We start from the raw sequence: 54,066 nt of genomic DNA on the forward strand, positions 1-54,066 counted from the left end.
TGAAGACCAGCACCGCGTCGGCGTCCGGATCGGGCGCGACGTCCACCGCCTCGACCGGGGTGATCGGCTCGTCCAGGTGCCGCATGGGCAGCCGCGCGGCCAGCTCCGCGTTGTCGCCGACGGCGTGCGCGGGCTCGGTGACGGCCAGCGCGTGCGCGACCTCGCCCGCCTTCCAGGCCGGGCTCAGCAGGACGACCGCGGCGCGCAGCCGCCACACCGCGAGCACCGCGATCACGAACTCGGGGCGATTGCCGGACATGAGCGCGACCCGGTCGCCCGCGCGGACGCCGCCGGCGGCCAGCTCGGCCGCCAGCCCGGCCGCGAGCGCGCTCAGCTCGGGCCGGGTGTAGGCGCGATCCTCGAAGAGGAGCGTCCCGTCAGCCGCCATCTTGGAAGTTCCCGTCGCATAGGTGAGAATGAGATTCTCTTTGCACTAGAATATACGTACCAGGAGGAGGATGTTGATGGCGAGTCCCAGTTCTTCGGGTCCGGCGGACGGCACCGTGACCGTCATCCTGAACGGCAAGAAGACGGCGGTGCCGCGGCGCGCGGGCGAGACGCTGCTGGAGACCGCCAGGCGCGCGGGCCTCAGCCCGCCGTTCTCCTGCGAACAGGGCAACTGCGCCACCTGCATCGCCGTGGTGACCGAGGGGCACGCCACCATGCGGCAGAACGAGGCGCTGGCCGAGGACGAGGTCGAGGAGGGGTACATCCTCACCTGCCAGGCCGTGCCGGACACCGCCGACATCACGGTCGACTACGAGTAGCGGCGACCGCGGCCGGCGCGCGCGGCCCGCCGACCGCTCGCGCCGGCCGCCGGCGCCCCGCGCCGACAGCCCTTTCCCCCGCCCCGGGGCCGCACGGCAGTTCCCGCCATTCCGGCGCCGATCCGCATTCGGGCAGGCCGGCACCGGACGACGCGAACGCTCAGCGCAGTTCGCGGGCGAGCACCGCGATCATCTCCCTGGTGCGGCGCTTGGAGGCCACCAGCGTGTCCCGATCGTCGCCGATCGGCAGCAGCCGGATGGAGAGGTCGGTCGCGCCCGCCTCGGCGTAGCGGCGCAACCCGGCGGCGATGGTCTCCTCGTCGCCCGCGATGCAGAGGTCGCCGATGTCGCGGGCGTCGCCCTGCTCCAGCAGCCGCTGGTAGTTCGGCGAGACCTCGGCCTCACCGAGGATCCGGTTGGCCCGCGCCTTCGCCTCGTCCACCTGGTCGGCGGCGCAGAGGCAGACCGGAAGCCCGGCCACGATGCGCGGCGCGGGCCTGCCCGCGTCGGCGGCCGCCTTGCTGATCTTGGGCAGCACGTGGTGCTCGATGGCGCGCTCGTCGGCCATCCAGAGCACGGTGCCGTCGGTGCGCTCGCCCGCGATCCGCAGCATGACCGGGCCGAGCGCGGCGATCAGCACCGGGACCGGCGCCACCGGGCCGAGGTCGAGCGGGTTGTGCACGGTGAAGGTGTCGTTCTCCACGTCCACCGAGCCGGTGCCGCGCAGCGCGGCGTTCAGCACGTCGAGGTAGTCGCGGGAGTAGGCGGCGGGCTTCTCGTAGGGCAGCCCGAGCATGTCCCGCACGATCCAGTGGTGCGACGGCCCGACGCCGAGCGCGAGCCGCCCGCCCGCCGCGGCGTGCGCGGAGAGCGCCTGCCTGGCCAGCGCGATCGGGTGCTGCGCCTGCAGCGGCACCACCGCGGTGCCCAGCTCGATCCGCGACGTCTTCAGCCCCATCGCCGCGATGGTGATGAGCGCGTCGAAATCGGTGGGGATCTGCGGAATCCAGGCGGTGTCCATGCCCGCCGATTCGGCCCATTCGATGTCGCGCAGCATGCGCTCCAGCTTGCGGCCGGAATCGCCCTTCTCCGGACCGATCATCACGCCGATGCGCACGGTGCCTCCCACCAGGTCCGAGACCAATTTTGCACGTGGTTGTTCATTGACGGATATGCTACTTCCAGAAAATGAGAATGCCAATACCGTCGCCGCGAGGAGAACCATGCCCGACCAGGACCGTCCGCTGCTCGATCGCACCGTGGTGATCTCCGGCGCCAGCCGGGGCATCGGCCTCGCCATCGCGGTGGCCGCCGCCGAGCAGGGCGCGAACGTGGTGCTGCTGGCCAAGACCGCGGAGCCGCACCCCCGGCTGCCCGGCACCGTGCACACCGCGGCCGCCGAGGTGGAGGCGGCGGGCGGCAGGGCAGCGGCGGTCGTCGGCGACGTGCGCCGGGAGGAGGACGTGGCGCGGCTGGTGCAGACGGCCGTCGAGCGGTTCGGCGGCATCGACGTCGTGGTGAACAACGCCTCCGCCATCGCGACCGAGCCGACGCACGAGCTGAGCCCGAAGCGCTTCGACCTGATGCAGGACATCAACCTGCGCGGCACCTTCCTGCTCACCGCCGCCGCCCTGCCGCACCTGCGCGACTCGGCCAACCCGCACGTGCTCACCATCGCGCCGCCGGTGAACCTGAACCCGCGCTGGCTCGGCGCGCACCCGGTCTACACGCTCTCCAAGTACGGCATGACGCTGCTCTCGCAGGGCTGGGCGGCCGAGTACGCCGACGCCGGGATCGCCTTCAACTGCCTGTGGCCACAGACCTTCATCGCCACCTCGGCGGTGGCCGCGCTGCCGGACGCGGAGAACCAGCTGGCCGCGGCGCGCAGCCCGCGGATCATGGCGGACGCGGCGGTCGCCATCGTGACGCAGCAGGCGAAGTCGGTCACCGGCAACTGCTTCCTCGACGCCGACGCCGTCTCGGTCTACGCCGGGATCGATGATCTCGCCCGCTACGGCGGCGGGGACAACCCGACGCCGGATCTCTTCCTGGACTGAGGTTTCCATGACGCACTCCCCCGCCCCGCTGCGTGTCGTGCAGTGGGCGACCGGAACCATCGGCGGCTACGCGCTGCGCTCGGTGCACGCGCACCCCGGGCTGGAACTCGTCGGCGTGCGCGTGCACTCGCCCGCGAAGGTCGGCCGTGACGCCGGCGAGCTCGCCGGGATCGCGCCGATCGGCATCGCGGCGGTCGGCACCCTGGACGAGGTGCTGGCGCTGCGCCCGGACTGCGTGCTCTACATGCCGCTCGCCTTCGACGCCGACGAGGTCTGCGCGCTGCTCGCGGCGGGCAGCGACGTGGTGACGACCTGCGGGCTCTTCCACCATCCGGCGAGCACCGAGCCCGCGCTGCGCGAGCGGGTCACCGCGGCCTGCGCGGCGGGCGGGAGCACGCTGCACAGCACCGGGAGCAGTCCGGGGTTCATCACCGAGGCGGTGCCGCTGGTGCTCGCCTCGATCCAGCGTGAGCTCACCGGGATCGTCATCGACGAGTACGCCGACCTCTCCCGCCGGGACTCGCCCGAGCTGCTCTTCGACGTGATGGGGTTCGGGCGGGAGCAGACGACGGTGAGCGAATTCCTCGCCCCGCACATGCTGAGCAGCTTCGGGCCCTCGCTGCGGCTGGTCGCCGAGGCGTTCGGGCTGGTGCTCGACGACGTGGTGGCGCACGCCGAGCTGGCGACGGCGCGCACCGAGGTGCGGATCGCGGCGGGCACCATTTCGGCGGGAACCGTCGCCGCGCAGCGCATCACCGTGAACGGCATCCGCGCGGGCGCGCCGCTGCTCACCTTCCGCGCCACCTGGTACTGCACCCCCGATCTGGCGGTCGAGTGGCCGATCGGCGACACCGGCTGGCACATCTCGGTGCGCGGCGACGCCCCGCTGGAGGTCGACCTCCGGTTCGCGGTGCCGCTGGAGCGGATGGCTGCGGTCTCGCCCGCGTTCACCGCCAACCGGGCGGTGAACGTCGTCGCGGCGGTGTGCGCGGCCGAGCCGGGGATCCGCAGCAGCGTCGAGCTGCCGCAGATCATCCCCCGGCTGGGCTGAAACCGGCACCGGCGCGGTGCAGCTCGACCGCGGCCTGCGTCTCCGCCATGACCAGGTCGGCGTTGATCTGCGCCCCCGCCATGGCCCCGGCCGCGGCGGCGGCGCCGACCTGCGCGGAGAGGTCGGTGACATTGCCCGCGACCCAGATGCCGGGCACCTCGGTGCGGCCGAAGGCGTCGGCGGGCACCGTCTCGCCCATGCCCGACGGGTGCTCCTCGGTCACCAGCCCGAGTCCGGCGAGCAACTCACCGCGGGCCACCATGCGCGGCCCGACCACGATCACCTCGCGCGGCAGCACGGTGCCGTCGCCCAACCGCACCCCGGTGATCCGGTCATCGGCGATCACCACCTCCTCCACCGAGCCGGGCACCAGCGCGATCCCGCGCGCGGCGAGCTGCTCGACCTGCTCGGCCCCTGGCGGCGCGGTGTGCGCGAACACCGTGACGTCGGCGCTCAACTGCCGGAAGAGCAGCGCCTGGTGCACCGCGTTCGGCCCGGTGGCGATGATCCCGATCGCCCGGTCGCGCACCTCCCAGCCGTGACAGTAGGGGCAGTGCAGCACGTCCCGCCCCCAACGCTCGCGCACCCCGGGAATCTCCGGCAACTCGTCCACCAGCCCGGTCGCGACGAGCAGCCGCAGCGCCGACACCGCGCGCCCGTCGGCGAGCGTCACCGTGAAGCCGGCCCCGGCGCGGGCCACCGCGCGCACCGCACCGCGCAGGATCTGCCCCCCGTACCCGCGCACCTCCGCCTGCCCGCGCGCCACCAGCTCGGCGGGCGGGGTCCCGTCCCTGGCGAGCAGGCCGTGCACCCCGTCCGCCGGGGCATTGCGCGGCGCGCCCGCGTCGATCACCAGCACCGAGCGCCGTGAGCGCGCCAGCATGAGCGCCCCGTTCAGCCCGGCGGCGCCGCCACCGATCACCACTACGTCGTAGCCGTCCCGCAACTCTTCGGTCACCCTGACCACCTCCTCGGCTCCGAGAGTGCCCGCCGACCTCGGAAAGCGGCAAGTTTGTTTGCCGAAGTGGCAACTCGCCGGGCAGAATGGGGCGATGGACGACGACCTGGACCGCGCGCTGGAGGCGGTCGGCCCCCGGCTGCGGGCCCTGCGCAAGCAGCGCGAGACCACGCTGGCGTCGCTCGCCGAGACCACCGGCATCTCGGTGAGCACGCTCTCCCGGCTGGAGTCTGGCAGCCGCAAGCCGACCCTGGAGCTGCTGTTCCCGCTGGCCAGGGCGCACGGCGTCACGCTGGACGAGCTGGTCGACGCGCCGCCGACCGGCGACCCGCGGGTGCACCTGCGCCCGGTGCCGGGCCGCGGCATGACCTTCCTCCCGCTCACCAAGCGCCCCGGCGGGATCCAGGCCTACAAGCTGGTGATCCCGGCGGGCGACAGCCGCCGCGAACCGACCCAGCAGACGCACGAGGGCTACGAGTGGATCTACGTGCTGAACGGCCGGCTGCGGCTGGTGCTCGGCGAGCACGACCTGGTGCTCACCCCGGGCGAGGCGGCCGAGTTCGACTGCCGGGTGCCGCACTGGTTCGGCTCCGCGGACGCCGACTCGGTCGAGTTCCTCAGCCTCTTCGGCAAGCAGGGCGAGCGCGCACACCTGCGCGCCCGCCCGCGCGCCGAGCCGGGCTGAGGCTCAGCTCAGGTGCCTGCGCAGAAAGTGCAGCTGGTGCTCGACGGTCGCGGCATGGAACTCGCCGCCCGGCCAGACGTCGAAGTGGTCGCACGGGTAGTGCCTGACCTCGGCGCGGGCGGCGAAGGCGGCCTTGGCGGCGGCGTGCGGCGGGGCGGCGCGGTCGAAGTCGGCGATCTGCACCAGCACCGGCACGGTGATGTCGGCGGCGGGGCGGGCCGGGCGGTAGTTCGGGAGCGTCAGCAGCACGGCGGGGTCGATGCCGTTCTGCCAGGTGGGGCCGCTGAGCGCGCGGTAGGAGCGCTCGTAGCCGTCGAGCGAGAGCGCCGCGCCGCTGCCGGGCGCGCCGACCAGCGGGATGAGCCCCGGTTCGCCGCGCAGCCGGGCGATTCCGGCGCGCACGCCGCCCGCCGCGCCGCGCAGCGAGGCGAGGGGGCCGCCGTGCCGCAGGGCGTGCCGCACCGCTGCGCGGCCGTCGACCAGCGGGGTCATCGAGACCACCGCCGCCACCCGCGGCTCGACGCCGCCGATCCGCGGCACCGCCGCGTCCGCGCGCCGCGCGCCGTCCGGCACGAGCCCCTGCGCACCACCCGCGCCCGCCGCTCTCCTCGCGCCCGGCGCACCGCTCGTGCCCTGCGCGCCACCCACGCCCGGCGCTCTCCTCGCGCCCGGCGCACCGCTCGTGCCCTGCGCGGCACCCGCACCGTTCGCACCCGCGGCGCCGAATTCGGCTGCCAGGGCGAGCACATGGCCCCCCGACATCGAAACGCCCCACAGCACGATCCGCTCCGGATCGACACCGGGCAGCCCGGCGGCGGCCGAGATCGCGGCGCGGTAGTCAGCGATCTGCTCGCCCATCCGCATGCGCTGCCGCGGCTCCCCCGCACTCCCGCCGAACCCGCGGAAGTCGATGGCGAGCGCGTCGATGCCCGCCCCGGCCAGCGCGGTGGCGAAGGAGGCGAGCCCCGAGTCCTTGGTCCCGCCGAACCCGTGCGCGAGCACCGCGACCGGCCGTCCGGCAGGCCCGGCGACATCGTCCGAGGTGGCCGCGAAATGCCACGCTTCGCAGCGCGTCCCGGCCGAGTCGAAGGTCAGCGCGGTGGCGCCGACCGGCAGCGTTGTGGTCATGACGTTCCCCGATCGGCCGGCGTCCGGCCGTAGACGGTGCGCAGCCACACGGTGACCACGGCATTGACGTAGTTCTCCCGGTCCAGCCCGTCGCCGAGCGTGAGCCGTTCCAGCAGCCGCTCGTTGAGCAGCAGCAGTACATCGGCGAGCGCGGTGGCGTCCGCGCCGTCGGGGGCGCGGCCCGCCGTGCGCTCGCCGTCGATCATGGCGGCGATGGCCGGGATGAAGGCCTGCCGATCCGCCTCCCACATGCGCCGCACCTCGGGCGAGGCGTAGCGCGCCTCCAGCGCGGCGCGCAGCAGGTGCCGGTGCCGCTCGGAGAACTCGACGAGGCCGCGCGCGGTGTGCTCGATCCGCACCGCCGGGTCGCCCGCGCCGACCAGCACGTCGGTCACCGCGAAGATCTCGTCGTACATCTCCTCGAGCGTCGCGGCCACCGCGGCCGCCTTGTTCTCGAAGTAGAAGTAGAAGGCGGAGCGGGTCACCCCGGCGCGCTTGGAGATCTCCGCGATGGTGATCGGGTCCAGGTCGCCGCCGCTGTCCTTCAGCAGCTCGGCCAGCGCACCGAGCAGGGCGGAGCGCCGCAGGTCGCCGCGGTGCGGCGCCCGCCGGTCGGTGCGCGCCCGAGCGCTCACGTGGCCCGCCCGGCGAGCGCCCCCGCCCTGCGGTACCCGGCGGGCAGTTCGCGCACCCGCAGGTCGTGTTCGTAGAGCCAGTAGTCCAGCTGCTGGGTGTGCCTGGCGGTGTTCATCATGTGCCCGATGAACTTCTGCTCGTCCTCGTCGATCACCGCCTGCATCGCCGAGTCCGTCGGCGGCCGGTAGTGCCCGGCCGCGAAGGCCGCGACCAGCCTGGCCTGGCACTCGACGAACGGGAAGAGCGTCGGGAACGGCTGCGCGAAGCCGACGAAGGCCAGATCGTCCAGCCCCGGCTTGAAGATCCGCTTGTAGAGCTGGATCTTGTTGCCCGGCGCGCTGAGGAACTCCGGGTCGAAGAACGGGAAGGTGATGTTGTAGCCGGTGCAGTAGATGATGACGTCGAAATCCTTCGCCTGCCCGTCCTCGAAGTGCACGGTGCGCCCGTCCAGCCTGGCGACGTTGCCGACCGCGGTGACGTCGCCGCTGCCGAGCCGCAGCGGCAGCTCGACCGACTGGGTCGGGTGCGCCTCCATGAACTTGTGGTTCGGCGCGGGCAGCCCGTAGTTCACCGGGTTGCCGGAGATGACCGGGGTGAAGAGCTGCGCCAGCCTGCGCTGCCAGCGCAGCGGCACGTACGGCAGGGTGCGGTAGTAGCGGTCGGCCGGGGTGCCCGCCAGGTACTTCGGCACCACCCAGGCACCGGAGCGGGTGGAGAGCCAGACCTCGTTGTCCATGGCGCGCGAGGAGAGCTCGACGGTGATGTCGGCGGCGCTGTTGCCGATGCCGACGATCAGGATGCGCTTGCCGTACAGGTCGAGCGGGGTGCGCGGGTCGACGTAGGCGTGCGAGTGGATGGCATCGCCGGTGAACTCGCCGGGGAAGTCGGGGAAGCGCGGGTCCCAGTGGTGCCCGTTCGCCACCACCAGCAGGTCGAAGCGGCGCTGCTCGCCGCGCTGGGTGGCGATGTTCCAGCCGCCGTCCGGCAGCCGCTCGGCGTGCGCGACGCCGTTGCCGAACTCGATCCGGCGCTTCAGCCCGAAGGCGTCGGCGTACCCCTCCAGGTACTCCTTGATCTGCGTGTGGTGCGGGAAGTCCGGGTAGGTCTCCGGCATCGGGTAGTCCCGGAAGGAGAGCTGGTACTTCGAGGTGTCGATGTGCAGCGAGCGGTAGGCCGCGCTGTGCCCGTTCGGATTGCCGAAGGCCCAGTTGCCGCCGATCCGGTCGGACGACTCGAAGCAGGTGTACGGGATCCCGTAGTCGCCGAGCATCTTCCCGGTGGTCAAACCGCTGATCCCGGCGCCGATCACGGCGACCGTCGGATGGGGCATCGGGCCTCCTGCCTGTGCGCCGTCGACGGTAGCGTGACGGCGATCACACGCACTCTAAGCCGCGATTCGACGCGCGTCAATAAAAATCCACGCTTGTTTCTGGAACAGGTTCCAGCTACGGTGATCGATGCCCCGGCTCACCGGGGTGATCGGGAGAAGCTATGTGCAGCAACGATTTTCGTGCGGTCCGGGTTGCCGTCGTCGGTGCCGGGTTCGGCGGGATCTGCGCGGCGCTGCGGCTGCGCGCGGCCGGGCACCGGGACCTCACGGTGTTCGACGCCCGGGACGGGGTCGGCGGGACCTGGGCGGCGAACCGCTACCCCGGCGTCGCCTGCGACGCCCCCTCGCACGTGTACAGCTACTCCTTCACCGAGCCGCCCGCGTGGTCGCGCCGGTTCGCGCCGGGCGCCGAGATCCGCGGCTACCTCGAGCGCTGTGCCGCCGGGCTCACCCCGCGTACCGGAACCGCGGTCACCGCCGCGACGTGGTCCGGCCGGGACTGGCTGCTGACGCTCGGCGACGGCACCGCCGAGCGGTTCGACGTGCTGGTCGCCGCCACCGGGCAGCTCGCGGTGCCCGCGGTGCCGCCGCTGCCCGGACTCGCCGAGTTCGGCGGCCGGGTGCTGCACACCGCGGACTGGCCGGACGATTTCGACCCCACCGGCCGCCGGATCGTCGTGGTCGGCACCGGAGCCAGCGCGGTGCAGCTGATCCCGGAGCTGGCCGGGCGGGCGGCGGCGCTCACCGTCGTGCAGCGCAGCGCGCCCTACGTACTGCCGAAACCCGACGTGCCGTACCGGGTGCGGGCTCTGCACCGGCGCTTCCCCGCCGTGCGCCTGGCGACGCGGGGTGCGCTCTGGGCCGGGCTGGAGGCGATAACCCTCGGCTTCTGGCGCTGGCCCGCGCTGCTCCGGCCGATCGAGCGCGCGCACGCGCGGACGCTGCGGCGCACCGTGGCCGACCCCGCGCTGCGGGCCGCGCTCACCCCGGCGGACCGGGCCGGGTGCAAGCGCATCCTGATGGCCGACGGGTACCACGCCGCGCTCACCCGCCCGCACGTCACGCTGGTCACCGCGCCGATCGCCGCCGTCGAGCCGGGCGCCGTGCGCACCGCCGCCGGGCGGCACCCGGCCGACACCCTGGTCTTCGCCACCGGCTTCGACACCGGCGGCTTCGCCACCACGCTCGACATCACCGGCCGCACCGGCGCGACGCTGGCCGCGCACTGGGCGGGCGGCGCCCGCGCGCACCTCGGGCTCACCGTGCCCGGCTTCCCGAATCTCTTCCTGGTCTACGGCCCGAACACCAACCTCGGCTCCGGCTCCATCGTCTTCATGCTGGAGACCCAGGCCGCGCACATCGCCGCCGCCGTCACCCGGCTCGCCGCCGCCCCGCCGGGCAGCGCGCTCGAGGTGACCGAGGCCGCCTTCGCCCGCTGGTCCCGGCTGCTCGACCGCCGCTTCGCCCGCCCGCTGGCCTGGAACTCGGGCTGCCGCAGCTGGTATCACGATGCCGAAGGCCGGGACGCGCACAACTGGCCGGGCGCGCTCGTCGAGTACCGCCTCCGCGCGGCGCGGCCGCGACAGCGCGACTACCACCTGTCACCACCGCCGGCCGCCTGATCCACGCAGCGCGGGCGCGGGCGCGCGGCTTCCGCATTCCGCCGCTGCCTGCCAGACCCCGCGCAGCCACACCGGCACGATCGCCGGCCGGGCGCGGACTCAATCCAGAACGGCGATCGCCTCCACCTCGACCAGCAGATCCGGCTCGGCCAGCGCAACCACCGGGATCAGCGTGACCGGCTTGGTCGGGTCGACCCCCAGCTTCGCGGCGACCCGCCCGGCGCCCTCGCCGAGCAGCGGCAGCTTCTCCGGCGACCAGTCGACGACGTAGATGGTCAGCTTGGCGACATCGTCGAAGGTACCGCCCGCATCCGCCACCGCGGTGGCGACGTTCAGGTACGCCTGCTCCACCTGGGCGGCGAAATCACCGGCGCCGACCGGGTTCCCGTCGGCGTCGCGCGCCACCTGCCCGGCCAGGAAGACGAAGCGGCTCCCGGTCGCGATGGCGGACTGCCGGTAGACCTCCGGCTTGGGCAGGCCGTCCGGGTTGCGCAGTTCCACGGTCATGTCTTGCTCCTTCGAGAGGGTCGGATGCCCATACAATAACGATGTTATGTATTCTGTGTCCATGGCACGGACGAAGAACCCGCGGACGCGGGCGCTGCTGGTCGAGCGGGCGGCGCAGATGCTGGCCCGGCGCGAGCCGGTCACGCTGCGCGCGCTCGTCGCGGGCACCGAGGTCTCGACCATGGCGGTCTACACCTACTTCGACGGCATCGACGGGCTGTGGCGCGCGGTGCGGCAGGAGGGATTCATCCGGCTCGCCGCCGAACTCGCCACCGTCGGCGCAACCGCCGACCCGGTGCGCGACCTCACCGCGCTCGGCGCGGGCTACCTGGCCAACGCGCTGGCGAACCCGGACCTGTACCGGGTGATGTTCGACGCGACCGCCGACCTGGAGGACGCCGCCTCCGCCGACGCCACGCTCGGGCTGCTGGTCACCGCCGTGGCACGGGCGCGGGACGCGGGCCGCTTCGCCCCGGAGACGAACCCCGAGGTCATCGCGCTCCGGGTCTGGGTGATCGGGCACGGGCTGGCGAGCCTGGTCGCCACCGGCCCGCTTCCCGTCGAGGTGCTGGCGAACGGCGAGCCGATGCTGGTCGCCCTGTTCGTCGCGGCGGGCGACGAGCCGGAGCGCTGCGCCCGCTCGGTCGCGCGCGGCTGGCGGCCGGAGCCGGAGCCGCGCACCGGGCCGGAACCCGATCGAGTATGAATCATCGAGTACATCCGACGAGAGGACCGACATGACCAGCACCGCCCCCCGCACGGCGATCGTCACCGGAGCCGCGCGCGGCATCGGCGCCGCCACAGCGCGCCGCCTGGCCGCCGACGGCCTCGCGGTCGCCGTCTTCGACCTCGACGAGGCGGCCAGCCTGGCCTCCGCGGAGCAGATCACCGCGGCGGGCGGCCGGGCGATCGGGCTCTCGGTCGACGTCTCCGACGAGGAGGCGGTGCAGCGCGGCGTGAGCCGGGTCGCCGAGGAGCTGGGCGCGCCGACCGTGCTGGTCAACAACGCAGGCATCCTGCGCGACAACCTGCTGTTCAAGATGACGACGGGCGACTGGGACGCGGTCATGAACGTGCACCTGCGCGGCGCCTTCCTGATGAGCAGGGCCACCCAGAAGTACATGACCGAGGCGAAGTTCGGCCGGATCGTGAACCTCTCCAGCACCTCCGCGCTCGGCAACCGCGGCCAGGCCAACTACTCCGCGGCCAAGGCCGGGCTGCAGGGCTTCACCAAGACGCTCGCCATCGAACTCGGCAAGTTCGGGGTCACGGTGAACGCCATCGCGCCCGGCTTCATCGCCACCGACATGACCGCGGCCACCGCCGAGCGGGTCGGCGTCACCTTCGAGCAGTTCACCGAGGCCGTGGTCGGGCAGATCCCGGTGGGCAGGGCCGGGCAGCCGGACGACATCGCGCACACCGCGTCGTTCCTGGTGAGCGCGGGCGCGGGCTTCGTCTCCGGCCAGGTCATCTACGTGGCGGGCGGCCCGACGGACTGACCCGTCAGGGCAGCGGCGGCAGCTCCAGGTTCTCCCGGAAGGTGCCGCCGACGTAGTCCTCGCCGACGATGCCGCGCTTGCGCAGCAGCGGAAGCAGGCCGTCGAGGACGTACTCGCGGCCGCGCGGGTCGGCGAGCCCGCCCAGGGTGATGAGGTCGAGCACGCCCGCGTCGTAGCGCTCCGCGATGGCGTCGGCGATCTGCTCGACGGTGCCGGCCTCGGCCCAGTGCCCGGTGTCCTTGGCGGCAACGATGAGTTCGCGCAGCGTCTTGCCGGAGCGGGCGAGCCGGGTGAAGATCTCGGCCCGGCCGCGCCGCCGGTTCACCGCGGTGACGTCGGGGAGCAGCGATTCCGGCAGCGGGCGGTCCAGCGGCAGCCCGGCGAGGTCGACGCCGCCGCCGAGCATGTCCTCCAGACCCCTGCGGCCCGCCTCCAGGTCGGTGTTCTCGTCGCGCTCGGCGGCGAGCCTGCGGGCCTCCTCCTCGGTGCCGCCGTAGGTGGCGTGCAGCGAGCTGAAGATCAGCGGCAGCCCGTCGGCGCGGCCGAGTTCGGCGGCGCGGGAACGGATGCGCTTCGCGAAGACCAGCGCGTCGTCCAGGGTGGCGAGCGAGGTGAAGACCACCTCGGCGAAGCGCGCGCCCAGCTCGACGCCGCCCGCGGACTGCCCGGCCTGGAACTGCACCGGCCTGCGCTGCGGCAGCGTCGGGATGTTCAGCGGGCCGCGCACCGAGAAGTACTCGCCGGTGTGCTCGATCGGACGCACCAGCGCGGGGTCGAGCACGGCGCCGCCGCTGCCGTCCGGGGTGAGCGCGCCCGGCGCCCAGCTGTCGAAGAGCGCGTTGGTCACCTCGAGCACCTCGGTGGCGCGGGCGTAGCGCTCCTCGGGGCTTGGCAGCTCCCCGGTGCCGTAGTTCTCCTCGCCGAGCGAGGAGGTGACCGCGTTCCAGGCGGCGCGGCCGTTGCTGACGTGGTCCAGCGTGCCGAAGAGCCTGGCCAGGTTGTACGGGTGGTGGAAGGTGGTGGTGACGGTGGCGATCAGCCCGGCCCTGCTGGTCACCCCGGCCAGCGCGGCCAGGAAGATCAGCGGCTCCTGCGCGCCGATGGCGCCCTGCTTGCCGAAGGAGAGCAGGTCGGCGGCGAAGAGCGCGTCGATCCGGTGCTCCTCGGCCAGCCGGGCGATCTCGATCGCGGTGTCCAGGGTGGAGCGGGCCGGGTCGACGGCGGCGGCGTAGACGTCCGCCCCTCCGCTGACTCCGGTCACGGTCTTGAGGGGGCGGCGCGCACGGACCATGACAGCCGACGCTACGAGCCGCCGCCGCGCCGGGCACCGTTTGCGCTCAGCCGGATTCGTACCCACCCCGGAACCGGGGGTGGTCGCCGTACAGTGGGCCCGATCGAAGGAGGTTCCGGTGGCCCCTGTCTCCCCGGTGTCCCCGCGGCGCGGGGTGACGACGCTGCTGGCCCTGCTCTTCGCCCTGGTCGCCGCCGCGGCGGGCGCGGTGGCGCTGCCGGAGCAACCGGACGACGTGGTCTGGCTCTGCCGCCCCGACCTCCCCGCCGACCCGTGCCGCGGCGACCTCGGCACCACCGTCTACCGCGACGGGCAGCCGCCCGAGGTGGTCCGGCCCACGGCCGGGCCGCGCGACGTGGACTGCTTCTACGTCTACCCGACGGTCTCCACCGAGCTCTCCTACTCCGCGAGCAAGGAGGTCGCGCCGCCGCTGCGGTTCATCGCCGAGCAGCAGGCGCAGCGCTTCTCCCAGGTGTGCGACGTGTACGCGCCGGTCTACCGGCAGCGCACCCTGCTCGCGCTGCGCTCCCCCGGTTCGCCGGAGCAGGCGCGGGCCGCGGCCGAGCTCGCCTTCGCCGACGTGGCGCGGGCCTGGGAGCAGTACCTGGCCAACGACAATCGCGGCCGCGGGGTCGTGCTGATCGGGCACTCGCAGGGGACCAGGATGCTCAGGCAACTGCTCCGCGAACGGATCGAGCCGGATCCGGCGGTGAACGCGCGGCTGGTGTCGGCGGTGCTGGCGGGCGGCAATGTGGTGGTACCGCGCGGCGCCGACGTCGGCGGCGATTTCCGCACCGTTCCGCTCTGCCGCGAGCGCGCGCAGACGCACTGCGCGCTGGCCTGGTCGCTCTTCGGCGAGACGCCGCCCGCGGACGCGCGCTACGGGGTCACGCCGACCACGCCCGAGGCCGCGCCGCAGCCGTACGGCGCCGGCTACGAGGTGGCGTGCGTGAATCCGGCCGCGCCGGGCAGCACCGACGAGGTCGCGCTGCACACGCTGGTCCGCACCGGGACCGCGCCGCAGGCGCTCGGCACCGCCCTGCCCACCCCGCCGACCCCCTGGCTGCGGCCCGCGCAGCGCTACCGGGCACAGTGCGCGCACGTCAACGGTGCGCACGTGCTGCTGGCCGCGCCGCAGCCGGGCGCCCCGCCGCTCGGCCCGTTCCCCGACCCCGGCTGGGGGCTGCACGTCGCCGACCTGACGCTCCCGCTCGGCGACGCCGTCGACACGGTGGCCGCGCAGATCAGCGCGTACCGGCGGCACTGAGGAACTCGACGAGCCCGAACGGCGCCCGCCCGCCGAGACACAGCTCCTGGATCTCCGCGGCGCCCGCCGCCGACTCGGCGCTGCGCGGGAACAGGGCGGCCTCGTAGCTCGCCAGCGCCGCCTCGGTGTCGTCCGGGTGCGCGGCGATCGCCCGCCCGAGTTCGGCGCCGTCGAACAGGGCGAGGTTCGCGCCCTCGCCCGCGGGCGGCGCCAGGTGCGCGGCGTCGCCGAGCAGCGTCACCCCGGGTACCCGCTCCCAGCGGTGCCGCTCCGGCAGGGTGTGCACGGGCCTGGTCACCAGCGGGGTGTCGGCGCCGGTGATCAGCGTGCGGAGTTCCGGTGCCCAGCCGTCGAATTCGGCGAGCACGCGCTCGGTGGTGACGCCGTCGAACCACGCGGCCGGGCGACGCAGCTGGAGATAGACGTGCAGGATGTCGTTCGCCTCGCGGTGCGCCGAGATGCCCTGGCCGGGGGCGAGCGCCATCAGCGCGCCGCTGCCCGCCACCGCGGCGGCAACGGGGTGCCGCCGGTCGACATCGTGCAGGTAGGTCTCCAGCAGCGTCGTGCCGGTGTACTCCGGCACGGCCGGGGAGAGCAGCGGCCGCACCTTCGACCAGGCGCCGTCGGCGCCGACCAGGAGCGCGGTGCTGACGCCGGTGCCGTTCGCGAAGCGCACCTCGTGCGCGCCACCGCCGAGCGCGCGCACCCCGCGGACCCGGTGCCCCCAGCGGATCGCGGCGGGCGGCAGCGAGTCGATCAGGATGCCGCGCAGGTCGCCGCGGAGCACCTCGGGGCGGCCGCCGGTGCCGTCGTCGGGCTCGTCCAGCAGGACCGTGCCGTTCCGGTCGAGCACCCGGGTGGCCTCGGCGCCGCGGTGGATGATCGCCTCGAACTCGGCGGTGAGCCCGGCCGCGGCCAGGGCGGCCTGCCCGTCGTGCTCGTGGATGTCCAGCTGCCCGCCCTGGGCGCGCGACCCCGCCGACTCCTCGGCCTCGTAGATCGTCGCCGGAACGCCGTTGACGTGCAGGATGCGCGCGAGGGCGAGGCCGCCGAGCCCCGCGCCGATGATGGTGACCGGTGTCGTCATGGTCGAACTCCCCTCGTTGGAACGTTGTTCCAATCCAGTTTGGAACAACGTTCCAGACATGTCAAGATGGGGCATGGCGACCCGGCGCTCCGACGCGCTCTCCCAGCAGCGGATCGTGGCGGCCGCGATCGAGATCCTGGACGCCGACGGTGAGCAGGCGCTCACCTTCCGCGCGCTCGCCGCCCGGCTCTCGACCGGGGCAGGCGCCATCTACCACCACGTGGCGAACAAGAACGAACTGCTCTCCGCCGCCACCGAAGAGGTGGTCGGCGCGGTGCCCGGCGATTCGATCCTGGCGGTCGCGCTCGGGCTCTTCGACGCCATCGACGCGCACCCCTGGGCGGGCGCCCACCTCACCAGGGAGCCGGGGCAGGACGCGATGCTCGCGATCTACGAGAGCCTCGGCGGGCGGCTGCCCGCGCTCGGCGTGCCGGAGCGGGCCTGGTTCGACGCCGTCACGGTGCTGGCGAACTACGTGGTCGGCGCGGCCTGGCAGAACGCCGCGAACGGCGTGGAGGCCGCCCGGCGGCGGGACACCGACCGCGCCGCGGTACTCGGCGCCGTCGCGGATCGCTGGAGCGCGGACCCGGAGCGGTTCCCGTTCGTGCACGCCATCGCCGGTGCGCTGCGCGCGCACGACGACCGCGAGCAGTTCGCCGCAGGCGTCGATCTGATCCTCGCCGGGATCTTATCGATCAGCGATCAATAGTGGGTTAGGGTCGGGCCATGGACTTCCGGCCCTCCGACCGCGCCGCCGAACTCACCGCCGCGGCCCGCGCGTTCCTGGACACCGAGATCGAACCGGTGGAGGCGCGGTACCACCACGAGGTGGCCGCGCTCCGCGAATCCGGCGGCAACCCGTGGCAGCCGCTGCCGATCCTGGCCGAGCTGCAGGAGAAGGCGCGGGCGCAGGGGTTGTGGAACCTCTTCCTGCCCGCGGGCGAGGGCGACGCCTACGCCGCGCGGTACGGCACGGCGGGCGGCGCCGGGCTGAGCAATGCCGACTACGCGCCGATCGCCGAGGTCACCGGCCGCTCCTTCCTGGCGCCGTACCTGTTCAACTGCAATGCCCCGGACACCGGGAACATGGAGGTGCTGCTCAAGTACGGCGACGACGCGCAGCGCGCGGAGTGGCTGGAGCCGCTGCTCGAGGGCCGGATCCGCAGCGCCTTCTGTATGACCGAGCCGGACGTGGCCTCCTCGGACGCCACCACCATGGAGCTCAGCGCCGTGGTGGACGGCGACGAGATGGTGATCAACGGCCGCAAGTGGTGGTCCACCGGCGTCGGCCACCCGGACTGCAAGATCCTGATCGTCATGGGGCTCACCGACCCCGAGGCCGCGCGGCACAGCAGGCACTCCATGGTGCTCGTGCCGCGCGACGCCCCCGGCGTCAAGGTGGAGCGGATGCTCTCCACCATGGGCATGCAGGACGAGCCGTTCGGCCACGGCGAGGTCTCCTTCACCGATGTCCGGGTGCCGCTGTCGAACGTGATCGCCGGGCCGGGGCGGGCCTTCGAGATCGCCCAGGGCAGGCTCGGGCCGGGCCGGGTGCACCACTGCATGCGGCTGATCGGGCTCGCCGAGAAGGCGCTGGAGCTGGCCTGTGAGCGCGGCCTCGCCCGGACCGCGTTCGGCAAGCCGCTGGTGAACCTCGGCGGCAACCGGGAGCGGATCGCGGAGGCGCGGATCGCCATCGACTCCACCCGGCTGCTCGTGCTCAACACCGCGTGGAAGCTGGACGAGGGCGGGCCGCTGAACGCGCTCAGCGAGGTCAGCCAGATCAAGGTCGCGGCGCCGACCATGGCCCAGCAGGTGATCGACTTCGCCATCCAGCTGCACGGCGGCGGCGGCCTCTCCGACGACTTCCCGCTGGCGGCGGCGTGGACCAGTGCCCGCGCGCTGCGGCTCGCCGACGGGCCGGACGAGGTGCACAAGGGCGTCATCGCGCGGCTGGAGCTCGGCAAGTACGGGGCGAAGCGATGAGCCGCGGGGTCGTCCTGATCACCGGCGCCAGCTCCGGGCTCGGCGCCGAGATGGCACGCCAGTTCGCCGCGCGCGGCTACGATCTCGCGCTCACCGCGCGCCGCACCGAGCGGCTGGAGCAGCTCGCGGGCGAGATCGCCGCCATCCACCCGGGCACCAGGGTCGAGGTGCGCACCCTCGACGTCACCGATTTCGACGCGGTGCCCGGGGTCTTCGCGGAGATCGCGGCGGCCTTCGGACGACTGGACCGGGTGATCGTGAACGCCGGGCTCGGCAAGGGCGCCCCGCTCGGCACCGGCCGCGCCGACGCCAACCGGGAGACCGCGCTCACCAACTTCGTCGGCGCGCTGGCCCAGATGGAGGCGGCGCTGGAGATCTTCCGCGCCGCGGGCGGCGGGCACCTGGTGGTGATCTCCTCGATCTCCGGGCTGCGCGGCATGCGCAAGACGCTCACCACCTACGCCGCCACCAAGGCCGGGCTGGCGCACCTGGCCGAGGGGGTGCGCTCGGAGCGGATCCCCGGGGTGAAGGTCACGACCGTCTACCCCGGCTACATCCGCTCCGAGATGAACGAGCACGTCACGCAGAAGACGCCGTTCATGGTCGACACCGAGACCGGGGTCAGGGCCATCGTCGCCGCCGTCGAGAAGGAGAAGGCACAGGCGTATGTGCCCGCGTGGCCGTGGATTCCGCTCGGCTACGCGCTGCGCGGACTGCCGCTCTCGGTGGTGCGCAGACTGACCTGACTCCCCGTTCGTGGTACGCATACGGAATGGAGGGGACACCGTTCGGCCGGTACCGGCTGCTCGATCTGCTCGGCGCGGGCGGCATGGGCCGGGTCTACCGGGCGCACGACACCGGCACCGACCGGACCGTCGCGCTCAAGGTGCTGCCCGAGCAGTACGCCTCGGACGCCGGGTTCCGCGAGCGGTTCCGGCGCGAGGCGCACGCCGCCGCCCGGCTCACCGACCCGCACGTCATCCCGATCCACGACTACGGCGAGATCGACGGGCAGCTCTTTCTCGACATGCGGCTGGTCGACGGCACCGACCTGGGGAAGATCATCGCTGCGGGGCCGCTCGCGCCCGCCGACGCCGTGCACTACGTCGAGCAGGTCGCGCAGGCGCTCGACGCCGCGCACCGGGCCGGGCTGCTGCACCGCGACGTCAAGCCGTCGAACATCATCGTCACCGCCACCGGTTTCGCCTACCTCATCGACTTCGGCATCGCCAAGGATCTGGCCGCGACCGGGATCACCAGCACCGGCACCACCATCGGCACCTTCACCTACATGGCGCCGGAGCGGCTCGGCGCGGCCGAGGTCGATGCCCGCGCCGACGTCTACGCGCTGGCCTGCGTGCTGCACCAGGCGCTGACCGGGCAGCTGCCGTTTCCCGGCGACAGCATTCAGCACCAGATCGTGGCGCACCTGAACACGCCACCGCCCGCACCCTCGCAGGTGCTTCCCGGGGTGCCCGCGGAGTTCGACGCGGTGATTCGGTGCGGGATGGCGAAGGAGCCGGATGCGCGGTACGCCACCGCGGGGGCGCTCGCGGAGGCGGCGCAGGCCGCGTCGGGTGCGGGCAGCCGGGGGCGCCAGGCCCGGACGGCGCCGACGGTGCTCGGGCCGTTGGTGCCGGAACGCGGGCACCGCACCGCGCCGACCGAACTCGGATCGGGCTCGGTAGTACCGGCCGAGCACGAGACCCGGACTGCGCCGACGGTGCTCGGGCCGGGGCCGGAGCACCGACCGCAGCCCGCGGCGACGATGCCCGGCACCACGCGCGGGCGGCGGAAGTGGCTGGTCATCGGCGCGGCGGTAGCGGTGCCGATGCTCGCGATCGCGACGGTCGCGGTGCTGATCCTGCGCCCGGATCCAACCGGCTCCGCCATCGGCCCCGCCGACGCCACCGGCTCTGCCACCCTCACCGGCTCCGCCATCCCCACCGGCTCGGCCAACCCCACCGCTTCCGCTACCGGCCCCACCGCTCCCGCGACCACACCGACCGCCACCCCGCCTGCCGCGGCCCCGCTCACCACCCTGCCCATCCCGCCCGGCCCCCCGGTCGAGGACGCGATGGCGAACTTCGTCCGCGCGCACTACGCCGACCTCCCCGCCGACCCCGCCGCCAGCTGGACCCGCTTCACCCCCGCCTACCAGCGCAGAATCGGTCAGACCGCGCACACCGAGTTCTGGTCGGGCATCGCCGCGCTCGCGGTCACCGTCACGGGCGTGGACGCGCCGCGCAACCGGGTCTCCCTCGACATGGTGCTGACCGGGACGGACGGCAGCGTCCGCCGGGAACAGCGGGTCCTCACCCTGCAACCGGACGGCGGCTCCTACCTGATCGTCGCCGCCGAGCAGATCAACTGAATCCCGCGTATTCCGTAGCCCGAATGGGTAAACCCGCCTCCGTGACCGAACCCGGAAACACCACAGCGCCCGATCTCGGCGAGCACACCGACACCACGCACCCCGACGACTACGAATCCGAGCAGCGGAAGGTCCCGGAGAACGAGGACGTCGACGACGACGCCGGCGACGTCGAGCCCCCCGACTGACTGTTTCACCGGTGGCGGCGCGGGCATCCCGGCTCCATGGGAATCACCGTCGCCGTCACCGGTCCGACCGGTGAGATCGGCATCTCCGCCGTCACCGCGCTGGAAAACGACCCCGCCGTCGACCGGATCATCGGCATGGCCCGTCGCCCCTTCGACCCGGCCGCGCACGGCTGGACCCGGACCGAGTACCGGCGCGGCGACATCCTGGACCGGGCCGCGGTCGACGCCCTGGTCGCCGACGCCGACGTCGTGATCCACCTGGCCTTCGTCATCATGGGCTCGCGCGCGGAGAGCGCCCGGGTCAACCTGGCGGGCACCCGCAACGTCTTCGCCGCGACCGTGGCCGCGGGCCGACCGCGCCGCCTGGTCTACACCTCCTCGGTCGCCGCCTACGGCTACCACCCGGAGAACCCGTCGCCGATCACCGAGGACGTGCCGCCGAACGGCTCCCCCGAGCACTACTACTCCGAGCAGAAGGCCGCCTGCGAGCGCGCGCTGCTCGAGCTCACCGCGAACTCCGGCCTCGAGGTCTACGTGCTCCGCCCGTGCATCGTCGCCGGGCCGAAAGCGCCCGCGCTGCACGACCTTCCGTGGGAGCAGGTGCCCGGCCCGATCCGCGCGCTGATGCGCTCCGCGCCGCTCTTCAAGCCGGTCATCCCGGACCCGGGGCACCCGCTGCAGCTGGTGCATCACGACGACGTCGCCGCCGCGATCGCGCTCGCCGCCACCACCTCCGCCGCGCCCGGCCCCTACAACATCGCGGGCGATGGCACCCTCACCCTCTCCGAGGTCGCCACCGCGCTCGGCGGCCGCCCGGTGCGGGTCCCCGCAGCGACCGCCACCCTCGCCTCCGCCGCGCTGGCCCGGCTCCCCTTCATCCCCGCCACCCTGGAGTGGCTGCACATCGTGCGCACCCCCGTGGTCATGGACACCACCCGCGCCAAGCGCGACCTCGGCTGGCAGCCGACGCACACCGCGGCGGAGACCCTCGCCGCACTGGCCGCCTCCCGCTGACCCGCCCTGGTTGGAGGGGGCCATGACCGACCGCGCCGCCGTCATCGACACCGAGTCCCGTCGGCTCGCCGAGGTCCTCTCCGCCACCGACCCGGAGCGCCGCTGCCCCACCTGCCCCGAGTGGACCGCGGCCGACCTACTCTGGCACCTCACCGAGGTGCACCTGCTCTGGTCTGCCGTCCTCGGCCTCGACATCCGCACCGACGCCGACGTACAGCGCGCCGAGAACGCCAAACCCGCACGCCCGGAGCGACTCCCGGAGCTTCTCGCGCCGCGCGAACAAGCCACCGCCGCCCTGCTCCGCGAACTCGCCCGGCACGACGACGCCGAACCCCGCTGGTCCTGGTGGTCGCCCGATCGGACCGTCGGCTTCACCCGCCGCATGCAGACCTACGAGGCCACCGTGCACCGCGTCGACGCCGAACTCACCGCAGGCCTTCCGCTCTCCCCCATCACCCCCGAGGTCGCCGCCGGAGCCGTCGACCACGCGGTGGACGTCATGTGGGGCTGGCCCGCCGACGGCGCGGGCTACCACCCCACCGCGGTGGTCGAATTGGTCGCGAGCGACACCGGGCAGCGCTGGCTCGTCGAGGTCGGCACCTGGACCGCCGGGCAGGACGAGTCCTACGCCCGCGCCGTCCGGGCTACCTCGGGCGAGCCGCGGGCCACCGCCACCGCCACCCTCACCGACCTCGCCCTCTGGGCTTGGACCCGCGGCGGCTCTGCCCACCTCACCGGCGAGCAGGATGCGATCGATGCCCTGAATGTCCTTGTCAAGCAAGGGATGCAGTAGCCCAGTCCCGGAAGGACGTGGTGGGCAGCCCGAGCGCGCGGGCGAACTCGGGCCGGGCGGGGGCGGTGTGCGCGGTCATGTACCGCTGGGAGCGGGCGAATTCGGCGGGCAGGCCGCGGGCGACGGCGTCCTCCGGGCTGTCGGGGAGGGCCAGGGTGCCCCCGCGCGCCGCGGCGAGCAGGGCGGCCGCTTCGCGGAAGGTGAGCAGGTCACCGGCGAGTTCCAGCTCGACCCCGGCGAAGCGATCCGGGTCGGCGAAGGCGGCGGCCGCCGCAGCGCCGATATCGGCGACGGCGACGAAGGGCTGCGGGCGGTCCGGGTCGACGGCGAGCAGGAGCCGGTTCGGGTCGGCCGGGTCGTAGTAGAACGAGCCGGGCGTGAAGTTCTCCATGAAGGTGGCCGGGCGCAGGATGGTCCAGGCCGGGAAGCCGCTGTCGCGCACGATCTCCTCCACGGCGGCCTTGCTGCGCCAGTAGTGCGGCATGTGCGCACCCCAGCGGCCGGTGTCCAGTTCGGCGAGGTCGGCGCCTGCGGTGCCGGAGACCGAGGTGTGCACCACCTGCCGGACGCCCGCCGCCCGTGCCGCGGCGAGCAGCGTGCGGCCGTGCCCGAGTTCGGCGTCGCCGAGCAGGTCGGCGAGGTCGGGGGTCTGCACCGAGAACACCGCGTGAGCGCCGGAGACCGCCGCCGCGATCGAGTCCGGGTCATCGAGGTCGCCGCGCACCAGGGTCGCGCCGAGCGTCTCCAGCTCCCTGGCGCGCGGCGCCGCGGCGTCGCGGACCAGCGCGTGCACCGGTATGCCGCGGGCGAGCAGCGCCAGCGCCGTGGCTCCCCCCTGCCTGCCGGTCGCCCCGCTGACCAGTACGAATGGTTCCATCGGTACTCCCTCGAATGAAATGGGGTGGTACCCCACTTTCTCCGGGTTACGATATGGGGCACCACCCCGTTTTGTCGAGCGATGCGGAGATCCCGGTGAGCGCACAGCGCGCGGATTGGCAGCGCAATCACCGGCGCCTGCTGGAGGTGGCGGCGGCCGTGGTGGCGCGGGACGGCGCGGACGCTTCGCTGGAGGCCATCGCGCGGGCGGCCGGAATCGGCTCCGCGACCCTGCACCGGCACTTCCCCAGCAGGCACGCGCTCCTGGACGAGATCTTCCTCGACGGGGTGACCGCGCTGTGCCGCCGCACGGGCGAACTGGGCGACGAACCGGGCCGGGCGCTACTTCGCTGGATTGCGGAGCTCACCGTCTACGCCGCGAGCACCCGCGGCCTCGCCGCCACCCTCGCGGCCGAGCGCGCGAGCGGCGAACTCGACTGCCACGGAGTTCTTTTCGACACCGCGACAACCCTGACCGAGCGCGCCGCAGGCACCCTCCGCCCCGGGGTGACGGCGAGCGATCTACTGCGGCTCTCCACCGCCATCTCCACCGCCACCGAGGGCGACCCGGAGACCGCCCGCAGGCTGATCCGGCTGGCGCTGGCCGGTATCGCGGTCGAGTAGCGGGAAACGCCCCGAACGGAGCAGTGCGACAACGCCTTCGACCTTCTCCGCCGGGGCGGCGTAGTCCGGGTGCGCGCGGAAGACGGCGGCCGCGTCGTGCAGCCGGACCATCTGCCGCTCGGCCGCTGCGGCGTCGCGTCCGCCGGGGGTGACCGGGTGGCCGGTGAAGGCGGGGCGGGCGGGGTCGATGCGGCCGCGCGCGGTGGCGGCTTCGATCCGTCGGGTGCAGCGGCAGCGGGCCCCGCTGTCGACCCGGCCGCAGTTGGCGGTGAGGAACGCGCCAAGCCTGGCCCTGGTGCGCTGCAACCGCTTCCGGTACGCCGCCGGCGTGATGCCGAGGATCCAGGCGGCATCGGCCGAGCTCAGCTCGAAGACCTCGGCCAGCACGAAACCGACCCGTTCGGCGCGGTCCAGGCACTGCAGCATGGCCTGGCTGCACTGCAGCCTGACCTCGGTGGCGAGCACCTCGGCCTCGGGGCCGCGGTGATCGGCGGTGGCGAGGCCGTCGAGCAGGGTGTTCGCGAAGATCTGCAGGTCGATGCCGCCGCGCTCCTGCGGGGAGCGGCGGCGCTGGTTCAGCAGGTGGTTGACGCCGATCCGGTAGGCCCAGGTGAGCAGCGCCGCCTCGCCGCGCCAGGTGGCGAGGTGGGTGAGCACGCGGAGCAGGATCTCCTGGGTGGCGTCCTCGGCGTCGGCGCGGTTGCCGGTCATCCGCAGCGCCAGCCTGTAGAGCGGGTCCTGCAGCCGCCGGAGCACCGCCTCGACCGCCGCGACCTCGCCGCCCACCGCCCTGGTCACCAGCTCCGCGTCATCTGGATCCGCGACCCCGCCACCGGTCGCCCCAGCGATCTGTCGGGTGATGCCCGGCTCGGTGACCCCGCCACCGGTCGCCCTGGCAACCGGTTCAGCCTCGGCCTCGTCCACCATGCCCCGATCGTCACCCCCGCCCGACCCCGCCGCAACCGCGCTCACCCGACCGACCCGATCCGGCGCAACCACCCCGCGACGGCGGCGCCGATCTCGTCCGGCCGCTCCTCCGGCGCGTGATGCCCGGCCGCCCCGATCGACACCACCTCCACCGCGGCGAATTCCTCCGAGGCCCAGTCGATGACCTCGGGCGAGCCGAGCCCGACCCCGTTCTCGACCGCCATCAATAGCTTGGGCACCTCCGGCGACCCGGCCATCCACCGCCCGTACCGCTCGACGATCGCCACCACATCGGCGGGCTCCCCGTCCAGCGGGAACTCGCGCGGCCAGGCGAGCATGGGCAGCCGCGACGCGGGCGTCGGGTACGGCGCCCGGTAGACGTCGAGATCCGCCGGCGTCAGCCCCGGCACCTGGGCGGGCAGGTTGAACTCGAGGAACATGTTCTCCCGCAACACCATCCCCTCCCCCTCCGGCGAACGGAACCGACGGAAGAGCTCGGCCCCCCGCGGCGGCAACTCGGCCCAGCGCAGCGGCCGCAGGAAGGTCTCGACCAGCGCGATCCCGCGCACCCGCCCCGGGTGCCTGGCCGCCCAGTCCATGCCGATCGCCCCACCCCAGTCGTGGCCGACGAGCACCACCTCGCCGGGGGCCACCGCGTCGAACCAGGCATCCAGGTAGCGGGCGTGATCGGTGAACCGGTACCCGATCTGCGGTTTCCCGGAGTCCCCCATCCCGATGAGATCCGGCGCGAGGCAGCGATGCGCACCGGAGACGTGCGGCAGCACATTCCGCCAGATGTGGGACGAGGTGGGGTTCCCGTGCAGGAACACCACCGGGACGGCACCGCTGCCGGTGTCGATGTAGTGCAGGAACGAGTCGAGAACGGGCAGGGCAGGCACGGCGGCATCCCTTCGTCGGGGTCGGATACCGGTTCAGACACCGCACCCGGCCCTCCGTGACCGTGATCCGCGTCACCCATACCTCGAGCTGCTAGGCTGACCCGCACATACCTAGCGGAACTAGGCATAGGGGTGCCATGTATATCGACAAGGACCTGGTGGCGGCGTCGGCGACGCCGCTCGTACTCGGCATCCTCGCGGACGGCGAGTCCTACGGCTACGCGATCCTGGAGCGGGTCCGGGTGCTCTCCGGCGGACGGATACAGTGGTCGGACGGCATGCTCTACCCGCTGCTGCACCGGCTGGAGCGCTCCGGCTACCTCGCCGCCACCTGGGGCGAATCCCCGGCCGGACGGCGGCGCAAGCACTACGCCATCACCCCGGCCGGCCGCGAGGCGCTCGCGCAGCGGCGCAGCCAGTGGGTGGTGGTGGCCGAGGCGCTGGACCAGGTCTGGCGCGGCCTCCCCCCGGTCACCGCGGGCAGCCCCGCGTGACCGACGTGGCGCTGGAGGCGCAGATCGGGCAGTGGCGCGGCTACGTCGTGCGGCACTCCGTGATCTCGGCCGCGGACGCCGACGAGATGGAGGACCATCTGCGCGACCGGATCGCCGAACTCACCACCGCCGGGCTGGAGCCGGACGAGGCATTCCTGGTCGCGGTGAAGCGCATGGGCCGGGTGGACGACATCTCCCGCGAGTTCGCCCGCGAGCACTCGGACCGGCTGTGGAAGCAGCTGGTGCTGCCGCCCGCCGCCGAACGCACCGGCGGCCGCAAGCCCGACCTCGAGCTGCTGGTGGTGCTCGCGCTCGGGCTCGGCGCCGGGCTGATGCTGGAGCTCGTGCGGCTGCTCGAACCGGACGACAACGTGGTGGCGCGCAACATCGGGCTGTTCGTGCTGCCCTTCCTCGCGCTCTACTTCGCGTGGAAGCGGCGCATGCCGCTGCGTGCGGCGGCGCTGCTGCCGGTGCCGTTCCTGCTGGCCGGGGTGCTGCTCAACGTCTACCCGTTCGTCGAGGACGGTGATGTCGAGATCGTCGTCATCGTGCACGCGCCCATCGTGCTGTGGCTCGCGGTTGGCTTGGCCTATCTCGGCGGTGACTGGCGCTCGGACCGGCGCCGAATGGATTTCGTGCGGTTCACCGGCGAGTGGGTGGTCTACCTGACGCTGCTCGCGCTCGGCGGCGGCGTGCTGATCGGGCTGACCGTCGGCGCGTTCGACGCGGTCGGGCTGAACGCCGAGGACTTCGTGGTCGAGTGGGTGCTGCCGATCTACGCGGGCGCCGCGCTGGTGGTGGCGGCCTGGCTGGTCGAGGCCAAGCAGAGCGTGGTGGAGAACATCGCGCCGGTGCTGACCCGGGTTTTCACCCCGCTGACGATCCTCATGCTGCTGGCGCTGCTGGTGGCGCTGGCCGCGAGCGGCAGCGTCGCGGACGTGGATCGCGGCCTGCTGATCACCATGGACGCCATCCTGATCCTGGTGTTCGGGCTGGTGCTCTACGCCGTCTCCGCGCGCGACCCGCTGCGCCCGCCCGACCTCTTCGACCACATGCAGCTGCTGCTGATCGCCCTCGCGCTCGCGGCCGATCTGCTCATGCTCGCCGTGATGACCAGTCGGATCGCCGAGTTCGGCGCCACCGCCAACAAGACGGCCGCGCTCGGCATGAACCTGGTGCTGCTGGTGAACCTGGCCGGGGCGGCCTACCTGGCGTGGGGTTTCCTGCGCCGCAGGCGCGGCTTCGCCGACATCGAGCGCTGGCAGACCGGCTACCTCCCGGTCTTCGGGATCTGGGCGGCGGTGGTGCTCGCGCTCTGGCCGCCGCTGTTCGACTTCGCCTGAGCCGGGGCCGGGACGGGCGGCACGGTGCCGCCCGTCCCGGCGCGGTCAGGCGTCGGCGGCGACGCGGTCGGCGTTGCGCAGGCCGAGGTTGTCGCGCAGCGTGGTCCCGCTGTACTCGGTGCGCAGCGCGCCGCGCTCCTGGAGCAGCGGCACCACCCGGTCGACGAACTCGTCCAGCCCGGTCGGCACCAGGTGCGAGCCGAGGATGAAGCCGTCCGAGCCGTCGTTCTGCACGAAGTCGTCGATCTGCTGCGCCACCTGCTCCGGCGTGCCGACCAGCGGACCGCGCTCGAACTGGTCGATGACCACCTCGCGCAGCGAGAGCTTCTTGGCCTCCGACACCTCGCGCAGCTTCCGCACGGTGGCGAACCGGTCCTGGTGCACGAAGGCGCGGCCCTGGATGATCGGCGGCGCCTCCGGGTCCGGCTCGATGTCGGGGACCGGGCCGTCGGGGTCGAAGGCGGAGAGGTCGCGGTTCCAGATCTGCTCCAGCAGGATCAGCGCGGTCTGGCCGGTGACCTGCTGATTGCGCACCTCGTGGTACTTCTCGATCGCCTCGGCCTCGGTGTCGCCGAGCACGAAACTCGCCGAGGGCAGGATCTTGATGTCATCCGCCTGCCTGCCGGCCGCCACCGCGCGCGCCTTGATGTCGCGGTAGAAGCCGGCTGCCTCCGGCAGCTTGCCGTAGGGCGAGAAGACGGCGTCGGCATTGGCCGCGGCGAAGGCCCGGCCCTGCGGCGAGACCCCGGCCTGCAGCAGCACCGGCCTGCCCTGCGGGCTGCGCGGCACGGTGAACCGGCCCTCGATGTCGAACTGCTGGCCGCGGATGGCGAAGGCGCCCGCGTCCGGCCTGGCCAGGAACTGCCCCGACTCCTTGTCGGCGACGATGTCGTCGGCGGCCCACGAGTCCCAGAGCTCGCGCACCGCGTTCACCGTCTCCTCGGCGCGCACGTAGCGGTCGTCCCGGTGCAGGAAGCCGCCGCGCCGGAAGTTCTGCCCGGTGAAGGCGTCGAACGAGGTGACGACGTTCCAGGCGGCCCGGCCGCCGGAGAGGTGGTCCAGGCTGGCGAACTGCCTGGCCAGCTCGTAGGGCTCGTTGAAGGTGGCGTTGATCGTGCCCGCCAGCCCCAGGTGCTCGGTGACGGCGGCGATCGAGGCGAGCACGGTGAAGGTGTCCGGGCGGCCGATGATGTCCTGGTCGAAGACCTGCCCGGCGCGCTCGCGCAGGATCAGCCCCTCGGCGAGGAAGAAGAAGTCGAACTTGCCGCGCTCGGCGGTGCGCGCGGTGTGCTCGAAACTGGAGAAGTCGATCTGGCTGCCTGCCTGCGGATCCCACCACGCGGTGTGGTGGTTGACCCCGCCCAGGTAGGCGCCGAGGATGACCTGCTTGCGGTTGCTGCTGCTCATGGTGGCCTCGCTCAGGCGGTCGCGTAGCGGTTGGGAACGGTGGTCGGCAGGTCGAGCACGGCGCGCAGGCCGCCGTCCGGGTAGCCGGTGCGGAAGGCGCCGCGCCGCTGTAGCGCGGGGACGAGGGCGGCGGTGATCGCGGCCAGGTCGTCCACGGCGACGCCGGGGCGCAGCCGGAAGCCGTCCAGCCCCTGCCCGCCCCAGGCGGTGAGCAGCTCGGCCAGCTCGTCGGCGCTGCCGGTGAAGACGGCCGCGTCCGAGCGGTACTCGGCGCCCGCGTGCTCGTTCAGCCTGGCCAGCCGCTGCGCACCGCGCTCCGCTTCGGTGTCGAGGAAGACGACGAGGTCGGCGAAGATCCGCAGCGGCTCGCCGCTCCGCCCGACCTGCTCGGCGGCCGCGGCGACCTGCGCCACGATCGGCGCCGGGCCCTGCGCGCGGCCCGGTGTGACGAAGACCAGATCGGCGCCGCGCGCGGCGAATTCGTAGACCAGCGGGGCGTGCGCGAGCGCCGTCACCACCGGCTGGCCCTGCGGCGGGCGCGGCGTGATGGAGGGGCCGCGCACCGAGAAGAAGCGGCCTTCGAAGTCGATGCGGTGCAGCTTGTCCCGGTCGATGAAGCGACGGTTCTCGACATCGCGGATCTCGGCGTCGTCCTCCCAGGAGTCCCAGAGCCTGCGCACCACCTCGACGACGTCGGCGGCCTCCTCGAAGAGCTCGGGGACGTGCGCCGGGTAGGTGCCGGTGGCGATGGCCTCGGCGTGCTCGGCGGCGGTGAGATCGCGGATCTCCCTGCGGCCGAACTGCTTCGCCTCGGAGCCGGAGGCGGAGACCCTGGCCTGCCAGCCCGCTCGGCCGCGCGAGGTGAAGTCCAGCGTGGCCAGCGCCTTGGAGACGTGGAACGGCTCGGTGTGCGTGACCGTGACCGTCGGGATGAGCCCGATGTGCCGGGTCACCGGCGCCACCCGCGCGGCGATCAGCTGCGCGTCGATCCTGGCCCTGACCTGGTCGGTGGAGTCGGGGTGCTCGTCGTGCCAGTCGCCGGGCGTGCGCAGGCTGTCCTCGATGGTGACGAAGTCGAGCAGCCCGGCCTCCGCGGTGCCGACCAGGTCGGTCCAGTACCCGGGGGTGAAGAGCTCGGTGGGCCGGGAGTTCGGCTCCCGCCATGCGGCCGGGTGCCACCCGGCACCGTCGAGCGCGACGCCGATGTGGAGGGGTTTCGGTGCCATCGTCTCCCGTTTCTGTGCGCGTGGATGTCACCCCGTGCAACGTCGTCCGGCGGTGCCGCGAACGTCGTGAACCGGGCCGTCCAACCGGACCCGCTGGTCGCCACGGGTGTCAACGATTCGGATCAGCTCGAGCGCGCGGGAACAGCGGCCCGAATGGAATTGCGGTGAGCGCAACCCGTGCCCGCGATCGTGCGCCTCGCTAACGTCCGAGGTCGGACACCGTTGCAGGAGGAGCGTGCGTTGACCATCGACACGGCCATCGAACCCGAGATCGCACTGCACCCGCTGGACGACCCGGTGCGGTCCTCGCTGCGCGGCGCGCACCGCCGCTTCGCCACCTGGACCGGGCGCATCGCCCGCTACCACCCCGAGGTCGCCAAGTTCGTCGGCCACCCGCCCGCCCTGGACGACCGGGACTGGCTCGATCTCGCCACCGTCCTCGGCCCCGGCGGCAGCACCGGGCTGCGCGGCTTCGGCCACGTGATCCCCGCCGACTGGACCGTGCTCAGGGAATTCGACTCCGTCCAGCTCGACGGCAGCGCCCTGCGCACCGAACCCGACCCCACCCTCGACGTGCTCACCGCCGCCGACGTCCCGGAGATCCTGGAGCTCATCGCCCGCACCGAACCCGGCCCGTTCGCCCCGCGCACCATCGAGATGGGCAGCTACCTCGGCATCAGGGAGCGCGGGCGGCTGGTCGCCATGGCCGGGGAGCGGATGCACCCGGCCGGGTGGACCGAGATCAGCGCGGTCTGCACCGATGCCGAGTTCCGCGGGCGCGGGTACGCGTCGCGGCTGGTGCGGGCGGTCGGCGCGGTGGTGCGCGAGCGCGGGGAGGTGCCGTTCCTGCACGCGGTGGCGCACAACCACACGGCCATCAGCCTGTACGAGACGTTGGGGTTCACGCTGCGGAAGCGGTCCAAGGTGACGCTGGTGCAGGCGCCGGGCTGAGGCTCAGCGGCAGGCGGCCGACCGGAACCGCTCCCCGTCCAGCACCGGCACCACCCCGCTCACCCCGGCCTCCCCCGCGATCGCCACGTCCTCCGGGAACCCGCCCGCGATCAACTCCCGCCCGGAGGCACACGCGCGCAGCGCACTCCCGACCTTCCCCTCGACCGCCCGCCACGCCAGCACCGCCATCCGCGCCTCCGGCGAGAACCCCTCCTGGTCGGGGAGATTCGCGAGCACGGCCCCCGCGCCCCACAGATCCTCGACGGCGGGCCGCAGGGACCCGTCCGGCCAGCGCTCCCCCGCCGCCACCACGGCGACGCTGCGCCCCGCCCCGACCCACCCGGCCACCGCGGCGGCATTCCGCAGCGACGCCCCGGCACACAGCGACCCCGCCGCGGCGAGCCGATGCGCGATCGTCGAACCGTTGGGCGAGGGCAGCACCAGCCGCTCGAAGGGCTCGGCCCGGCGAATGGTCCCCGGCGAGAGGCTCACCTGCCCCGGCCCGGCCACCCGGCGCCCGACCGCGCCGACCGCGCCCCGCGCGGCGGCGTACTCGGCGACCCCGTCGTGTCCCCACCGGTACGGGAACACCTCGATCCCGAGGTCGGCGGCGACCGAGAGCGTGGTGGTGAAGGACAGCACGTCGACCACGACGGTCACCTCGGCGCGCACCGCCTCCGCGCCGACGGGCCCCCAGTCGAAACGGACCCGGTACTCCCCCTGCCGATGCTCGGGATTCACCGCGGCAGCAGCGAGCGGAGGTGCCCCTCCCAGACCTTCGGCTCGCGCACCCACCAGGCCACGCTGTCGCCGTCGACGGAGATCCGCAGCAGGTCCTGACGCACCGACTTGCCGTTGTGCGAGCGCACGACGTCGACCCCGGTGACCGCGGTGAGCGGAATCTCCAGCGGCTCGGACGATCCCGCACGCCGGAACCACAGCCGCTGCCCGGTGAGCACCAGCGCGCCGTTGCCCCGAATCTGCTTACCGCCCTTCGACTCCCAGCCGAAGTAGTTCGCCATGGCGTCGCTGCGCAGCACCTCGCCGGGCGCGAAGGCGGTCTCGACGGCGTTCGCCGATGACCGCTTCACCCGGCCGGTGACCAAGACGACGGTCAGTGCGATGACACCGCCGACCAACCCGACGATAACAATGACCAGAAGCACGATCAGCAGGATTGTCACGGCCGCAGCCTAACCGGCGCGGGCCGGGGAGGAGCGAGCATGACGCGCGAGCAGGATCGGCGGCGCCCGGCCGGGCTCGGGCTGCGGGCCTGGGTCACCACGAAGCTGGTGCGCCGGGTGCTGCGGTTCCTGGCCTGGTCGCGCATCGTCCGGGTGACGGTGATCGACCGCGAGATGGTCCCGGTGCGCGGGCCGGTACTCGTGGCGAGCAACCACATCTCCATGCTGGACGCGGTCTTCCTCTGGGGCGCGCTGCGCCGCCGCGCCATGGCGGTGGCCATGGCCGAGCTGTGGACCTGGCCGGTGGTCGGGGTGCTGGTGCGCAGGCTCGGGCACATCCCGGTGATCCGCCGCGACCCCGACTCCGGCCGCGCGGCGCTGGAGCAGGCCGAATGGGTGCTGCGCCACGGCGGCGTGCTGATCATCTACCCCGAGGGGCGCTGCGTGCGGCCCGGCGAGGTCGAGCCGTACAAGCCGGGCGTGGCGAAGCTCGCTTTCAGCACCGGGGTGCCGATCATCCCGGTCGGCACCACCGGCACCGACGACGTGCTCCCGCTGCGCGGCGCGGACGGCAAGGGCCGCTTCGACCGCACCCGCCCGGTGACCATCCGCTTCGGCCTGCCCATCGATCCCGCCGACTTCGATTCGCCGGAGGCACTGCTGACCCACCTGCGCGAGCGCATCGAGGAGCTGCGCGGCTGACCACCCCTCGACAGACGGCCGGATCCCTCGTACCGTTCCGAGAACGGAACTCTCCTCGAAGGAGAACGTAAGGAGCCGCCGTGGCCGCCGAGCCGATCCCGCAGACCCGCTACACCTTCTGCCGCTACTGCCCGGCGGCCTGCGGGCTGAAGGTGACCGTCGAGGAGAACCGGGTGCGCACCATCTTCCCGGACAAGCAGAATCCGCACAGCTGGCGCGATTTCTGCGGCAAGGGCCGCACCGCGGGCAAGCTCGTCGAGCACCCGCGCCGGATCCTGGCGCCCATGCGGCGGGTCGGGGACGGGTATGTCGAGGCCACCTGGGAGGAGGCGCTCGCCGATATCGCGGCCAGGATGACCGCGCTGGTCGAGCGCGGCGGGCCGGACGCGGTCGGCGCCTACTACGGCAACCCGGCCGGCTTCTCCACCTCGAACCTGGTGTTCATGAACGCCTGGCTGGACGGGATCGGCACGCAGAGCCGCTACGCCGTCGGCTCGGTCGACCAGAACGCCGCGCACGTGGTGGCCGACGCGCTCTACGGCTCCCCGATCATGATCCCGACCTCGGATATCGACCGCTGCGACTACTTCCTGCTGGTCGGCGCCAACCCGGCGGTGAGCGCCTGGAACTGGCTGGAGTCGGCGCCCGGCGGCTGGCAGCGGGCCCTGGAGCGACAGCGCGCGGGCGCCCGGATCGTGGTGGTCGACCCGCTGCGCACCGAGAGCGCCGACCGGGCCGACCTGCACCTGGCCGTGCGGCCGGGCCAGGACTGGGCGCTGCTGCTCGCCCTGGTCGCGGTGATCCTCGGCGAGGGGCTCGAGCACCGCGGCGACCGCGCCGACCTGGTCACCGGCCTGCCCGAGCTGCGCGCCATGGCCGCCGCGGCCGACATCGACGACCTGGCCGCCCGCTGCGACATCCCGGCGCCGCTGATCCGCGAGGTGGCCAGGGATTTCGCCACCGCCCCCGCGGCCATGGCGGTCACCCGCACCGGGACGGCGCTGCACACCTCGGGCACCGTCGCCGAGTGGCTCGGCCACGTCCTCAACCTCGTCACCGGCCGCATGGACCGCCCCGGCGGGCGCCGCTTCGAGCCCGGCGTGCTGGACGCGCTGCGGATCACCGCGCTCGCCCCGGCGACCCCGCACCGCAGCCGGATCGCGGGCCGCCCGCTGGTGGCCGGTGCGCACGCGCTGAGCGAGCTGCCCGCCGAGATCACCACGCCCGGCCGCGGGCAACTCCGCGCACTGGTGCTGAACTGCGGCAACCCCGTCGTCTCCGGCCCGGACGGCGCGGCGCTCGACGCCGCGCTCGCCGATCTGGAGCTGCTCGTCGCCATCGACGTCGTGCAGCGGGAGAGCCACCGGCACGCGCACTGGCTGCTCCCCGCCACGCACTGGCTGGAGCGCGACGACCTGCTCGCGCTCACCAGCGGCATGCACGACGAGCCCTTCGTGCACTACGGCCGCGCGGTGCTGCGCCCGCCGCCGCAGGTGCGCGAGGAGTGGCGGATCTTCCTCGATCTGGCGCTCGCCATGGACGTTCCGCTGTTCGGGGCCCGCGGACTGAACGGCTTCGTCCGCCTCACCCGCCTGCTGGCCGCGCGCACCGGCCGCCCCGGGCTCGCCTTCGGCGCCCACTGGGTGGACCGGCTCATGGTCGCCTCCGCGCGGCGCTTCGGCGGGCGCAGGCCGCGCTGGCGGGAGATCGCCGCCGCGCCGCACGGGCTCGTGCTCGGCCCACGCGAGTACGGGCACTTCCGCAAGGCGCTGCGCACCGAGGGCAAACGGGTCCGGATCGCGCCGCCGGAGTTCATCGCCCGCACCCGCGAGCTGCTCGCCGAGCCGGTGCCCGCGGCCCCGCCGGAGTTCCCGTTCCAGCTCGGCAACCGCCGCCGCAGGCACTCGATGAACTCCTGGCTCAACGAACTCCCCGGCCTGCACCCCGGCGGCAAACGCAACGACGCCCTGCTGCACCCCGACGACGCCGCCGCGCTCGGCATCGCCGACGGCGACCTTATCCGGATCAGCTCCCGCACCGGTGCCATCGAGCTGCGGGCCGCGCTGAGCGACCGGCCGCGCCGCGGCATCGTCGTGGTCGACCACGGCTGGGGCTCCCGCGTCTTCGACCCGCGCGGCGGCGCGGGCCCCGAGGTGCACGGCGCCAACCGCAACCTGCTCGCCGACGCCACCGTCGACCCGCTCTCCCAGACCGCGGCGCTGAACGCGGTGCACGTCGCGGTCGAGCGGGTTCAGCCGAGCCGGTAGAAGGCGGCGGCGTTGTCCCACAGCACGGCCGCCGCGTGCGCGCCCGCCACCTCGGCCACCAGGTCGAGATCGGCGTCGGCGAACGGCCTGCGGGCCCGGGTGGACGGCAGGTCGGTGCCGGTGAGCAGCGCGGACGGGTCGACCTCGAGCACGGCGCGCATCGCAACCGCCGGATCGAGCTCGACCCGCCCGAACCCGGTCGCCTTCACCTTCACCCCCCGCTCCACCAGCCGCAGCAGCTGCGGCAACCCGTCCGCGTGCAGCCCGAGGTGGTCGATGCTCACCGCGGGCAGCGCCGCGATCGTGCCCGCCAGCTCCGCCAGGTCCCGCGCGTCGATGTAGAGCTCCGCGTGCCACCCGGCGACCTCGTACACCCGCCGCGCCAGCCGATCCAGCTCGGTCGGCGCCGCCGATCCCCCGCGCCGCACGTTGAACCGCACCGCCCGCACCCCCGCCGCATCCAGCTCCGCGATCTCCGCGTCGGTGACCTCGGCCGGAACCTGCGTCACGCCGACGAACCCCGGACCGAGCTCCGCTAGCGCCGCCCGCAGATACCCCTGGTCGAAGCCCTGGAATGAGCCGGAGACCACCGTACCGCCCGCGATCCCGAGCCCCGCGACCCGCTCCCGGTAGTGCGCCGCGGTGAACTCCGGCGGCAGGTAGCCGTTGTTCTCGGTCAGCGGGAAGCGCGGGTCGATGATGTGCAGGTGGGCGTCGAAGATGCGCATCCGATTACCCTAGGGCGCGCTCGCGGGCCAGGAAGGCGCGGAAGGTGGTGGCGGGGCGGCCGGTGAGCCGTTCCACCGTATCCGTGACCGTCGCGAGTCCACCCTTCGCCACCTCGGCGAAGAGCGCGGCGACGTCGGCGGCGAAGGGGGCGGGCAACCCCTGCGCGACCAGCGTCTCGGCGAATTCCGCCGCGGGCAGGTCCCGGTAGCGGACCGCGCGCCCGGTCGCGGCGGTGAGCTGGGCCGCGATCTCGGTGTGGCTGAGCGCCTCCGGGCCGGTGAGCACGAAGGTCTCGCCCGCGTAGCCGGATTCGAGCAGCGGCGGCACCGCGCAGGCCGCGATGTCGGCGGCGTCGATGTAGGCGATCCGGCCGTCGCCGTAGGCACCGACCAGATCACCGTCCGCGCTGAAGGCGCCGGTCCCGGTGCGGAAGTTCTGCATGAAACCGGAGGGCCGCAGGAGCACCCACTCCGGCCCTGCCACGCGCAGCCGCTCCTCGAGCACCGCGTGCGCCCCCTCCGCGAGCAGCCCGCCCGCCCTGGCCCCCTGCACCGACACCTTGACGATCCGCCGCACCCCCGCCCGCACCGCGGCCTCGATCACCGCGCCCTGCTGCGCGATCATCGGCTGCGGCCCCGGTGCTGGTACCGCGCCCGGCGAACAGAGGAAGACCCGGGTGACGCCGTCGAGCGCGCGGTCGAGCGAGGCGGGGTCGTCGAAGTCGCCCGCCGCCACCGCGCCGGGCAGCTTCGCCCGCGCCGGATCGCGGACGAGCGACCGGAACGCCGCCCCGCGCCGATGCAACTCCGCCACGAGCGGACGGCCGATGGAACCGGTCGCACCGGTCACCAGGATCATGTGGTCTGCTGAAGTCGAAACACCCTCGGAATACTAACTCGAGGAACCCTCGACTTGAAAGGTGCGACATGGACACCCCCGCCCGCCCGCTGCGCGCCGACGCCAAACGCAATCGGGACCGGATCCTCGCCGCCGCCGCGCAGGCCTTCGCGGACAACGGCACCGACGCCCCCCTGGAGCCGATCGCCCGCGCCGCCGGCGTCGGCATCGGCACCCTCTACGGCCACTTCCCCACCCGCCGCGCCCTCATCGCCGCCCTCCTCGCCGACCGCAACGCCGAACTCTTCGCCACCGGCGACCGCCTCACCGCCGCTCCCCCCGGCCGGGAGCCGCTCACCGCCTGGATCACCGCCGTGATCGAACACGCCGCCACCTACCGCGGCCTCGCCGACGTCCTCGCCACCGGCCTCGACGACGCCGACGGCGAACTGCACGCCGCCTGCCTGCGCATGGACCACATCGGCGCCACCCTGCTCACCGCCGCCAACGCGGCAGGCGCCCTCCCCGCCCTGACCCCCGCCGACCTCTCCGCCCTCATCGGCGCCGCCGCCTGGACCGGGGAGCACAGCGGTGCCGAGCAGGCCGCCCGCCTGGTCACCCTGGCCCTGAACGGCGCCGAATCCGATACCGGCACTGCGGCTTCCCGGTAGTGCGGAGTCACACGCCGACACACTGCGGGGGAAACTCGTTAGGATCCCTCGAGAGTTGCAGGCACGGAGACGAGACAGGACAGACGTGACGATTCCCACCCCGGTGGCGACGGCCATGAGTATCGGCATGGGTGTGCGCGAAGCGCTGCGCGCCGCATTCGACCGGAGCATCGGCATCGGCGCCGACATTCCGCTGAAGGCCGAGCGGATCAAGCCGCGGTGGCTGGAGAAGGTGCTGGGGCTGCCGGAGGGCAGCATCACCGCCATCGAGGTGCTCGACGAGCACTCGGGCACCGCGGCGCGGGCCCGGATCGCGGTGCGGAGCACCGCGGACATCCCGGAGCACCTGTTCCTCAAGCTGCCGCCGGAGAACTACCTGCAGCACGTGATGATGAACGTGTTCGGCATGGGCATCAAGGAGACCATCGCCTACCGGGCGCTCGGCGACGAGCCGCCGGTGCGGGTGCCGCGCTGCTACGCGGCGAAGGTGTCCGGGTTCCGGAAGCGGTCGCTGCTGGTGCTGGAGGACCTCTCCGAGGTGGCGCGGTTCCGCACCGTGCTCGACTCGATCAGCGACACCGAGGCCGAGGCGCTGGTCGACGCCTTCGCCGACCTGCACGCCGCCTTCTGGGGCACCGACCGCTTCGGCACCGACCTCGCCCCGCTCGCCGAGCGCACCACGGCATCGATCCAGCTGGCGAACCTGATCCGGCGCCGCTTCCTGGAGAAGATCAACGGCCATGCCGCCGAGCTCATCCCGGCGGAGATGCAGGCGCAGTGCCGGATCTTCTACCAGCGCGCCCCCGAGATCGACGCCTTCTGGGCGTCGGTGCCGCAGACGCTCATGCACGGCGACCCGCACCTGGGCAACCTGTACTTCACCGACGCGGGCCCCGGCTTCCTGGACTGGCAGATCGCGACCGCGGGCCCCGGCATCAGGGACGTCGTCTACAGCCTCACCGCATCGATGGAGCCGGAGTTGCTGCGCAAGGTCGAGCGCGGGCTGGTCGATCGGTACACGGCCCGGCTGGCGACGGCGGGGATCGAGGTGGACGCCGAGCGGATGTGGACCCTGTACCGCGCCGCCACCACCGAGTTCTACCTGAACGCGGTCTGCACCGCGGAGGCGAGCGACCGGATGCAGCCGCTGGAGGTCTCGGCGGTCGGCGTGCAGCGCGCGGTCGCCGCGGTCGCCGCGCACGACGGGTTCGGGCTGCTCACCGAGCTGATCGACGCGCGGAAGAACTGAGCGCTCGGCCCGTGCTGCTGCGAGCGGATCCGCTCAGGGCAGCGCGGGCCGCGGAAACCGTTGTGGCTGCGGCACGGTGGAGCCATGGCACACGACGACAAGATCCCGATGTTCGATCGGCGGGCCCGTGAGCAGTTGCTCGCCCGCCGCATCGTGGTGCTGGACGGCGCGCTCGACGACGACAACGGCACCCTGCTCATGACCCAGATCCTCACCCTGGCCGCGGAGGACGCGCGGTCCGGGATCGCGCTCTGGATCCACTCCCCCGGCGGCTCGGTGCCGTCGATGCTCGCGATCAGGGACGTGCTCCGGCTCGTGCCCTGCGAGGTGAGCACGCTCGCACTCGGCCTGGCGTGCAGCGCGGGGCAGTTCCTGCTCTCCGCGGGCTCGCCGGGGCGCAGGTACGCGCTGCCGCACGCGCGCATCCTCATGCACCAGGGCTCGGCCGGGATCGGCGGCAGCGCGGTCGAGGTGGAGGTGCAGGCGGAGGATCTGCGCTACACCGTGGAGACGGTGCTCGGGCTGATCGCGGCCGACACCGGCCAGCCCTACGACCGGGTGTACGAGGACTCGCTGCACGACCGGTGGTTCACCGCGACCCAGGCGCGCGAGTACGGCTTCATCGACCACATCGTGGACTCGTTCGGGCAGGTCGTGCCGGAGCGGCAGCGGGTGGGGATCACGTCGTGAGCGGCTACACGATCCCCAACGTCGTCGCCTCGCACCCGCGCGGGGGCGAGCGGATCACCGACATCTACTCGCACCTGCTCAGCGAGCGCATCGTCTACCTGGGCACGGTGATCGACTCCGGCGTCGCGAACGCGCTCATCGCGCAGCTGCTGCACCTGGAGTCGGAGAACCACGAGCAGCCGATCCAGCTCTACGTCAACTGCGAGGGCGGCGACCTCTCCGCCATGCTCGCCGTCTACGACACGATGCAGCACATCAACGCCCCGGTGCAGACCACCTGCGTCGGCCAGGCCATCGCGGTCGGCGCGGTGCTGCTGGCAGGCGGGCAACCGGGCGAACGCAGCCTGCTCCCGCACGCGCGGGTGGTGCTGCACCAGCCCGCCGCCAGCGGCCGCGGCACCATCCCGGACCTGATCATCCAGGCCGACGAGCTGGTCCGGATGCGCACCGACATCGAGGCGATCCTGGCGCGGCACACCGGGCAGCCGGTGGAGCGGCTGCGCCACGACACCGACCGGGACCGGGTCTTCACCGCGAGCGCCGCGGTGGAGTACGGGCTGGTGGACCGGGTGCTCCCCGCCCGGTCGCTCTGAGCGGCGGGATCAGGCGGCGCGCAGCATGGCGGTCGGCGCGGCGGCGGGGCGGCTCAGCTCGCCCGCCACCGCACCGGCCAGCTCGCCGAGCGAGGTGCCGAGCGCGCCTGCCAGCGCGGCGATCATCTCGCTGGACGGCTCCTTGCGCCCGCGCTCCACCTCGGAGAGGTACTGCGGCGAGATACCCGCCCGCCCCGCCGTCTCCACCAGCCGCTCGCCGCGCTCGGTGCGCAGGGCGCGCAGCCGCTCGCCGAGCACCTCGCGCCACAGCGGCTCGGCCTCGGCCCGCCCGCCCGGAATCACCTGGAATCGCCGCTGCTCGCTCATGCATCGAGCCTAGAGCCGCACCCACCCGGCGTGACCCCCGATTTCGCGCAGAGCGGACATCCGCTCAGGACGGTTCCCGCTCCGGAAGCGAACGCTGCACCACGAGCGCGGCGGCGAGCAGCCGGGACCCGCCGGGGTCGGCCGGGTCGATGCCGGTGAGTTCGGCGACCCGGCGCAGGCGGTAGCTGAAGGTGTTGGGGTGCACGTGGATCTCGGCGGCGGCGGCCTTGCGGTCGGGGCCGTGCCGCAGGTGGGCGTCGAGCGCGGCGATCAGGTGCGGGCTCTCCAGCAGCGGGGCGATCCGCTCGGCGAGCCGGGCGCGGGCGGTGCCGGGGCGGGTGAGCTGGTATTCGAGCAGCAGGTCGTCGAGGCGGTACGCGCCGGGCGGCCGGCCGAGCTGCCTGGCCAGCTCGGCGAGGTCGGCGGTCTCGCGGGCGGCGCCGGGGAGGTCGGCGCGGCGCACGGCGGCGGCCGCGGCGAGGTGCACGGGGGTGCCGAAGCGGGCGGCGAGCTCGGCGGCGAGCCGCGCGGCGTCGGGCTCGGAGCCGCTGGGCAGCAGGGCGATTCCGGCCCAGCCGTCGAAGGTGGCGGGCACGGTGGCGCCCGCGGTGCCGTCGAGCAGCCGCTGCAGGACGCGGACGCGGCGGCGGCCGAGCAGCGGCTGCTCGACAGCGCCCGGCTCGGCGTGGCCGAGATGCAGCGCGAGCACCGTGTAGTGCTCGGCGAGCACGGTGTCGGCGCGGGCGGCGAGCTCGGCGGCGGGGCGCCCGGCGAGCAGCGCGGAGCAGAGCGCGCGGCGGGCCTCGCGCTCGGCGCTGTAGATGGACTGCTCCACCTCGGTGTAGGCCTCGACCACGATCACCGTGATGTGCAGCAGCAGGTCGAGCAGCCTGCCGACGATCAGCACCAGCTGCTCCTGCTCGTCCGGCCGCGCCACCGCTCCGGCCTCGTGCAGCACCGCCTGCGCCGAGCCGTGCATGGCCCCGAGCAGCAGCGGCAGCGGGAGCCGGTCCTCGGCGTGCCGCTCGGCGACCGGCGCCACGAACGGCGCGACCTCCGCGCGGGTGAAGTCGCGCCCCTCGTCGACGGCGCGCAGCACCGCCCGCCCGCAGGCGTTGATGGCGGGCAGCACCTCGGCGGTGAAGTGCCCGGCCGGCAGCTCGGCGGCGGGCGGGGTGGCGCCGAGCCCGGCGGCCAGCATCCGCTCGGCGATCCGTGGCCACTGCGCGAGCAGCCGGGCCACCAGCGGGTAGTCGGGCGTCGGAGCTGGCATGCCCCGATTCTTGCCAGGCCGCGGCGGCACCGGCAAGGCGGCCGCGATCTTTTGTCTCCGGGAACAAGTTTCACCCGGATTGTTCTCCGCGCCGTGCAGTGACCCGCCCGTGTTCCCGGTCCTAGCGTCGAGCTGCGGCGCACCGGGGCCGCCCGAGGGGAAGTGAGGCCGGATGAGCGCGACGACATCCCGCACGACCGGCGGTGTGCGCTGAGTATCCCGCGGCCGCAGCACGATCCGTTCCACCGCCCGCCGACGGGGTTCGCGGCGCTGCCGCCGGGCACCGTGCTGCGCAGCAGGCCGGTGCGGCTCGCGCTGCTCGGGGTCGTCCCGCAGCGGGTTCCGGCCTGGCAGCTGCTCTACCGGACCAGGGATCGGGAGTGGTCGCCGGAGGCCGCGGTCACCACGGTGCTGCTGCCCGACGGCGCCGACCCGGCCGAGCCGCGGCCGCTGGTCTCCTTCCAGTGCGCGATCGATGCCGTCGCGCCGCAGTGCTTCCCGTCGTACGCGCTCCGGCTCGGCGCGCGGGCGCCCGGCGCGATCCCGCCGCTGGAGCTGCCGCTGATCGCGGCCGCGCTGGCCAGGGGCTGGGCGGTGTCGGTGCCTGACCACGGCGGCCCCGGCGGCCACTTCGGGGTCGCGCGGGAGCCGGGCTACCGCGCGCTGGACGCGGCGCGGGCCGCGCTCGCCTTCGCCCCGCTGGGGCTCGCGCCGTCGACCCCGATCGGGTTGTGGGGGTACTCCGGCGGTGGCCTCGCGACCGCGTGGGCGGCGGAGGTGGCGGCGGAGTACGCGCCGGAGCTGGATATCGTCGGCGCGGTCGCGGCCTCGCCGGTGAGCGACCCGGCGGCGGCCTTCGTCCGGCTGAACGGCACCCTGTTCGCCGGGTTCACGGCGCTCTTCGTCGCGGGGCTGCGGCGCGGATACCCGCAGCTGGAGTCGGCGCTGTCGGCGCACCTGGACACCCGCACCCTGACCCGGCTGGCCGCCGCCGAGACCACCGCGACCCTCCCGCTGCTCGCCCGCTTCGCCTGCCGCGATCTCGGCGCGCACAGCGGGCGCGGGCTGCCCGCGCTGCTGGCGCACCCGGCCCTGCGCCGGGTGCTCGCCGACATCCGCCCCGGCGACCGGGCGCCGGCCATGCCGATGCTGGTGGTGCAGGGCGTGCACGACGAGGTGATCGCGGTCGCCGACGTGGACGCGCACGTGGCCCGGCTGGCCGCGGCGGGCGCGCACGTGCACTACCTGCGCGACCGGTGCAGCACCCACCTCGCGCTGCAGTACCTGGCGCTGCCGCTGATCGCGGACTGGCTGGCCGACCGCTTCGCCGACCGCCCGCCGCCGCCCGCGGGGACCAGGACGGTGTGGTCGGTGGCCGGGGTGCGCGGCCGGCTGGAGTTCGCCGCGCTGCTGGCCCGCATGGTGCTCGGCAGGCCGCTGCGGGCCACGGCTAGGCTCGGCGGGACCATGACCGACGATCCCGTGGCGGCGCTGCGCCGCTGGACCGACTCCGGCGGCACCTGGCAGGTCGTCGCCGGTGGTGCGGGCGCGATCACCGTCGCGCTGCTGCCGTGTACCGGCGGCGAGGAGGTCGACCGGCTGGTGTCGGACGATCCGGCGCTGCGCGCGTACATCGGCGGCCGCGCCGGCAGCGCGGACCACTGACCCGTTCGAGGAAGGACACCCCGTGCCCCGTATCGCCACCGCCGACGTGGTGCAGCGCCCGGCGCTGCTGGATTTCCTGCGGCCGCGGCACCACGCCCTGCTCAGCACGGTCCGGGCCGACGGGCGGCCGCAGATCTCGCCGGTCACCTGCGGGGTGGATCGGGACGGGCGGATCGTGATCTCCACCTACCCGGGCCGGGCCAAGACCCGCAATGCCGAGCGCACGCCGCAGGTCTCGGTGCTGGTGCTCTCCGACGACTGGGACGGTGCCTGGGTGCAGGTGGACGGCACCGCCGAGGTGCTGCACATGCCCGCGGCGTTGGACGGGCTGGTCGACTACTACCGCTGCATCGCGGGCGAGCACCCGGACTGGGACGAGTACCGCGCGGCCATGGCCAGGCAGGACAAGTCGCTGATCCGGGTGACGATCGAGCGCTGGGGTCCGATCGCGACCGGCGGATTCCCCCCGGAACTCGCGTGAGCGAGCACGCAGGGTCCTCGCGCACGCGACGAAACGGCACAGCGTGAGCGAGGTCGTTCTCGCGCTGTCCGACGTCACCTTCCGGCGCGACGGCAAGCAGATCATCGACGGCATCTCGCTGACCGTGCGCGCGGGCGAGCGCTGGGCGCTGCTCGGCCCGAACGGCGCGGGCAAGAGCACCCTGCTCGGCTTCTGCGCCGCCGTCACCTTCCCCAGCACCGGCACCGTCGACGTGCTCGGGCGGCGCATGGGCCGGGTCGACCTGGCCGCGCTGCGGCACGGCATCGGCCACGTGAACCCGAGGCACCCGCTGCGCTCCCCGCTCACCGTGCGCGAGGTGGTGCTCACCGGGATCACCGCCACCGTCGACACCCCGATGCGCTGGGCGCCGAGCCGGGCCGAGACCGAGCGCGCCGACGCCATGATCGCGACGGTCGGGCTCACACCGAAGGCCGACCGCACCTGGCCGGTGCTCTCGCAGGGCGAGCGCGGCCGCGCGCTGATCGCCCGCGCCCTTGTCGCCGAGCCCCGGCTGCTGCTCTTCGACGAGCCGACCACCGGCCTCGACGTGGCCGCGCGCGAACAGCTCCTGGAGACCATCGCGCACCTCGACCACACCCACCCCGAGGTCGCCTCGGTGCTGGTCACCCACCACCTCGAGGAGCTCCCGACCACAACGACGCACGCCCTGCTCATCGCCGACGGCCGTACGGTCGCCGAGGGGCCCGCCGTCGAGACCATCACCACGGCCACCGTCTCGGCCGCCTTCGACCACCCGGTCGAGGTGCGGCACGAGGCGGGCCGGTGGAGCGCGCGGTCGGCGGCGGCCCGGGTGTAGGCGCTCGAATCGGTGAGAATTTATTTCCGGCCGAAGGAAGTACCGGCTGGTCAGGGCGGTCACCGACGCGCCGGAGCGGCCGCGAACCCGGGGCAGGATCGGTAGCCGGGGCAATAATTCTCCGAGTCCGGATGCGGCCCGCGTTCGGCGTGCGCTCGGACGAAGGGACCGCGATGACGGCGGCGAAGACGGAGCTCGGTGCGGGCGCGGCGGTCACGGCGGCGGACGGGCATCCCGTGGTCGCCCGGGTGCGCGAGTACGCCGAGCGGGTGCTGCGCCCGGCCGCGCTGCGCACCGATCGCGAGGGCGTCCCGCGCGCGCACATCGACGACCTGGCCGGGCTCGGGCTGCTCAACCACCTGGCGCCCGCGGAGTACGGCGGGCTCGCGCTGGACCGCAACACCGACCGCAGGCTGCACGAGATCGTGGCGGGCGCCTGCTTCGACACCTGGCTGGTGTGGGCGCAGCACGCGCCGCTGGCCGGGCGGATCACCGAGCTGCGCAAGCAGGACCGGCCGATTCCCGAACTGGCCGAGCGGATCCTGCGCGGCGAGCTGCTGCTCGGCGCCGGGGTCAGCGACGTGCGACGCTTCCCCGACCACTACATCGCGGCCAGGAAGGTCGAGGGCGGCTGGGTCTTCGACGGCACCATCTCCTGGGTCAGCGGCTGGGGGCTGAACTCGGTGCTCACCGTCGCCGCGGTGCAGGCGGCGACCGAGACCGTGGTCACCGCGCTGGTCCCGATCGCCGACGGCGTGCACAGCGAAGGGCTGCTCGAGCTGGGCGCGGTCGCGGGCAGCCGGACCGCGCGGGTGCGGATCGAGTCGGTCTTCGTGCCGGAGGCCAACGTGCTCGCCGCGCAGACCCTGGAGAAGACCAGATACGACGACATCGGCACCGCCAGCGATGCCCGCGGCCACCACTTCGGCCTCGCCGAGACGGTGCTGCGCGAACTGGAGGCCGCCCCCGACCCCGACGCCCGCGCGGTCGCGGCGACCTGGCGCCCGCGGGTCGCCCGGATCAGGGACTCCGCCTACGCGCTCGCCGACGAGGCGCTGGCCGCGGGCGGCGGCCCGCACCGGCTCGAGGAGCGGCTCGCCACCAAGGCGGCCAGCGGCGAGGCGCTCGGCACGCTCACCCGCGCGCTGCTGATCGTCCGCTCCGGCCGCGGCCTCGGCAGCGACGACACCGCGCAGCTGCACGCGCGCTCCGCGCTCTTCGTGCTGGTCCAGGGGCAGACCGGCGATGTCCGGCGCGCCCAGCTCACCCGGCTCGCCCGCTGAACACGAACAGGAACCACGCTCGATGACGCTCGAATTCCTCTGGTACATCCCGAATCAGGTCGTCGCGGGCCACCGCGGCGAGCCCGTCTCGGCGGACCACAACAGCCTGGAGACGCTCACCGCCCAGGCCAGGGCGCTGGAGGAGCACGGCTGGCGCGGCGCGCTGCTCGGCGCGGGCTGGGGCCGCCCGGACACCTTCACCGTCGCCACCGCGCTCGCCGCCCGCACCACCACCTTCGAGCCGCTGATCGCGGTGCGCCCCGGCTACTGGCGGCCCGCGAACTTCGCCGCGTCGGCCGCCGCGCTCGACCACCTGACCGGCGGCCGGGTGCGGGTCAACATCGTCTCCGGCAAGGACGATCTCGGCGCCTACGGCGACGCCGAGGGCGACCAGGCCGACCGCTACGGCCGCACCAGGGAGTTCATGCAGCTGGTCCGCAAGCTGTGGACCGAGGACGACGTCACCTACCGCGGCGAGCACTACCAGGTGACCAACTCCACCGTGCAGCCGCGCATCGCCAGGCGCGGCGAGCGCAGGCACCCGAAGCTCTACTTCGGCGGCGCCTCCGAGGCGGCCGAGCGGGTGGCGGCGACCGAGGCCGACGTGCAGCTCTTCTGGGGTGAGCCGCTCTCCGGCGTGCAGGAGCGGATCGAGCGGCTGAAGGCGCTCGGCGCCGAGCTGGGCCGCGAGCACGCCCCGCTCGAATTCGGGCTGCGGGTCACCACCTTCGTGCGCGACACCACCGAGCAGGCGTGGGCCGAGGCGGAGGCGAAGGTCGCCGAGATGGCGGCGCAGCAGGGCGACGTCGACCACCGGAACCCGTTCCGGCGCACCGCCGTCGGGCAGCAGCGGCTGCTCGACCTGGCCGAGCGCGGCGACGTGCTCGACGACAACCTCTACACCGCGCCCGGCCGCTACGGCGGCGGCGGCGCGGGCACCACCTGGCTGGTCGGCTCGGCCGAGGACGTCGCGAAATCGCTGCGCCGCTACCAGGATCTCGGCATCACGCACTTCGTGCTCTCCGATACCCCGTACCTGCGCGAGATCGGCAGGCAGGGGGATCAGCTGCTCCCGCTGCTCCGAGGATGAGCGCGGAGCTCACCTCCGCTCCCGCCGCCCCGCCCGACCTGCGCTGGAAGCGCCTGGTCGGCGTCTTCGCGCTGACCAACACCGTCACCTACGGCGCGCTCATCCAGGCGTTCACGGTGCTGCTCGTCCCGATGTCGGAGGCGCTGCGCGTCTCGCGCACCGAGGTGGCGGTCGCGGCCACCATCTCCACGCTGATCGGGGCGTTCGCGGCGGTGCCGATCGGCACCATGCTGGATCGGTACGGGGGCAGGCTGCTCATGACCGCGGGGTCGGCGATCGGGGTGGCCGCGGTGCTGCTGTGGTCGAAGGCCACCGGGCTGCCCCAGCTCTACCTGGCCTTCGTGCTGGTCGGGCTGGCGCTGGCGATGTCGACCTACGAGGCGGCGTTCGCGGTGCTGGTGGTGGTCACCGACACGCGGCACCGGGACGGCGCGATCATCGCGGTGACCATGATCTGCGGCCTCGCCACCAGCTTCTACTACTTCCTGGCCGGCTGGCTGGAGGGGCAGATCGGCTGGCGGCACACGCTCGTGGCGCTCGCGCTGATCCTGGCGGTGGTGGCGGTGCCCGCGCACCTGTGGGCGGTTCCCGGGCGCACCGCGCACAGTCTGCGGGTCACCGGGCGGCACGGGGTGCCGGTCGGTGCCGCGCTGCGCAGCCCCGGCTTCTGGTTCATGGTCGTCGCCTTCGTCGCGCAGAGCGGGGTGACCTCGGCGTTCCTGCTGATGATGGTGACCTGGTTCCGCGATGTCGGCTTCTCCCCCACGGTGGCGGCGGCGCTGCCGATCGGGGTCGGGGTGCTGCAGATAGCGTCCCGGATGGGGCTGGCGCCGCTGGCCCGGCGGTTCGGCATGGCCAGGGTGACGGCGGTGTCCTTCGCGGTGCAGGGTGCCGGGCTGCTGGCGCTGCCGCTGGCGGGCACCTCGCTGCCGCTCACCCTCGCCTGCGTCGGCGCCTTCGGCCTCGGCTACGGGATCAGCGTGGTGGCCAGGCCGTCGATCGTCGCGGAGACCTTCGGGGTGGCGCGCTTCGGCAGCATCCTGGCGCTGATGACGGTGCCGATCGCGCTCTCCAGGGCGGGAACTCCGCTCGCTGCCGCCTGGATCGGGGACTGGCGCTTCCTGGTGCTGCTCGGCGCGGCGTGCCTGCTCGCCGCACTCGCGCTGCTCCCGGTCGCGCGACCGGTGGGCCGGACGGCCGATCCCGCCGCCTGACCACACCGCCGCGCGAGCGCGCTCAGGTCCGCGCCTGCTCGTGGCTCTCGACGAAGGCGAGGAAGCGCGGGACGACCTGCTCCGGGTTGGCCCAGAGCAGGTCGTGGCCGACGCCGGGCATGATCTCGGCCTGCGCCCGGGCGATCCCCTCCCGCGCCCGGGCGGCGCCGAACTCGGGGTCGGCGACGATCGTCTCCGCGCCGAAGAGCACCAGGGTGGGGGCGTCGATGGCGGCGAGCTGCCCGTCGGTGAAGGTGCGGTCCCACGGCATGGCCATCCGGAATTTCGTGATGGCGCCCGCCAGTTCGATACCGGCGTCGTCCAGGACATAGCGCGGCATGAGCCACCGGTTGAACTTGCGCATCCGCTCCGGGGTCGGGTTGACACTGCCGACGATGAACTTCCACAGCAGCCCGAGCCGCGGCCTCGCGAAGGTGGCGGCACTCGGCTCGAGCAGGGCGAGGCTGGCGAGCCGGTCCGAGCGGTGCACCGCGATGGCACCGGAGAGCCAGGCGCCGAGCGAGTTCCCGGCCAGGTGCACCCGCTGCTCGCCGAGCCCGTCCAGCACCTCGGCGAACCAGGCGGCGATATCGGCGGCGTCGCGCACCGGGGCCGTCTGGACGCAGCGCCCGGCCCAGCCGATGACATCCGGCGTGTAGACGACGTGGTCGCGCGCCAACTCCTCGATGAACGGGTACCAGATCTGCCCGTTGCCGCCGATGCCTGGCAGCAGCACGATCGGGGCACCGGTCCCGGTGCCTGACTTCCGCACATAGGTGCTGCCGAACGAGGTCGGCACCTCGTGCTCCGTCGACGGCACCGGCCAGCGCGCGGCCACCGCGTCGTAGGCCGCCCGGAACCGCGCCTCGCCCGCCGCGCTGCTGAACCTGCCGATCTTCGCCATGCTCTCCACCCTCCCTGAGTTGTTAATATGAACGTACCATAAAAAGCGATATGTCCGTATCAGGAAACGAAAACGGGCCGGAACCCTGTGGGGTTCCGGCCCGTTCAGCGGTAGATCAGAGCTTGAGCCCGGTCCCGTGCACACCGTGCTCGTCGATGAGCGCGAGCTCGTCGGCGGTCAGCTCGGGGAAGCTCACCGCGGCCAGGTTGTGGTCCAGCTGGGCGGTGGAGCTGGCGCCGATCAGCGCCGAGGTGACCTCCGGCCTGCGCAGCACCCACTGCAGCGCCAGCTGGGCCAGCGACTGGCCGCGCGACTCGGCGAGCTTGTTCAGCTCGGCGGTGCGCTGCCGGTAGGTGTCGTCGATGACGTCCGGCGAGAGGAAGGTGCTGTTCTGCGCCCGCGCCCCCTCCGGGATGCCGCCCAGGTACTTGTCGGTGAGCAGCCCCTGCGCCAGCGGCGAGTAGACGATCACGCCGAAGCCGTCGTCCTTCGCCGTCTCCAGCAGGCCGTTCTGCTCCGGGCGGCGGTCGTAGATGCTGTAGCGCGCCTGGTGGATGAGCAGCGGGACACCGGCTTCGCGGAGCAGCTCGGCGACGGCGTGCGTGCGGTCCGGCTGGTAGTTGGAGATACCGACGTACAGCGCCTTGCCCTGCTGCACGGCGCTGACCAGCGCGCCGACCGACTCCTCCAGCGGGGTGGAGAGGTCGGGGCTGTGGTGGTAGAAGATGTCGACGTAGTCGGTGCCGAGGTCGCGCAGGCTGTGGTCGAGCGAGGTCAGGATGGACTTGCGCGAGCCGCCCTTCAGGTACGGGCTCGGGCCGATCGGGTTGCCCGCCTTGGTGGAGAGGATCAGCTCGTCCCGGTACGGCGCGAGGTCCCTGCCGAGCACCCGGCCGAAGTTCTGCTGCGCGGCGCGGTGCGGCGGGCCGTAGCGGTCGGCGTTGTCGAAGTGCGTGATGCCGAGATCGAAGGCGTGCAGGATGATCTCGCGCTGGGTCTCGTAGGCGTAGTCGGTGCCGAACTTCTGCCACAGCCCGAAGGAGAAGGCGGGCAGGTCGAGCCCGGAGGTCCCGGTGCGCCGATACGGGATCCGCTCGTACCGGTTCGGGGCGGCCGTGTAGGTCAGTTCGAATGCTCCATGGGACATCGGATCTGCGTTTCCTTTGCTGTCGAGGTTCAGAAGAGCCCGGTGGTCGGCGGTTCCTCGCCGGTGAGGTGGTAGGCGCCTGCGACGGCCGACTTCCACTGCCGCGGATTGTGGTTGGCGGTGGTGCGGGCATTGCGCCAGTGCCGGTCGTAGCCGAGGTCGCGGCTGGTGATCGAGCCGCCGCCGACATCGAAGAGCAGTTCGGCGGCGGCGAGCGCGGATTCGATGGCGATCACGCCCGCCTGGGCCACGTGCACCGATGCCGCGGCGCCCGCCGCCCGGAGCGCGTCACCGGTGAGCCCGTGCACGCCCGCCAAGGTTTCGGCGGCGAGCAGTACCACGGCCCGCGCGGCCTGGGCGCGGGCGGCGATCTCGCCGACGGTCTGCCGGACGTACGGGTCGTCCACGCTCGCCGTCGCGGTGCTGTGCTTGATCGGGCGGGCCTTCTCCCGGACGTACCAGACCGCGTCGTCCAGCGCCCGCGCCGCGACCCCCGCCTGCACCGCGGCCAGGTAGAGCTGGGCGAAGGCGCCGGTCCACGGGTTGTCCGGCTCCGGGGTGCCGAGCTCGGTGACCTCGTCGGCGCGGACCCTGACCTCGGTGAAGCGGGTGGTGCCGCTGGCGGTGAGGCGCTGACCGACGGCGTCGAAGTCGTCCAGCCGCTCGATGCCGTCCCGATCCAGCGGGACGGTGAAGCGCACAACGGTGTCGTCATCGGCGCGCGCCTGGGTGGAGAACCAGGCGGCGTAGAGGCCGCCGGTGGAGTAGTACTTCTCGCCGTTCACGATCCAGTCGGCGCCGTCCGGCCGCGCGGTGGCGTTGATCCGGCCGCTCGCGCCGCCGGTGCGCTCGTTGGCGGTGCCCGCGAAGAGGTCGCGGGCGCGCAGCCGGGCCAGGGTGCGGTCGCGCTGCGGGCGGTCCGGGCGGGCCACCACCTGCTCGGCGGTGAGGAAGCTGCTGCGCAGCGCCTGCGCGATATTGGAGTCGGCGCGGGCGATCTCGATGATCACCTCGGTGACGTCGCGCAGCGAGCCGCCCGCGCCGCCCTCGTGCGCCGGGATGCCGGTGAGCGCGATGCCTGCCTCGGCCAGTGCGCGGACGTCGGCGAAGGCGTAGTCGCGGGTCTCCTCGCGGTGCTTCGCGGTCGCGGCGAGGCGGGTCAGGATCGGGGTGATGGCCGCGCGGATGCCCGCCACGGTGAGCGGTTCCGCCGTGGCCGGATCACGTTCGCCTGCGGCGGGAGGTGCCTCCAGCCGAGGGCCGTTCGTGGCCTCACTGGACACAGGTTCGTGCAGTGCGGTCATGCCGGGACCTCCTCGATCGTCGGGACGGGCAGGCCGAGCGCGGCCCGCAGGGTCGGGTGCGATGCGCGGCGGGCGAGTGCGGGGACCACCCGGTCGATGGTGTCGCGCACCGCGTCGGCGCCGCCGACCGGGGCCAGCAGGACCGCGTCGAAACCGGACGCCCAGGTGGCGAGCTCCGCGGGGTCGGTCTCCGCGGAGACCTCCGCGCGCCCGATCGCCGCGAAGGGACCGGTGGGCACCTCCGCGCCGCGCTCGACGAAGACCACGTCCGCGAGGCCGAGATCCGCGACGCCCGACTCCGCCTCGACCGCGAGCACCGGACGCCCCTGCACCGAGGACGGCCCGTCCAGCGGCCCGGCGACCCGGTAGTAGCGCCCGGCGAAGTCGATCGGCGTGATCAGGGCGTCGTCGAGCACGAGTGCCCGCTCCTGGTCGCCGAGCAGGGCGGCGCGCGGGAACGATTCCCAGAGCCGGGTCAGCAAGGTCGCGTACTCGGTCCAGCGGTCGGCGGGCGAATCCGCGGCCGGATCGGGGGCGGCGGCGTCGCTCACCTCGTCGCCCGTGGCGGGGCGCAGCACCACCCCGGCCCGGCCGCCTACGGCCCGGTCGAAGGAGAGCACCCGGCGCGCCGCGTTGTACGGGGCGTTGCCGGTGGTCGGCAGGTCGATCAGGTAGCCGAGCTCGGTGGTGCGCCCGGCCAGGTAGGCGGCCACCACGCTCGGATCGAGCGCCCGCGCCGCGCCGCCGGTGGCCGCGGTGCGCACCCGCAGCGCGACCACGCCCGCGCGCTCGGCCGCGGCGGCCACCTCCGCCGCCGCGGCGAGCGGCACGAGACCGGGCGACCCGCCGACGGCGATTTCCAGCAGAACAGGAACAGTCATCGTTTCTCTCCGCTCAGCGCGCCGCTTCGAGGGGCCCGCGCTCCGCCACCGGAGCGGCGGGCAGCCCGAGCCCGAGGTGGTCGCGCAGCGTGGTCCCGTCGTACTCGGCGCGGAAGAGCCCGCGCCGCCGCAGCTCCGGCACCAGGTGGTCGGCGAAATCGTCGAACCCGGAGGGCAGCACGTCCGGCATGACGTTGAAACCGTCGGCCGCCCCGTGTCGGAACCAGCGCTCGATATCGTCCGCGACCTGCTCCGGGGTGCCGACCACGATCCGGTGCCCACCACCGCCGGAGAGTTTCCGCAGCAGCTGCCGCAGCGTCGGATTCTCCCGCGCGATGATGTCGCGCACGACCCGGTTGAAGGTCTGCGAACCGGCGCTGGCGTCGGGGGCCGCCAGCAACTCGGCGGGGAGCGGCTCGTCGTCGGGCAGCCCGTCGAGGGAGAAGCCGAGCTGCCCGGCGAGCCGGGCGCGCGCGTAGGCGTCGGGCAGGACGTCGTCCAGCAGTTCGCGGCGCGCCCGCGCCTCGGCCTCGGTACTGCCGAGCACGGTGGAGAGCCCGGGCAGCACCACGATCTCGTCGGGGTCGCGCCCGAAGCGCCGCGCGCCTTCCCGCAGTTCGGTGCGGAAGTCGCGGGCCAGGTCGATGTCCTGCTCGGCGGAGAAGATCACCTCGCCGACCCGGGCGGCCAGCCGCTTGCCGTCCGCCGAGCCACCGGCCTGCACCACCACCGGCCGCCCCTGCGGCGACACGTACTCGGTGCGCGCCGCCCACGCGGCGACGACCCGTTCGACGAACTCGCCCGCGCGCCGGTACCGCAGCCCGTGCTCCGGCTCGCCCGCGCGGCCGAAGTTCGCCGCGGCCACCGGCCCCGCCGTGGTCACCACGTTCCAGCCGAACCGCCCGCCGCTCAGGTGGTCCAGGTCGCCGAGGCGCCCGGCCAGCTCGGCCGGGTCGTTGTAGGACGAGGAGAGCGTGGCGATGAGCCCGATCCGCTCGGTCTGTGCCGCGATCCGGGCCAGCACCGTCGTCGGCTCCAGATTGTTGCCGGTGCGGTGCTTGGTCGACGGGTCGAGCGAGGGGCCGTCGGCCAGGAAGACGGCGTCCAGCCGCGCCTCCTCGGCCTTGCGCGCGATCGAGGTGTAGTGCTCGATCGTGTACGAGGCCAGCCCGTCGGTTCCCGGGAACCGCCAAGAGCCGCCGAAGACACCGGAATTCAGGATATTGACGTTCAGATGCAGCTGCTTGCTCACGCCGACGCCTCCGCCGACGGCCGGTTCCGGTAGTACCCCGGCTCCGGCGACTCCCCGTTCACCAGGTACGCCCCGACCACCCGCGGCTTGTAGACGACGGGGTTGTGCGAGGCCAGCGTGCGCGCGTTGCGCCAGTGCCGATCCAGGTGCGCGCTGTTCCGCGCCGTCGAGGAGCCACCGGCGTCGAAGGCGCGGGTCGCCGCGTCCAGCACCGCCTCGATCACCGCGATCTGCGCGGCCGAGGTATCGAGATACGCCCGCGTGTAGGCACTTTCCTCGCCGCTGTCGTGCGCCGCCTGCAGTCGTTCACCGGCCAGCCGGAGCAGTGTCTCGGCGGTGAGCCTGCGCGCCTCCAGCAGCCCGACCACGCCGAGCACCTCGGGATCATCGGCCGCCTTCTGGGTGAGCGCGTGCAGGCTGGTCCTGGTGCGGGCGCGCACGATGTCGACCGTCTCGGCGACGATGCTGCGCGCGATCCCGGTCAGGTTGGCCAGGTGC

57 protein-coding genes (2 of these 57 only partly in view) are annotated in these 54,066 nt (G+C 73.5%); 31 read left to right on the forward strand and 26 right to left on the reverse strand.

The features are described from left to right. Positions 1–388: the beginning of a class I adenylate-forming enzyme family protein gene (locus ACFUJ1_RS12500; protein ID WP_378645140.1), read on the reverse strand. It extends 1,013 nt beyond the left edge of the window; the window shows 388 of its 1,401 coding nt (coding positions 1–388); the start codon lies at positions 386–388; its stop codon lies beyond the left edge, outside the window. Between the two features lie 76 nt (positions 389–464). Between ACFUJ1_RS12500 and ACFUJ1_RS12505 the strand changes: the two genes are divergently transcribed. Continuing rightward, positions 465–767, forward strand: coding sequence for a 2Fe-2S iron-sulfur cluster-binding protein (locus ACFUJ1_RS12505; RefSeq protein ID WP_378645142.1), 303 nt, complete (start codon positions 465–467; stop codon positions 765–767). Between the two features lie 160 nt (positions 768–927). On the opposite strand, the gene ACFUJ1_RS12510 is transcribed toward ACFUJ1_RS12505, so the two are convergent. Next, complete coding sequence (locus tag ACFUJ1_RS12510) at positions 928–1,884, reverse strand: LLM class F420-dependent oxidoreductase (protein WP_233021246.1); 957 nt, start codon at positions 1,882–1,884, stop codon at positions 928–930. A gap of 106 nt (positions 1,885–1,990) precedes the next feature. Here ACFUJ1_RS12510 and ACFUJ1_RS12515 point away from each other — a divergent pair, with 106 nt between their 5' ends. Then, entirely contained in the window at positions 1,991–2,824 is an 834-nt protein-coding gene (locus tag ACFUJ1_RS12515; protein WP_378645143.1) for an SDR family oxidoreductase, read from the forward strand. 7 nt (positions 2,825–2,831) lie between these two features. After that, positions 2,832–3,875 (forward strand): dihydrodipicolinate reductase, encoded by a 1,044-nt coding sequence (locus tag ACFUJ1_RS12520; protein WP_378645144.1) that lies wholly within the window; start codon positions 2,832–2,834, stop codon positions 3,873–3,875. Here the strand turns inward: ACFUJ1_RS12520 and ACFUJ1_RS12525 are convergent. Then, positions 3,856–4,833, reverse strand: a complete 978-nt coding sequence (locus tag ACFUJ1_RS12525; RefSeq protein WP_378645145.1) for an NAD(P)/FAD-dependent oxidoreductase — start codon at positions 4,831–4,833, stop codon at positions 3,856–3,858. The genes ACFUJ1_RS12520 and ACFUJ1_RS12525 overlap by 20 nt on opposite strands. 94 nt (positions 4,834–4,927) lie before the next feature. Between ACFUJ1_RS12525 and ACFUJ1_RS12530 the strand changes: the two genes are divergently transcribed. Beyond that, positions 4,928–5,518 (forward strand): helix-turn-helix domain-containing protein, encoded by a 591-nt coding sequence (locus ACFUJ1_RS12530; RefSeq protein WP_378645146.1) that lies wholly within the window; start codon positions 4,928–4,930, stop codon positions 5,516–5,518. Between the two features lie 3 nt (positions 5,519–5,521). Here ACFUJ1_RS12530 and ACFUJ1_RS12535 read toward each other — a convergent pair whose 3' ends face one another. From ACFUJ1_RS12535 to ACFUJ1_RS12545, 3 genes are read right to left on the reverse strand one after another with little or no spacing between them, the layout of a single operon-like run. After that, positions 5,522–6,646, reverse strand: coding sequence for an alpha/beta hydrolase (locus ACFUJ1_RS12535; RefSeq protein WP_378645148.1), 1,125 nt, complete (start codon positions 6,644–6,646; stop codon positions 5,522–5,524). Further along, a complete protein-coding gene (locus ACFUJ1_RS12540; RefSeq protein ID WP_378645150.1) occupies positions 6,643–7,281 on the reverse strand; it encodes a TetR/AcrR family transcriptional regulator in 639 nt (212 codons plus the stop codon). Before ACFUJ1_RS12540 ends, ACFUJ1_RS12535 begins: the two co-directional genes overlap by 4 nt. Next, positions 7,278–8,612 (reverse strand): flavin-containing monooxygenase, encoded by a 1,335-nt coding sequence (locus ACFUJ1_RS12545; RefSeq protein ID WP_378645151.1) that lies wholly within the window; start codon positions 8,610–8,612, stop codon positions 7,278–7,280. The genes ACFUJ1_RS12540 and ACFUJ1_RS12545 overlap by 4 nt, the downstream gene beginning before the upstream one ends. Before the next feature lie 161 nt (positions 8,613–8,773). Here ACFUJ1_RS12545 and ACFUJ1_RS12550 point away from each other — a divergent pair, with 161 nt between their 5' ends. After that, entirely contained in the window at positions 8,774–10,234 is a 1,461-nt protein-coding gene (locus tag ACFUJ1_RS12550) for a flavin-containing monooxygenase (protein WP_378645153.1), read from the forward strand. 99 nt (positions 10,235–10,333) lie between these two features. On the opposite strand, the gene ACFUJ1_RS12555 is transcribed toward ACFUJ1_RS12550, so the two are convergent. After that, positions 10,334–10,741, reverse strand: a complete 408-nt coding sequence (locus ACFUJ1_RS12555) for a RidA family protein (RefSeq protein ID WP_378645154.1) — start codon at positions 10,739–10,741, stop codon at positions 10,334–10,336. A gap of 61 nt (positions 10,742–10,802) precedes the next feature. On the opposite strand from ACFUJ1_RS12555, the gene ACFUJ1_RS12560 reads away from it, so the two are divergent. Together ACFUJ1_RS12560 and fabG are read left to right on the forward strand one after the other, a co-directional pair. Then, complete coding sequence (locus ACFUJ1_RS12560) at positions 10,803–11,447, forward strand: TetR/AcrR family transcriptional regulator (protein WP_378645156.1); 645 nt, start codon at positions 10,803–10,805, stop codon at positions 11,445–11,447. A 31-nt stretch (positions 11,448–11,478) separates the two neighbouring features. Then, the gene (gene fabG, locus ACFUJ1_RS12565; protein WP_378645157.1) at positions 11,479–12,240 is read left to right on the forward strand and encodes a 3-oxoacyl-ACP reductase FabG; all 762 of its coding nucleotides are present in this window, start codon (positions 11,479–11,481) and stop codon (positions 12,238–12,240) included. 4 nt (positions 12,241–12,244) lie between these two features. Here fabG and ACFUJ1_RS12570 read toward each other — a convergent pair whose 3' ends face one another. After that, positions 12,245–13,531 (reverse strand): NtaA/DmoA family FMN-dependent monooxygenase, encoded by a 1,287-nt coding sequence (locus ACFUJ1_RS12570; protein WP_378645159.1) that lies wholly within the window; start codon positions 13,529–13,531, stop codon positions 12,245–12,247. A 118-nt stretch (positions 13,532–13,649) separates the two neighbouring features. Between ACFUJ1_RS12570 and ACFUJ1_RS12575 the strand changes: the two genes are divergently transcribed. Further along, positions 13,650–14,798 (forward strand): DUF3089 domain-containing protein, encoded by a 1,149-nt coding sequence (locus ACFUJ1_RS12575; RefSeq protein ID WP_378645160.1) that lies wholly within the window; start codon positions 13,650–13,652, stop codon positions 14,796–14,798. Here ACFUJ1_RS12575 and ACFUJ1_RS12580 read toward each other — a convergent pair. Beyond that, the gene (locus ACFUJ1_RS12580; RefSeq protein ID WP_378645162.1) at positions 14,776–15,885 is read right to left on the reverse strand and encodes an FAD-dependent oxidoreductase; all 1,110 of its coding nucleotides are present in this window, start codon (positions 15,883–15,885) and stop codon (positions 14,776–14,778) included. The genes ACFUJ1_RS12575 and ACFUJ1_RS12580 overlap by 23 nt on opposite strands. A 58-nt stretch (positions 15,886–15,943) precedes the next feature. On the opposite strand from ACFUJ1_RS12580, the gene ACFUJ1_RS12585 reads away from it, so the two are divergent. The 7 genes from ACFUJ1_RS12585 to ACFUJ1_RS12615 are packed head-to-tail and all read left to right on the forward strand — an operon-like array spanning position 15,944 to position 22,240. Further along, a complete protein-coding gene (locus ACFUJ1_RS12585) occupies positions 15,944–16,594 on the forward strand; it encodes a TetR/AcrR family transcriptional regulator (RefSeq protein ID WP_378645164.1) in 651 nt (216 codons plus the stop codon). Positions 16,595–16,611: 17 nt separating this feature from the next. Next, positions 16,612–17,871 carry an acyl-CoA dehydrogenase family protein gene (locus tag ACFUJ1_RS12590; RefSeq protein WP_378645165.1) on the forward strand — a complete coding sequence of 420 codons (1,260 nt, stop codon included), beginning with the start codon at positions 16,612–16,614 and terminating at the stop codon, positions 17,869–17,871. Then, positions 17,868–18,617 carry an SDR family oxidoreductase gene (locus tag ACFUJ1_RS12595; RefSeq protein ID WP_378645167.1) on the forward strand — a complete coding sequence of 250 codons (750 nt, stop codon included), beginning with the start codon at positions 17,868–17,870 and terminating at the stop codon, positions 18,615–18,617. Before ACFUJ1_RS12590 ends, ACFUJ1_RS12595 begins: the two co-directional genes overlap by 4 nt. A gap of 26 nt (positions 18,618–18,643) precedes the next feature. Beyond that, positions 18,644–20,245 (forward strand): serine/threonine-protein kinase, encoded by a 1,602-nt coding sequence (locus tag ACFUJ1_RS12600; RefSeq protein WP_378645168.1) that lies wholly within the window; start codon positions 18,644–18,646, stop codon positions 20,243–20,245. Positions 20,246–20,286: 41 nt separating this feature from the next. Further along, positions 20,287–20,433 carry a hypothetical protein gene (locus ACFUJ1_RS12605; protein ID WP_378645170.1) on the forward strand — a complete coding sequence of 49 codons (147 nt, stop codon included), beginning with the start codon at positions 20,287–20,289 and terminating at the stop codon, positions 20,431–20,433. Between the two features lie 36 nt (positions 20,434–20,469). Further along, entirely contained in the window at positions 20,470–21,447 is a 978-nt protein-coding gene (locus ACFUJ1_RS12610; protein WP_378645172.1) for an NAD-dependent epimerase/dehydratase family protein, read from the forward strand. 22 nt (positions 21,448–21,469) lie between these two features. Then, a complete protein-coding gene (locus ACFUJ1_RS12615) occupies positions 21,470–22,240 on the forward strand; it encodes a maleylpyruvate isomerase family mycothiol-dependent enzyme (RefSeq protein ID WP_378645174.1) in 771 nt (256 codons plus the stop codon). Here the strand turns inward: ACFUJ1_RS12615 and ACFUJ1_RS12620 are convergent. After that, positions 22,221–23,117 (reverse strand): NmrA family NAD(P)-binding protein, encoded by an 897-nt coding sequence (locus ACFUJ1_RS12620; protein ID WP_378645175.1) that lies wholly within the window; start codon positions 23,115–23,117, stop codon positions 22,221–22,223. The genes ACFUJ1_RS12615 and ACFUJ1_RS12620 overlap by 20 nt on opposite strands. A 95-nt stretch (positions 23,118–23,212) precedes the next feature. Between ACFUJ1_RS12620 and ACFUJ1_RS12625 the strand changes: the two genes are divergently transcribed. After that, the gene (locus ACFUJ1_RS12625; protein ID WP_378645177.1) at positions 23,213–23,740 is read left to right on the forward strand and encodes a TetR/AcrR family transcriptional regulator; all 528 of its coding nucleotides are present in this window, start codon (positions 23,213–23,215) and stop codon (positions 23,738–23,740) included. Here ACFUJ1_RS12625 and ACFUJ1_RS12630 read toward each other — a convergent pair. Beyond that, positions 23,639–24,667, reverse strand: coding sequence for an RNA polymerase sigma factor (locus tag ACFUJ1_RS12630; RefSeq protein WP_378645179.1), 1,029 nt, complete (start codon positions 24,665–24,667; stop codon positions 23,639–23,641). The two genes, ACFUJ1_RS12625 and ACFUJ1_RS12630, sit on opposite strands and share 102 nt — an antisense overlap. Positions 24,668–24,708: 41 nt before the next feature. Next, on the reverse strand, positions 24,709–25,566 hold the full coding sequence (locus ACFUJ1_RS12635; protein ID WP_378645180.1) for a haloalkane dehalogenase: 858 nt from the start codon (positions 25,564–25,566) through the stop codon (positions 24,709–24,711). A 137-nt stretch (positions 25,567–25,703) separates the two neighbouring features. Between ACFUJ1_RS12635 and ACFUJ1_RS12640 the strand changes: the two genes are divergently transcribed. Further along, the gene (locus tag ACFUJ1_RS12640) at positions 25,704–26,060 is read left to right on the forward strand and encodes a PadR family transcriptional regulator (RefSeq protein WP_378645182.1); all 357 of its coding nucleotides are present in this window, start codon (positions 25,704–25,706) and stop codon (positions 26,058–26,060) included. Next, on the forward strand, positions 26,057–27,403 hold the full coding sequence (locus tag ACFUJ1_RS12645) for a permease prefix domain 1-containing protein (protein ID WP_378645183.1): 1,347 nt from the start codon (positions 26,057–26,059) through the stop codon (positions 27,401–27,403). Before ACFUJ1_RS12640 ends, ACFUJ1_RS12645 begins: the two co-directional genes overlap by 4 nt. Before the next feature lie 45 nt (positions 27,404–27,448). On the opposite strand, the gene ACFUJ1_RS12650 is transcribed toward ACFUJ1_RS12645, so the two are convergent. Beyond that, entirely contained in the window at positions 27,449–28,810 is a 1,362-nt protein-coding gene (locus ACFUJ1_RS12650; RefSeq protein WP_378645185.1) for an NtaA/DmoA family FMN-dependent monooxygenase, read from the reverse strand. 11 nt (positions 28,811–28,821) lie between these two features. Next, positions 28,822–30,036, reverse strand: coding sequence for an LLM class flavin-dependent oxidoreductase (locus tag ACFUJ1_RS12655; RefSeq protein ID WP_378645186.1), 1,215 nt, complete (start codon positions 30,034–30,036; stop codon positions 28,822–28,824). A gap of 240 nt (positions 30,037–30,276) precedes the next feature. Here ACFUJ1_RS12655 and ACFUJ1_RS12660 point away from each other — a divergent pair, with 240 nt between their 5' ends. Next, complete coding sequence (locus ACFUJ1_RS12660; protein WP_378645188.1) at positions 30,277–30,987, forward strand: GNAT family N-acetyltransferase; 711 nt, start codon at positions 30,277–30,279, stop codon at positions 30,985–30,987. A 3-nt stretch (positions 30,988–30,990) separates the two neighbouring features. Here the strand turns inward: ACFUJ1_RS12660 and ACFUJ1_RS12665 are convergent, their stop codons facing one another. Both ACFUJ1_RS12665 and ACFUJ1_RS12670 read right to left on the reverse strand, forming a co-directional pair. After that, positions 30,991–31,728 carry a 2-phosphosulfolactate phosphatase gene (locus ACFUJ1_RS12665; RefSeq protein ID WP_378645189.1) on the reverse strand — a complete coding sequence of 246 codons (738 nt, stop codon included), beginning with the start codon at positions 31,726–31,728 and terminating at the stop codon, positions 30,991–30,993. After that, positions 31,725–32,171, reverse strand: coding sequence for a hypothetical protein (locus ACFUJ1_RS12670; protein WP_378645191.1), 447 nt, complete (start codon positions 32,169–32,171; stop codon positions 31,725–31,727). The genes ACFUJ1_RS12665 and ACFUJ1_RS12670 overlap by 4 nt, the downstream gene beginning before the upstream one ends. Positions 32,172–32,210: 39 nt before the next feature. Here ACFUJ1_RS12670 and ACFUJ1_RS12675 point away from each other — a divergent pair, with 39 nt between their 5' ends. Both ACFUJ1_RS12675 and ACFUJ1_RS12680 read left to right on the forward strand, forming a co-directional pair. Then, on the forward strand, positions 32,211–32,873 hold the full coding sequence (locus tag ACFUJ1_RS12675; RefSeq protein ID WP_378645193.1) for a lysophospholipid acyltransferase family protein: 663 nt from the start codon (positions 32,211–32,213) through the stop codon (positions 32,871–32,873). A gap of 95 nt (positions 32,874–32,968) precedes the next feature. Next, positions 32,969–35,140, forward strand: a complete 2,172-nt coding sequence (locus tag ACFUJ1_RS12680) for a molybdopterin-dependent oxidoreductase (RefSeq protein ID WP_378645349.1) — start codon at positions 32,969–32,971, stop codon at positions 35,138–35,140. Here ACFUJ1_RS12680 and ACFUJ1_RS12685 read toward each other — a convergent pair. Further along, entirely contained in the window at positions 35,125–35,868 is a 744-nt protein-coding gene (locus tag ACFUJ1_RS12685) for an amidohydrolase family protein (RefSeq protein ID WP_378645195.1), read from the reverse strand. The two genes, ACFUJ1_RS12680 and ACFUJ1_RS12685, sit on opposite strands and share 16 nt — an antisense overlap. A 4-nt stretch (positions 35,869–35,872) precedes the next feature. Continuing rightward, positions 35,873–36,727: an SDR family oxidoreductase gene (locus ACFUJ1_RS12690; RefSeq protein ID WP_378645196.1), complete on the reverse strand. Its 855-nt coding sequence runs from the start codon at positions 36,725–36,727 to the stop codon at positions 35,873–35,875. 68 nt (positions 36,728–36,795) lie between these two features. Here ACFUJ1_RS12690 and ACFUJ1_RS12695 point away from each other — a divergent pair, with 68 nt between their 5' ends. The 4 genes from ACFUJ1_RS12695 (at position 36,796) to ACFUJ1_RS12710 (ending at position 39,909) form a co-directional block, all read left to right on the forward strand. Further along, positions 36,796–37,377: a TetR/AcrR family transcriptional regulator gene (locus ACFUJ1_RS12695; RefSeq protein ID WP_378645197.1), complete on the forward strand. Its 582-nt coding sequence runs from the start codon at positions 36,796–36,798 to the stop codon at positions 37,375–37,377. Positions 37,378–37,462: 85 nt separating this feature from the next. Further along, positions 37,463–38,626, forward strand: a complete 1,164-nt coding sequence (locus ACFUJ1_RS12700; protein ID WP_378645199.1) for a phosphotransferase family protein — start codon at positions 37,463–37,465, stop codon at positions 38,624–38,626. A gap of 84 nt (positions 38,627–38,710) precedes the next feature. Further along, positions 38,711–39,316: a ClpP family protease gene (locus ACFUJ1_RS12705; RefSeq protein WP_378645200.1), complete on the forward strand. Its 606-nt coding sequence runs from the start codon at positions 38,711–38,713 to the stop codon at positions 39,314–39,316. Continuing rightward, positions 39,313–39,909: a ClpP family protease gene (locus ACFUJ1_RS12710; protein WP_378645202.1), complete on the forward strand. Its 597-nt coding sequence runs from the start codon at positions 39,313–39,315 to the stop codon at positions 39,907–39,909. The genes ACFUJ1_RS12705 and ACFUJ1_RS12710 overlap by 4 nt, the downstream gene beginning before the upstream one ends. 9 nt (positions 39,910–39,918) lie before the next feature. Here the strand turns inward: ACFUJ1_RS12710 and ACFUJ1_RS12715 are convergent, their stop codons facing one another. After that, complete coding sequence (locus tag ACFUJ1_RS12715; RefSeq protein ID WP_233017210.1) at positions 39,919–40,236, reverse strand: helix-turn-helix domain-containing protein; 318 nt, start codon at positions 40,234–40,236, stop codon at positions 39,919–39,921. 64 nt (positions 40,237–40,300) lie between these two features. Next, entirely contained in the window at positions 40,301–41,509 is a 1,209-nt protein-coding gene (locus tag ACFUJ1_RS12720) for a PucR family transcriptional regulator (RefSeq protein WP_378645203.1), read from the reverse strand. A 162-nt stretch (positions 41,510–41,671) separates the two neighbouring features. Here ACFUJ1_RS12720 and ACFUJ1_RS12725 point away from each other — a divergent pair, with 162 nt between their 5' ends. The 6 genes from ACFUJ1_RS12725 (at position 41,672) to ACFUJ1_RS12750 (ending at position 48,080) form a co-directional block, all read left to right on the forward strand. Next, positions 41,672–43,174: a lipase family protein gene (locus ACFUJ1_RS12725; protein WP_378645205.1), complete on the forward strand. Its 1,503-nt coding sequence runs from the start codon at positions 41,672–41,674 to the stop codon at positions 43,172–43,174. A 22-nt stretch (positions 43,175–43,196) separates the two neighbouring features. Further along, positions 43,197–43,655, forward strand: a complete 459-nt coding sequence (locus ACFUJ1_RS12730) for a PPOX class F420-dependent oxidoreductase (RefSeq protein WP_378645206.1) — start codon at positions 43,197–43,199, stop codon at positions 43,653–43,655. A 43-nt stretch (positions 43,656–43,698) separates the two neighbouring features. Continuing rightward, on the forward strand, positions 43,699–44,493 hold the full coding sequence (locus tag ACFUJ1_RS12735) for an ABC transporter ATP-binding protein (protein ID WP_378645208.1): 795 nt from the start codon (positions 43,699–43,701) through the stop codon (positions 44,491–44,493). Positions 44,494–44,666: 173 nt separating this feature from the next. Further along, entirely contained in the window at positions 44,667–45,776 is a 1,110-nt protein-coding gene (locus ACFUJ1_RS12740) for an acyl-CoA dehydrogenase family protein (RefSeq protein WP_378645209.1), read from the forward strand. Positions 45,777–45,798: 22 nt separating this feature from the next. Then, positions 45,799–46,866: an LLM class flavin-dependent oxidoreductase gene (locus tag ACFUJ1_RS12745; RefSeq protein ID WP_378645210.1), complete on the forward strand. Its 1,068-nt coding sequence runs from the start codon at positions 45,799–45,801 to the stop codon at positions 46,864–46,866. Further along, positions 46,863–48,080 (forward strand): MFS transporter, encoded by a 1,218-nt coding sequence (locus ACFUJ1_RS12750; RefSeq protein WP_378645211.1) that lies wholly within the window; start codon positions 46,863–46,865, stop codon positions 48,078–48,080. Before ACFUJ1_RS12745 ends, ACFUJ1_RS12750 begins: the two co-directional genes overlap by 4 nt. A 22-nt stretch (positions 48,081–48,102) precedes the next feature. Here ACFUJ1_RS12750 and ACFUJ1_RS12755 read toward each other — a convergent pair whose 3' ends face one another. The 6 genes from ACFUJ1_RS12755 to ACFUJ1_RS12780 all read right to left on the reverse strand — a co-directional run. Next, entirely contained in the window at positions 48,103–48,984 is an 882-nt protein-coding gene (locus ACFUJ1_RS12755; protein WP_378645212.1) for an alpha/beta fold hydrolase, read from the reverse strand. Between the two features lie 115 nt (positions 48,985–49,099). Continuing rightward, positions 49,100–50,131: an aldo/keto reductase gene (locus ACFUJ1_RS12760; RefSeq protein ID WP_378645213.1), complete on the reverse strand. Its 1,032-nt coding sequence runs from the start codon at positions 50,129–50,131 to the stop codon at positions 49,100–49,102. Between the two features lie 29 nt (positions 50,132–50,160). Next, positions 50,161–51,435 carry an acyl-CoA dehydrogenase family protein gene (locus ACFUJ1_RS12765; RefSeq protein ID WP_378645214.1) on the reverse strand — a complete coding sequence of 425 codons (1,275 nt, stop codon included), beginning with the start codon at positions 51,433–51,435 and terminating at the stop codon, positions 50,161–50,163. Beyond that, entirely contained in the window at positions 51,432–52,316 is an 885-nt protein-coding gene (locus ACFUJ1_RS12770; RefSeq protein ID WP_378645215.1) for an LLM class flavin-dependent oxidoreductase, read from the reverse strand. The genes ACFUJ1_RS12765 and ACFUJ1_RS12770 overlap by 4 nt, the downstream gene beginning before the upstream one ends. 13 nt (positions 52,317–52,329) lie before the next feature. Then, positions 52,330–53,568: an LLM class flavin-dependent oxidoreductase gene (locus ACFUJ1_RS12775; protein WP_378645216.1), complete on the reverse strand. Its 1,239-nt coding sequence runs from the start codon at positions 53,566–53,568 to the stop codon at positions 52,330–52,332. Continuing rightward, positions 53,565–54,066 carry the 3' end of an acyl-CoA dehydrogenase family protein gene (locus ACFUJ1_RS12780; RefSeq protein WP_378645217.1) on the reverse strand. The gene runs 737 nt beyond the window's last position, so the window shows 502 of its 1,239 coding nt (coding positions 738–1,239); its start codon lies beyond the right edge, outside the window; the stop codon is at positions 53,565–53,567. The genes ACFUJ1_RS12775 and ACFUJ1_RS12780 overlap by 4 nt, the downstream gene beginning before the upstream one ends.

The organism is Nocardia sp. NPDC057227, from assembly GCF_042669725.1.
Lineage (GTDB): Bacteria > Actinomycetota > Actinomycetes > Mycobacteriales > Mycobacteriaceae > Nocardia > Nocardia asteroides_A.

Coding starts and splice junctions, on each gene's coding strand:
- fabG (WP_378645157.1), top strand. CDS start 11,479: ATGACCAGCACCGCCCCCCGCACGGCGATCGTCACCGGAGCCGCGCGC.
- ACFUJ1_RS12740 (WP_378645209.1), top strand. CDS start 44,667: ATGACGGCGGCGAAGACGGAGCTCGGTGCGGGCGCGGCGGTCACGGCG.
- ACFUJ1_RS12535 (WP_378645148.1), bottom strand. CDS start 6,646: ATGACCACAACGCTGCCGGTCGGCGCCACCGCGCTGACCTTCGACTCG.
- ACFUJ1_RS12750 (WP_378645211.1), top strand. CDS start 46,863: ATGAGCGCGGAGCTCACCTCCGCTCCCGCCGCCCCGCCCGACCTGCGC.
- ACFUJ1_RS12650 (WP_378645185.1), bottom strand. CDS start 28,810: ATGAGCAGCAGCAACCGCAAGCAGGTCATCCTCGGCGCCTACCTGGGC.
- ACFUJ1_RS12545 (WP_378645151.1), bottom strand. CDS start 8,612: ATGCCCCATCCGACGGTCGCCGTGATCGGCGCCGGGATCAGCGGTTTG.
- ACFUJ1_RS12695 (WP_378645197.1), top strand. CDS start 36,796: ATGGACACCCCCGCCCGCCCGCTGCGCGCCGACGCCAAACGCAATCGG.
- ACFUJ1_RS12640 (WP_378645182.1), top strand. CDS start 25,704: ATGTATATCGACAAGGACCTGGTGGCGGCGTCGGCGACGCCGCTCGTA.
- ACFUJ1_RS12610 (WP_378645172.1), top strand. CDS start 20,470: ATGGGAATCACCGTCGCCGTCACCGGTCCGACCGGTGAGATCGGCATC.
- ACFUJ1_RS12580 (WP_378645162.1), bottom strand. CDS start 15,885: ATGACGACACCGGTCACCATCATCGGCGCGGGGCTCGGCGGCCTCGCC.
- ACFUJ1_RS12550 (WP_378645153.1), top strand. CDS start 8,774: ATGTGCAGCAACGATTTTCGTGCGGTCCGGGTTGCCGTCGTCGGTGCC.
- ACFUJ1_RS12600 (WP_378645168.1), top strand. CDS start 18,644: ATGGAGGGGACACCGTTCGGCCGGTACCGGCTGCTCGATCTGCTCGGC.
- ACFUJ1_RS12585 (WP_378645164.1), top strand. CDS start 15,944: ATGTCAAGATGGGGCATGGCGACCCGGCGCTCCGACGCGCTCTCCCAG.
- ACFUJ1_RS12690 (WP_378645196.1), bottom strand. CDS start 36,727: ATGATCCTGGTGACCGGTGCGACCGGTTCCATCGGCCGTCCGCTCGTG.
- ACFUJ1_RS12530 (WP_378645146.1), top strand. CDS start 4,928: ATGGACGACGACCTGGACCGCGCGCTGGAGGCGGTCGGCCCCCGGCTG.
- ACFUJ1_RS12685 (WP_378645195.1), bottom strand. CDS start 35,868: ATGCGCATCTTCGACGCCCACCTGCACATCATCGACCCGCGCTTCCCG.
- ACFUJ1_RS12705 (WP_378645200.1), top strand. CDS start 38,711: ATGGCACACGACGACAAGATCCCGATGTTCGATCGGCGGGCCCGTGAG.
- ACFUJ1_RS12620 (WP_378645175.1), bottom strand. CDS start 23,117: ATGGAACCATTCGTACTGGTCAGCGGGGCGACCGGCAGGCAGGGGGGA.
- ACFUJ1_RS12715 (WP_233017210.1), bottom strand. CDS start 40,236: ATGAGCGAGCAGCGGCGATTCCAGGTGATTCCGGGCGGGCGGGCCGAG.
- ACFUJ1_RS12570 (WP_378645159.1), bottom strand. CDS start 13,531: ATGGTCCGTGCGCGCCGCCCCCTCAAGACCGTGACCGGAGTCAGCGGA.
- ACFUJ1_RS12560 (WP_378645156.1), top strand. CDS start 10,803: ATGGCACGGACGAAGAACCCGCGGACGCGGGCGCTGCTGGTCGAGCGG.
- ACFUJ1_RS12505 (WP_378645142.1), top strand. CDS start 465: ATGGCGAGTCCCAGTTCTTCGGGTCCGGCGGACGGCACCGTGACCGTC.
- ACFUJ1_RS12720 (WP_378645203.1), bottom strand. CDS start 41,509: ATGCCAGCTCCGACGCCCGACTACCCGCTGGTGGCCCGGCTGCTCGCG.
- ACFUJ1_RS12555 (WP_378645154.1), bottom strand. CDS start 10,741: ATGACCGTGGAACTGCGCAACCCGGACGGCCTGCCCAAGCCGGAGGTC.
- ACFUJ1_RS12770 (WP_378645215.1), bottom strand. CDS start 52,316: ATGACTGTTCCTGTTCTGCTGGAAATCGCCGTCGGCGGGTCGCCCGGT.
- ACFUJ1_RS12675 (WP_378645193.1), top strand. CDS start 32,211: ATGACGCGCGAGCAGGATCGGCGGCGCCCGGCCGGGCTCGGGCTGCGG.
- ACFUJ1_RS12630 (WP_378645179.1), bottom strand. CDS start 24,667: ATGGTGGACGAGGCCGAGGCTGAACCGGTTGCCAGGGCGACCGGTGGC.
- ACFUJ1_RS12760 (WP_378645213.1), bottom strand. CDS start 50,131: ATGTCCCATGGAGCATTCGAACTGACCTACACGGCCGCCCCGAACCGG.
- ACFUJ1_RS12515 (WP_378645143.1), top strand. CDS start 1,991: ATGCCCGACCAGGACCGTCCGCTGCTCGATCGCACCGTGGTGATCTCC.
- ACFUJ1_RS12590 (WP_378645165.1), top strand. CDS start 16,612: ATGGACTTCCGGCCCTCCGACCGCGCCGCCGAACTCACCGCCGCGGCC.
- ACFUJ1_RS12615 (WP_378645174.1), top strand. CDS start 21,470: ATGACCGACCGCGCCGCCGTCATCGACACCGAGTCCCGTCGGCTCGCC.
- ACFUJ1_RS12520 (WP_378645144.1), top strand. CDS start 2,832: ATGACGCACTCCCCCGCCCCGCTGCGTGTCGTGCAGTGGGCGACCGGA.
- ACFUJ1_RS12655 (WP_378645186.1), bottom strand. CDS start 30,036: ATGGCACCGAAACCCCTCCACATCGGCGTCGCGCTCGACGGTGCCGGG.
- ACFUJ1_RS12765 (WP_378645214.1), bottom strand. CDS start 51,435: ATGACCGCACTGCACGAACCTGTGTCCAGTGAGGCCACGAACGGCCCT.
- ACFUJ1_RS12595 (WP_378645167.1), top strand. CDS start 17,868: ATGAGCCGCGGGGTCGTCCTGATCACCGGCGCCAGCTCCGGGCTCGGC.
- ACFUJ1_RS12745 (WP_378645210.1), top strand. CDS start 45,799: ATGACGCTCGAATTCCTCTGGTACATCCCGAATCAGGTCGTCGCGGGC.
- ACFUJ1_RS12755 (WP_378645212.1), bottom strand. CDS start 48,984: ATGGCGAAGATCGGCAGGTTCAGCAGCGCGGCGGGCGAGGCGCGGTTC.